The sequence below is a fragment of the Pseudomonas sp. 2hn genome, assembly GCF_019646095.1.
Lineage (GTDB): Bacteria > Pseudomonadota > Gammaproteobacteria > Pseudomonadales > Pseudomonadaceae > Aquipseudomonas > Aquipseudomonas peradeniyensis.
This window is the reverse complement of the sequence record NZ_CP081016.1, coordinates 4429134-4485048: the sequence shown is the minus strand read 5'-3', so window position 1 is coordinate 4485048 and position 55915 is coordinate 4429134. Positions and strand designations below refer to the sequence as shown.

Sequence of the window (55915 nt, the reverse complement as noted above, 5' to 3'; positions counted from 1 at the left end):
TGGGCGAGCTGGAAAGCTTCGCCGCCGCCGCCCGCCGCCTGGCCATCTCGCCGGCGGCGGTGACCCGCGCGGTCACTGCCCTTGAGGAACAGCTCGGGGTCAAGCTGCTGCTGCGCACCACCCGCAGCGTGCGCCTGACCGAGGCCGGCGGGCGCTACCTGGAGGACACCCGGCACATCCTCGCCAGCATCGTCGAGGCCAACGAAGCCGCCGCCGGCATCAACGCCGCGCCCAAGGGCGACCTGGCGGTGACCGCGCCGATCCTGTTCGGCAAGAAGTTCGTCATACCGTGCATCGTCCGTTACCTGCAGCAGTACCCCGAGGTGGATGTGTCGGCGTACTTTCTCGACCGCGTGGTGAACCTGGTGGAGGAGGGCATGGACGTGGCCGTGCGCATCGGCCAGTTGCCCGACTCGGGCCTCAAGGCATTGCGGGTGGGCAAAATGCGCCGGTTGTTGTGCGCCTCGCCCGAGTACCTCGAACGCCACGGCACGCCGCGCCATCCCTCGGAATTGCAGAAGCACGAAGTCATCGCCGCCGGAACCCTGTCACCGCGCACGGACTGGCGCTTCGGCGCCATCGACGACCCGACGCTGATCCGCATGAAGCCGCGCCTGACCGTGACCAGCAACGACGCCGCGATCGCCGCGGCCAGTGCCGGGCTGGGGATTGCACGGTTGCTGTCGTACCAGGTGGCGGATGAAGTGGCGGCCGGGCGTTTGCAGGTGATCCTGGCCGAGTACGAGGAAGCGCCGTGGCCGATCCATATCCTGCATCGGGAGAGCAAATATGGCTCGACCAAGGTGCGGACCTTTATCGATATGTTGGCCGAGCATTTGCGTAGCCAGGTGCACTTGGCCTGATCCAGATAGCTGGGGCTGCTGCGCAGCCCTTTCGCGGCACAAGGCCGCTCCTACAGGCGAACGCACATCTCTCTGTAGGAGCGGCCTTGTGCCGCGAAAGGGGCGCAAAGCGCCCCCGGCATTCAAGCGCCTGAAAGCGCCGCACACTCCGCCAGCACCCTCAACCCGCCCATCACCTCCGACGTAATCACCCGCCCCAGGCATACCCGCAACCCAGTGCCACATTCCCCATCGGCAAAGAACATCCCGCTGGCGCCGACATTGCAGCCACGCTCCGCCGCAAGCCGCTGCAGCGCCACCATGTCCGTCCCTTCCGGCAATTCGATCCAATGGATAAATCCACCCTGCGGCGCCACATAACGCGTCCCCAGCGGAAACGCCGAGCGTACCAGCGTCTCCATCACCCCGGCCTGCGCCGCCAGCCGCCCGCGTAGCTTCGCGCAGTGCTCCTCCATGTACCCCCGACCGATAAACTCATCCAGCACCCGCTGGGCCAGGCTCGACACCGCCAGGTTGCGCGAAAACAACTGGGCCAGGATCGCATCCCGATACCGCCCCGCCACGCACCAGCCCACCCGGTACCCCGGCGCCACGGTCTTGGAGAACGACGAGCAATAGATCGTCTGCCCGGTCTCGTCGTAGTGCTTGATCGCCTTGGGCCGCTGCGCCTCGTCCACCAGGTCGAAGAAGATATCGTCCTCGATGATCGGCACATCCGCTGCCTGCGCCAGCTGTGAGAGCCGTGCCCGCGCCGCGTCGGGCATGATGAAGCCCCGTGGGTTCTGCAGCGTCGGGTTGAGGAACACCACATCGACCTTGCCACGCTTGAGCGCCCATTCCAGGTGCTCGAGGTCCATGCCGCTGTCGGCGTGGGTGCGGATGGGCAGGGCGCGCATCCCCAGACGTTCTATGGTCTGCAGGATGCCGTAGTAGGTAGGTGTCTCGATGGCCACCGTGGCCCCTGGCCGGGCGACGGCTTCGAGGGCCAGCTCCAGGGCCACGGTGTCGCCCGAGGTCACCAGGATATCGTCTGGCCCGCAGGTCACGCCGCGTTGCAGCATCAGCCCGGCGATGCGCCGGCGCAGCGAGGCCAGGCCCGGCGGGGCGATCAGGCCGGCCAAGGGTTGGTCGGTCTTGGCGGCCAGTGTCGCCAGGCACTTGTTCAGCAGCACCTGGGGCGTGAGCTCGTCGTGCAGCACCGCCGAGCTCAACGACAGCGCGGTATTGCTGGCCGCCTGGGCGAGCATGGCGACCACCGCATGGTTGACGTTGACGGTGACACTGGCCAGGTCGAACCCCTGTACCTGGGCCGCGCCCTTGGCGACGAAATAGCCGATCCGCGGCGTGGCCTGCACATAGGCATTGGCCTCCAGCTCCGCCAGGGCCCGCTGCACGGTGGCGATGCTGCTGTCGAACAGCCGCGCCAGCTCGCGCACCGAGGGCAGTTGCGTGCCGCTGGGCCATTCGCCGCTGTCGATCTGGCGCAGCAGCCAGGCGTTGACGGTGTGCCAGCGTTTGTCGGGCTTGGGGTTCCGGTCCATGGGGGCCTTGTGTCGTGTCAGGCGGGGGCTCCGGAAAGGTAGAGCAAAACCACGCCGGTTGCAGCCACGACGACGATGTTCAGCAGTACCAGGGCAAAGCCGAAGCGGATCAGCCCGTGCTCCTCATCACGGTTGGCCCCGGCCAGCCCGATGATCAGCGACAGGATCGACAGCGAGCCCAGCGCGCCATGCCCGGCGGCGCTGTTGACCATCGCCGCCAGCCACGGGCCGTGGACCGTGGACAGCGCGGCGATGGAGGGCATCACCAGCGTGTTGCCGCCGACATTGGAGCCGGTGACATAGCCGGCCAACCCCGCCAGCAGCGACACCGTCGACGCCAGCGACACCCCGGACAGCGCCTGCAACGCCCGTTGCGCCTCGACCAGGAAGCCGGCCTTGACCATCACCTGCGACAGCAGCAGGAACAGGAAGATCGTCGCCACCGGGAACCGTGCCCGGGTGACCAGCGCCTGCCATGGGAAGCCCGCGCCCTGGCGCCCGACCATCATCAGCACCACCAGCAGCAAGGCCAGCCCCGGCGAAGCCAGTGGCTTCCACGACACGTTGGTGCCATGCACCACCCACAGCCCGTCCCACCCCGACAGCAGGAACAGCCCCCGCGAGATGATGATCACCGCCAGCAGGGCCAGGTACGGCCATGCCGCCTGCGGCCAGCGCACCAGCGCCCCGCGCCGTGCCCAGGACATCCCCAGGCCCACGCCGGCCACCGCCAACCCAGCCAGCACGCCCGACGCCTCCGGCCCGATCCAGCGGTTGACCGCATACAGCACCGCGCTGAACAGCAACGAGACCAGCGCCAACCCCAGCCAAGCCTGCAGACTGCGAATCCCCGCCAGCACCAGCGCCACGGCGGCCAGGCCGAGGAACACCGGCGCGCTGACCAGCGCCGAATGGCTGCCCAGTTCCTGCGCCGGCACGTGGGCCAGCAGCGCGCCGATCACCGTGGCCAGCCCGAGCGTGCCCCAGGGCATCACCACCATGCCGGCCAGCGCCATCTTCATGCCGACCTGGCGCGAGAACAGCCCCATCAGCAGCGGCACCGTGGCGATCAGCGATACGCCGAACCCGGTCATCGCCTCCAGCAGCGGCGCTAGGCCCAGCACGATGAAGATCACCTGCATCGGCGGCGTCCAGCCCAGCTCCCGCACCCAGGCGCCGATCGCCTGCGGGGCGTTGGCGCGTTCGACCAGGATGACGAAGGCCAGCCCCGGGACGATCACGCAGGCGGTACTGAGGAACAGGATCAACGTGTCTTGCAGGATGGCGCCGGACACCGCCGCCGACAGCGGCTGCGCAGCGCCCAGGCCCCATAACAGCAAGACACCGGCCACACCGGCCAGCGCGGCCTGCACGGGTGGGCGGCGCAGCAGCAGGATCAAGGCGATCACCAGGCCAATGGGGGACATTTGCAGCAGCAGGGCAGCCATGATGCGGGTTCCTTCAGCCATCCAGGGAGTGAGGTGGAGGGTGAAGGGCGGGCGCCTGCTGAAACAGATACAGCGCCCGGGCGATTTTCAATACAGCCCGGGCGGGGTTACTGCGGTGTCAGCAACCGGTCCCGGCAGGCCTGGAGAATGTCGTCCGCCAGCGGCGAATCGTCCGGGCAGGCGCGGGAGAGCGTGATGGCGCCCACCAGGGTGGCGATCACGCCCAGGCGCCGGGCGCGTTCGGCCTGCTCGTTGGCGGCATCCGTCGGCTCGCTGGCGGCCTGGAGCGTTGCCAGCAAGCGCTCGAGCCCGTCGGCAAACACCGTCTTCACGGCGTCGGGCTGGCGCGCGGCATCGCTGGCCAGCGCCGCCAGGGTGCAACCTGAGGCCGGGTTGTCGCGGTGCTCCCTGGAGAGGTACTGGCGCAGGTAGTCCGCCACACCGCCACCTTCGGTGCCGGAGGCGTTCTGCGACAGCCCGCAGGCCGCCGCCTCGGCCATGAGGTCGGCCTTGGAGCCGAAATGCTTGTAGAAGCCGCCATGGGTGAAACCGGCGGCCGCCATCAACTCGGCGACGCCGACCCCGTCATAGCCCCGCTGGCGGAACAACGAGGACGCTGTCTCGACGATGTGGGCGCGGTTGGCCTGGGCTTGTGCCTTGGTGACTTTCATGGCGGATGACTCCTGCGCCGTGGGGATGAGGTTCATCATACATTGATGTCAGTCATCATCAAAATGTTGACATGGTTAGATGATGGTCGTAATCATAACGGCCAGGCCCACCCCGATCGGGTGTCGCCACTCACCTTGAGGATTTGCCATGAGTGCCTTGCCTACCGTTCTCGTCACCGGTGCCTCCAGCGGTATCGGCGCCACCTATGCCGAACGCTTCGCCCAGCGTGGTCACGACCTGGTGCTGGTCGCCCGCGACCAGGCGCGCCTGGAGGCCCTGGCTGCCCGCCTGCGTGAGCACTTCGCTGTCGCCGTCGAGGTGCTGGTCGCCGACCTCACCCAGGCCGATGCCCTTGCTCGGGTCGAAGCGCGGTTGCGTGAAGATGCGCGTATAGGCGTGCTGATCAACAACGCCGGGCAAGGTCAGTCAGGGGGCTTCCTGGGGCAGGATGGCGCAAGCCTCGAGCGCCTGATCGGCCTGAACGTCACCGCCGTCACCCGCCTGGCTGCCGCCATTGCGCCGCGCCTGGCCGAGCAGGGCGCTGGCGCGATCGTCAACATCGGCTCGGTGGTGGGGCTGGCGCCGGAACTGGGCATGACCGTGTATGGCGCCACCAAGGCGTTCGTGCAGTTCCTGTCCCAGGGGCTGGCGCTGGAGCTGGGGCCGAAGGGGGTCTATGTGCAGGCCGTGCTGCCGGCCGCGACCCGCACCGAGATCTGGTCGCGTTCCGGATTGGATATCAACACGTTGCCAGAAGTGATGGAGGTGGAAGACTTGGTCGATGCTGCGCTGGTGGGTTACGACCGCCGCGAAGCGATCACCATTCCGCCCTTGCAGCACGCCGACCGCTGGGCTGCGCTGGATGGCGCCCGGCAGATGCTGATGGGGGATTTGCGCCAATCCCAGGTCGCCGAGCGCTATCGCAGTGCGCAGTGAGTCACGGGAGATCTCAATGAAAGCTTTCATCATCGATCGTTATGGCAAGGATGTCGTCGGGCGTATCGCCGAAATGCCCGTGCCCACCCTGGGGGATGACGACGTGCTGGTGCGGGTCCACGCCGCCGGGGTGAACGCCCTGGACGTGAAGCTGCGTAACGGCGAGTTCAAACGGGTGCTGCCGTACCGCCTGCCGCTGATCCTGGGCAACGACCTGGCCGGTACCGTGCTGCGCGTGGGGGCCCGTGTCACCCGCTTCAAGCCCGGCGACGAGGTCTATGCACGGCCCGGGCAGGCACGTATCGGCAGTTTTGCCGAACAGATCGCCGTCACCCAGCAGGCGCTGGCGCGAAAGCCCGCCAACTTGAGCATGGAGCAGGCCGCCGCGCTGCCCTTGGTGGCCTTGACCGCTTGGCAGGTATTGGTGGAAACCGCCCAGCTCAAGCCGGGGCAGAAGGTGCTGATTCATGCGGGCTCCGGTGGCGTGGGCAGCATCGCGATCCAGTTGGCCAAGCACTTGGGGGCGTTCGTCGCCACGACCACCGGCACGGGCAATGTCGAATGGGTGAAGGCCTTGGGCGCGGATGTGGTCATCGATTACAAGCGCCAGGATTTCACCCGGGAATTGCGCGACTACGATGTGGTGCTCAGCGGGTTGGAGGCAGGCACCTTGGAGCGCTCGGTGCAGATTCTCAAACCGGGTGGCCAGCTGATTTCCATTTCCGGGCCGCCCACGCCTGAGTTCGCGGCCGAGCAAGGGATGGCTTGGCCATTACGTCAGGTGCTTCGCCTGCTCAGCCGCCGCATCCGCAAGCGTTGTGAGGCCTTGGGCGTGCGCTATCGGTTCGTGTTCATGCGCGCCGATGGTCGACAGTTGGAGGCCATCACCCGGCTGGTGGAGGAGGGGATCCTGACGCCGGTGCTCGACCAAGTGTTCGCCTTCGAGGCTACCGCACAGGCGTTGGCGGCGGTGGCAGGTGGGCGGAGCAAGGGCAAGGTGGTGGTGCGGGTGGCTTGAGCTGCGCGTCCAGCCCTCGGGAGGGGTGTTTATTCAAAGCCCCTCGCCAAGATACAGGCGGTGTACTTCACCGATTCGCTTACTGGCTGAGGTTGGCACCCCAGCGTCCTGGGCAAACTGCGGCCATTGTGCGACGGCTTCGCAGACTTCCTTGATGATCCGCCGTGCGTCCATGCCACGCACTTGGCTGGCAACGCTTAACAGATCGTCGAGGGTGAAGTCGTCGCGTTTGCCGTTCACGGTCATCTGGTGGGTATCGACCCAGAAGCTGCCAGGCAGGTAGGAATAGGACACGTCATACGCCGGCGTCAGGTACCAGGTGCCGTCGGTGTCCATCATGAAGGCCGTGTTCTTGGTGTGGTCGTCCTGGTTGCGTGCCACCAGGTTGAAGACCATCCGGCGGTAGAACTGTTCGGCGCCGTCGCGGGAAATCCGCAGTGCGCGCATCACCGCGAAGGCCTCGGCATAGGAGTATTGGCCAGGCTTGCGGAAGTCGGCGTGGTCGAGTGCGCACAAGGTCGCCACGTGGATCTTTTCACCTTCGGTCGTGCGGTCGAAGCGCCGGGTCATGAAATGAGCGCGTCCCCCTTCCTCCAGCAATCGGCACTCGGTCATGGTGATGCCGGCCGCCTTGGCCATCAGGTGGTAGGCGTACTCGATGCGCCCGTAGCCTTGCGAGTCCGCCAGTACGGTCGAGTCCTTGGCCACATCGAACTTGAGCAACCAGTACTCGAAGCCCGGCGGCGCGGTGACCTGGCCCGAACGGATCTCGCCTTCGGCATTCATGGCGATCACCGCCTTGGCCCGGGCACCGCCCGCGCTGGTACCGATCTGGATGAGGTGCTGCAGGGCGCTGTCGTCCAGCGACGGGTCCTTGGCATCCAGGCGCTCGGCGATCGATTCGCGTTCGGACAACACCTCGCTGGCCAGGCGCACCAGGGCATCGATATGGATGCTCTCCCCCTTGTCCCGCTCGGTGGCCATCGCCGGACGATATTCCAGGGCGCCCATGCCGCGCTTGCCCTGGTACAGCAGGCGTTCGACCGGGGTAAACGTTGCCTTGTCACGCCCCTGCTGGGCCAGCCAGGCATCGATCAGCGCGTTGCCGAAATCATCGGGTAGGGAGTCGGCGAGGATCGAGGGCAGGCCCTTGAAGGTTTCGCGGTCCAGCCCCTGGAACACATAGGTGTAGTCCTGGCGCAAGGGCATATGGAGCGGCGAGATCTCAAGGCCGGTCCTGACGAACTCGGGGGTGTATTCGAACTCTCCGATCTGGGTCTGCGTGTTCCAGTTGAGCGCGCCTACATACACATCCCAGAGATAGATCCGTGCAATCACCAGCTGTCATCCTTGTCGGGTTTCGGGCCACCAATGAGCGTGGGCTTGCCGATAGGCGTCCTGATTCCGTGTTCAGGCGCCGGCGGTGTAGCCCGTGTGACGGTCGCCCGCATTCGCTGTTTGCCCTGCATTTTTGCCAGTTGCACGGGGCTGGTCCTGACGTCCTCGATGAGGGAGGCGAGACGATTAAGCTCTCCCAGCACCCTCAGCACGGCAATCACGTTCACCAGGGTGCCTTTGCCTGCCGTGAGCTTGCGGTAGGTCTCCCGGGAAATCCCGGCTTCATGGGCGACGATGTCCTGGCCAATATTACGCTTCAGGCGGATAGCCTCAATGCGTTGGCCGATCTCGTTGGCGATAGCGTCGTCAGTCATTGATATGGCTTTCATAACGCCTGGGATCCTATGCTTAAAACGCCGTTATTGACCTGCATGCCTAGGATTCTAGGCTTTGTATAGTGCACTTGAAAGGAAAATCAGCTACTCGATAAAGACTAGTTTTCTAGGCGTTGAGCGTGCATTTTAGTTTTTTTGCCAAGAATTCTAGGCGTTGTCTGATCCTGGTTTCCGCAGCGGATTTCAGCGATTGCTTTACCACATTTCGTTTCGCGCAGAACGGGCTACCGCATCGAACGTCCTGAAGTGACCAAACCTGCCAGCACCTTCTCCAGTTTCACCACCGCCGCCCTCATCTCAGCGGGCGTCAGTGCCGCAAACCCCATCAGCAAGCCGGCATCGTTCCTCGGCATTGCGTACAAGCTGCCCAGCCCCAACAGATCGATCCCCACCCCGCGTGCTGCCCTGACCACGGCGTCTTCAGACAGGCCCTGCACGAAATGGCAGGGCATCTGCAGCCCGCCGGCGGGCACCTGCGGCACGAGGAACGCCCCCAGGTGCCTGCGCAGCAGATCCGCCAGCACATCCCGGCGCTCGGCGTAGAGCGCGCGCATGGCCCGCACATGGGCGTTGAAGTGCCCGCCTTCCATGAACCGGGCCAGGGTCAGCTGGGCGATGGAGGCGTTATGCCCGTCCTGCAATGTACGGGCGGCGGTCATCGGTGCGACGAGCTGGGGTGGCAGCAGCAGGTAGCCGATGCGCAGCCCGGCGAACAGCGATTTGGTGAAGGTGCCGATGTACAGCGTGCGCTCGTGCGAGTCCAGGCCCTGCACGCAGGCGGTGGGGCGGCCGGCGTAGTGGAACTCGCTGTCGTAGTCGTCCTCGATGATCCAGGCGCGTTGCTGCCGGGCCCATTCGATCGCCAGCAGGCGCCGGTCCAGTGCCAGGGTCGCGCCGGTCGGGTATTGGTGCGAAGGGGTGAGGAACACCGCCCGGGCATCCGGCGCCAGCGGGGCCATGGCGTCCACCTGCAGGCCGTGCGCGTCCACCGGGACCGGCACGCATGCCAGGCCGGCGGCGGTGACGGCCTTGCGGGTGCCCTGGTACAGCGGGTCCTCGACCAGCACCTGGTCGCCGGCGTCCATGAGCACCTGGGCGCACAGGCCAAGGGCCTGCTGCGAGCTGGTGAGGATCAGGATGCGTTCGGCGGATGCCTGGGCCCCGCGCTCGAGGTTGAGGTAGTCGGCGATTGCCCTGCGCAAGGGGGCCATGCCCTGCGGCTCGCTGTGCTCCAGCGCCCGTGTACCGTATTCCTTGTACACCTGCCGCTCCAGCTTCTCCCAGATGGCCAGGGGGAAGTGCCGGGTTTCGGCCACGCCCGGGGCGAAGGGGCGGGGCGACTGGAAGTTGTGGACGCCACCGCTAAGCAACACCGCTTCACCTCGGCGGCTCAACTGCACGGGGGCTTCGGTGTGTGCCGGACGCTGGCGCTTGCGCGACGGCAGGCAGCGGGCCCGTTGCGACACGAAGCTGCCGCTGCCCACGCGCCGCTCGATAAAGCCCTCGGCGTGCAACTGGCTGTAGGCCGACTCCACGGTATCCCGCGAGACGCCCAGGGACTGGGCCAGCGGGCGAGAGGCGGGCAGCGCCTTGCCCACCGGCAGTGCGCCGTCGAGGATCAACTGACGGATCGCCCGCTGGATGCGCACATGCAAGGCCAGCGCGGCGTGTGCGGGGTCGTTGATCCAGGCTTTCACCGATTCCAGCTGCGCGTGTTTGAACATTGGCCTGATTCCCTGGCTGATGGACCTGATTAATGGCTGCCAATGCCGGGGCCGCTTCACGCCCCTTTCGCGGCACAAGGCCGCTCCTACAAGGGACCGCGCCCCCTGTAGGAGCGGCCTTGCGCCGCGAAAGGGCTGCAAAGCAGCCCCGGCAATCCCGAGCCTTACGCCCTTCCAGAACCCTAAAATGGTCTGGATATTCACGACTAATTGGCAGGTAAAAACCAACCATTTATCCGCTATAAAACCCCAGCCCGCAAGCAACCACCAAGGAAGGCAAGCGCTACGGGCAGGCCGGCCCCCTCACTCATCCACACTGCTTTGCCCAAAAAGGGGTTCCACCAATGACCACCACCCAACCACCCGTCTTCATCCGCGAAGTGAAGCAAACCGACCTTCAGCCCTGGCACGACTACTGGTCGCAATACCAGGCCTTCTACCAGGTAGACCTGGGCCCAGCCATCACCGAGCGCACCTGGGCCCGCTTCTTCGACCCGACCGAACCCATGCACTGCGCCGTGGCCACCGACGGCGAACAGCTCTTCGGCTTCGTCCACTATGTGTTCCACCGCTCGACCTGGGGGCGCAACGACTTCTGCTACCTGGAAGACCTGTACGTGTGCCCGAGCGCCCGGGGGCGGATGATCGGCAAGCAACTGATCGAGTACGTTCAGGACCAGGCCCGGCAGCAGCAGTGCGACCGGCTGTACTGGCATACCCAGGAGACCAACCGGACTGCGCAGCGGTTGTATGACTGGATTGCCGAGAAGCCGGGGGTGATTGAGTATCGGATGCCGTTGGATGTTGCTCACTAAGGCCATTGTGCTAAGTCCATTGTGAGCGGATAAGGGCGTGGGAGCGGGCTTGCCCCGCGATCGGGACGGCAAGGTTGTCGTAGTTGCCTGTACTGACGGGCAGACACCGGCGAAACCGGTGCCATCCCCTGCACGGCTCTTTCAGCAATACGTACAGCTCGTTTCAGCCCTTTCCTCGGGCTGAGGCGGGCGTTGACTGCCCACACGCTCCATCCACAATCTTGCGCATCCACCGAGGCATCCTGCAGCGCATCAATCTCTCTGCCTCTCCGGTATCGAGCCTGGATAGAATCGTCTGAACCATCGCGCCCGTCAGTTCGCGTCTGCCGATATAGAAAAGCTCACACAGCGCCAAGCCGGCCTGACTACCCGCACATTGCAACTTATCCGCTGATACATGCCGCAAGTGGACGACCGCATCACCCACCCGTAGATCACGACTGGAGCCACTGGTGTAGTACATCGGCCGCACCTGAACCTGCGTGCTGAGCCTGAACCATCGAACTGCTTCGGCCCCATGCACTTGGATGATCTCGCCACGTGCCTTGGCCATTGCCATCATCACGGTGACAGGCCCCGGTCGCACCTTGCCCACATAGGGGCTGCTCTTTGGGCGCATGTACACACCTCGCGCCACCCGCTCCAAGGCGCTCGCCCGGACAAGGCGGGCCAGGGCCTTGTCCACGGCGGAGCGTGATCCGAACTTCGTGAAGTGTTGAACAGAGAACGGCTTGCCTCGGGCCAGATAACGAATGTAGCTGGCAATCGCCTGCGCTACCGACACGCTTGCCTTCTCATCGACCTGGTTGAAGCCTCAAGCTGGTCAATCCCCCACCCCATGCAACCGCAACGCCCGCTGCGCACATTCCTTCCAGCTCAACTTGCGCCGCTCGGGCACCACCACGGGCAACTCCGCCGCCATCACCACCGGCATATCCCGCATCCGTACCCAAGGCTCACTCTGCCAATACAACAGACTCGCCGTATGCCCACCCGGCCAGCACATCCTGCACAGGCGCGGCAGGTCTTCCAGCGCCGAGTCCTGCCCATCGCGCAGCACCGCCACCACCTCATGGGTCAGCCAGTGGCGCAGGTGGCGGTTTTCCGGAATGTGATGATGGGCCAGCAGGGTATAGGCCCCGGACTCGCTGACCATGGTGGTCTCGCTGTACTGGCCGTAGCGCAGCAACTGCACGGTGCGATGCTGGTCCGGGTCGAGCTTGCGGATGCAGTGCTCGTCGAAGAAGCGCCCGGTCATCCGGCCGAGTTCGTGGGCGCAGAACCAGGCTTGGGATTCGAGCCAGAGGGTGTGGAGGGGGCGGTTGTGGCGGGTGAAGAGGGTGGAGCTGTAGTGAGTCATAGTAGGCTATCCAGATCAAGGAGAGCCGTTTCTAACGGGAACGGGATTCCGCTACGTGAGCGTTTCTTAGGCGCGATTGGAAGGGTAGACTAGTTTATGGTTATATCAAATATATAAATTTGTTTCGGCAAGCTGAGTGGCTTCAGCTTGCCGAGAGAGTTAAATCAACTCACCTTGAACACATATTTGGTCTTGATTTTGAATTGCACGTATTTCATCAATGACTAGGTTGGTGAAGGACTCAGTGTGTATTTGGTCACGATCAAGTCCATCTGGAGTAAGCCGATCTATCAGTTCTCTTGCTTTACTTAAATTGAGGGTAAATGAGGTGTCATCCCAGAGGTTTTCTATGAAACGTTCGGTTGTGCGCAACGCCGCTTTAGAGTTAAGGACTGTGCCGATGTGTCCGACCATGAACGTTCTTATGGCCATAAGTAGCAAGTATCGTGCGGGTTTATACTTTGAGTCAATTATTTGGTTGCGAAATGCGTAGTCTAGTTTGTAGTGCGTGTACGCACTTGCGTAGTACGCCTCTAAGATATGGTTTTTCTCGAAAATATCTTTGCCGATAGAAGAGATCAGTGTTGCATAACCTCTCTGGGTTCTGTGAGGTTTCTCTAGGTAGATAGAAGAAAATGCTCGAATTAAAGTTGTTTTGTTTATTATTCTTACTTTTTCGATGTTGTCGACATGATTGTATTGTCTTGTTCTGCGCTCATAGAAAAGTTTTTTCTTGCCATCATATGAGCTGAATAAGACTTCGAGTTTCTTCTGGAAGTCAGATACCGCAAGGAGTTCTTCCTCAGTGACTTGAGTCTGTCTGTTAGTAGCTTTGGTGATCGCAGCGCTAATTTCATCATTTGTAGTAGATATTAGGCGCAAGGGAACAAAGGTTTTTTCGGTGATCTTTGTTTTGAATAGATGAAGTACATGGCTGGTCTGGCAGCCGTTAACTATTTGATAATCTTCGATGTTAAATTTGTCGCCGGTCCGTTGAAGATATTTTGCAATCACGGTGACGCCATTGTTGAGAATTGCGAAGCGCGCATTTGGCTCGTTGTTCTCTAGGGTTCGTCCGATTTCTTCGTTGACGGTGTTAAGGTCCTGCCAGTCGCGGACATTGTCGTTAAAAACGGATTTTATTATTCCGCCATTTTCATCTTCAATAAGTTTTAGGAACTCGAATGCGGGTAGAGCGCCGATGTAAGCTTCTGTGACACCTGGCATCTCTGGCATGGTTGCATATTTTTCAAATAGTATTTCGCGCTTGATGGTGTTTTTGGTGCTGTTGTACATCGCGTGCAAGTTATCGGAGTCAATGCATTCAATTTCGACTTTCCTGAACATGCCTAGCATTTCAATGGAAGACTTTATTTTTTGTCTTCTCAGTTCGAAGGCTTTCTCTTTAAGATATTTTCCGGTCGTTGCGTAGTATAGGAAGCACTGAGGCTTTCCTCGTTTGAAACTAGAGCTTAGGTTGAATATTTTTTCAACTATAAGCGAAGGCCTCGTAATGGCTGTACTATTCTCCTGGTACTCGGAGTCCTCAAAAAAATCTTTGGCGCAATCACCGAAGTGACCAAGTTTTTTTAAGTCAAAGCTCTGGGAGGTTTCAGATTGTATAAGTATGAACGAAGCGTCTACATAGCCGTTGATTTGACGGAGCTCTTCAACTTCTTCGTATGAACTGACTATTGAGCCGTTGACGATTATTGCTATCGCATCTATACCTATTTCGCCGTTGCCACCAACAACAATATCTTGTGTGTCTATCCCTTCGTCGTAGTGCTGTGCAACCAGAATGTAGCTGCAGAAGTGTTCAAATGCTTTGCTTTGATCTAGTTTGGTCAAAGAATTTAACTCGGTGAATTCTTTGAGTAAAGCCTTGGTGATCCTATCCACTATTCATCCCTTTTTGTTCGAGTAACCACTCAATCTTACTAATTTTTCATTGTAGTGGCTATTTAATACTAAAAAGGGCTGCCAATTGGCAGCCCTTTAATTTGAGAGGGATCAATCCCAGCTCAACGCCCCACCAGTCTGATACTCAATCACCCGAGTCTCAAAGAAGTTCTTCTCCTTCTTCAAGTCCATGATCTCACTCATCCAAGGGAACGGGTTAGTCGTCCCCGGATACTCTTCCTTCAGACCAATCTGAGTCAGTCGACGGTTGGCAATGAACTTGAGGTAGTCCTCCATCATCGCCGCGTTCATGCCCAGCACGCCGCGTGGCATGGTGTCACGGGCGTATTCGATCTCCAGCTGGGTACCCTGCAGAATCATCTGGGTAGCCTCTTCCTTCATCGCGGCATCCCACAGGTGCGGGTTCTCGATCTTGATCTGGTTGATCACGTCGATGCCGAAGTTCAGGTGCATGGACTCGTCGCGCAGGATGTACTGGAACTGCTCGGCGACGCCGGTCATCTTGTTGCGGCGGCCCATGGACAGGATCTGGGTGAAGCCGCAGTAGAAGAAGATGCCTTCCAGTACGCAGTAGTAGGCGATCAGGTTGCGCAGCAGCTCTTTGTCGGTCTCGACGGTGCCGGTGTTGAACTCCGGGTCCGAGATGGCGCGGGTGTACTTCAGGCCCCAGGCGGCTTTTTTCGCGACCGATGGGATCTCGTGGTACATGTTGAAGATCTCGCCTTCATCCATGCCCAGCGACTCGATGCAGTACTGGTAGGCGTGGGTGTGGATCGCCTCTTCGAAGGCCTGGCGCAGGATGTACTGGCGGCACTCGGGGTTGGTGATCAGGCGGTACACGGCCAGGGCCAGGTTGTTGGCCACCAGGGAGTCGGCGGTGGAGAAGAAGCCGAGGTTGCGCATGACGATGCGGCGCTCGTCTTCGGTCAGGCCGTCCATGCTCTTCCACAGGGCGATGTCGGCGGTCATGTTGACCTCTTGCGGCATCCAGTGGTTGGCGCAGCCGTCGAGGTACTTCTGCCAGGCCCAGTCGTACTTGAACGGGACCAGCTGGTTGAGGTCGGCGCGGCAGTTGATCATGCGCTTTTCATCGACCGCGACGCGGGCCGAGGAGCCTTCCAGCTCGGCCAGGCCTTCGGCGATGTCCAGGGCGTCCAGCGCAGCCTTGGCGCGCTTGACGGCGTCGGAGTCGGCGGCGGTGGCGGCGCGAGCTTCCAGGGCGGCGGCACCGCCGGCGCTGTCGAGCTTGTCGAGGGTGGTGGCGGCTGCGGCCTGCGCGGGGGTGTTGCCTTTGGCGGCGACTTCACCGTCTTCTTTGTCGAATTCGTCCCAGCTCAGCATGGTCCTGGCTCCTGCTAGAGGGTTGCGCGGGGCAACCGGTTGGATTTTGAAGTGATGCCTGTACGGCGCGACGCCAACGGGCGCTGCGGCAAGCAGTGAGAGCGGGCTCTCGTCACGTTTGAAGGTGTTCGGGTCGGCGCCTGGCCTGCACTCGGGCGAGGGGGCAGGGCACCTGGAAGCTGTACGGCAACGATAAAACCTGCGGTGTGGCCCCGGGGGGCTTGCTTCACGCAGTCGATCATTGGCTCATCCCTTTTTGGGGCCGCGAAGTATACCGGAAATCACTTTGGATCGGGGCGGCGCAGGGGGCGCAGGGCGGTAAATTTTCGACCTGCATTACGTGCTTCCGTTCACTGGATACCGGTGGTTCGTCACGGGGTAAGAGTCTAGCCCTAAATGGGATTAGATCCTATATGTAGTAGGATTTTTTTTGTTTGGCGCTACATATGGTGTTTTGATCTTGGTCAGGGCCTAGGGGGTGTATTGCCTGTAGGGGCCCTGTCGCGGGGCAAGCCCGCTCCCACGTGCCGTTCCCACGCACCGCTCCCGCAGGGGGATGTCGGGGCGCAAAAAAATGCCGCCTCAGCCACCCGTGAGGGCGATTGAGGCGGCATGTTCAGCTCAGCGCTGCGAAGGCCTTATTGGCAGGCTTCGCAATCCGGCTCGTCGATGGCGCAGGCCTTCGGTACCGGGGCAGGGCCCGCGGCCTGGACCGGGGCGCTGTCGCCGCCGCTCGACACGGCGTTGAGCTTGCCGGTGTTGATGGTCGACTTCTCGGTGCTGGTCGCGGCCAGGGCACGGAGGTAGTAGGTGGTCTTCAGACCACGGTACCAGGCCATGCGGTAGGTCACGTCCAGCTTCTTGCCCGAAGCGCCGGCGATGTACAGGTTCAGCGACTGGGCCTGGTCGATCCACTTCTGGCGACGGGAGGCGGCGTCGACGATCCACTTGGTCTCGACTTCGAACGCGGTGGCGTACAGGTCCTTCAGCTCTTGCGGGATACGCTCGATCTGCTGCACGGAACCATCGTAGTACTTCAGGTCGTTGATCATGACCGAGTCCCACAGGCCACGGGCCTTGAGGTCGCGGACCAGGTACGGGTTGATCACGGTGAATTCGCCCGACAGGTTCGATTTCACGTACAGGTTCTGGTAGGTCGGCTCGATGGACTGCGACACGCCGGTGATGTTGGCGATGGTCGCGGTCGGCGCGATGGCCATGATGTTCGAGTTACGAATACCTTTCTTGACGCGCTCGCGCACCGGTGCCCAGTCCAGGCTCTCGGTCAGGTCGACGTCGATGTACTTCTGGCCACGGGCCTCGATCAGGATCTGCTGGCTGTCCAGCGGCAGGATGCCCTTGGACCACAGCGAACCCTGGAAGGTCTCGTAGGCGCCGCGCTCGTCGGCCAGGTCGCAGGAAGCCTGGATCGCGTAGTAGCTGACCGCTTCCATCGACTTGTCGGCGAACTCGACGGCAGCGTCCGAGCCGTACGGGATGTGCTGCAGGTACAGCGCGTCCTGGAAGCCCATGATGCCCAGGCCGACCGGACGGTGCTTGAAGTTCGAGTTACGCGCTTGCGGCACCGAGTAGTAGTTGATGTCGATCACGTTGTCGAGCATGCGCACGGCGGTGTTCACGGTGCGTTGCAGCTTGGCGGTGTCCAGCTTGCCATCGACGATGTGGTTCGGCAGGTTGATCGAGCCCAGGTTGCAGACCGCGATCTCGTCCTTGTTGGTGTTCAGGGTGATCTCGGTGCACAGGTTCGAGCTGTGGACCACGCCCACGTGCTGCTGGGGCGAGCGCAGGTTGCACGGGTCCTTGAAGGTCAGCCATGGGTGGCCGGTCTCGAACAGCATCGACAGCATCTTGCGCCACAGGTCTTTGGCCTGGATGGTCTTGAACACCTTGATCTTGTTGTACTCGGTCAGGGCTTCGTAGTACTCGTAGCGCTCTTCGAAGGCCTTGCCGGTCAGGTCGTGCAGATCAGGCACTTCCGACGGCGAGAACAGGGTCCACTTGCCGTCATCGAAGACGCGCTTCATGAACAGGTCAGGGATCCAGTTGGCGGTGTTCATGTCGTGGGTACGACGACGGTCATCACCGGTGTTCTTGCGCAGCTCGATGAATTCTTCGATGTCGAGGTGCCAGGTTTCCAGGTAGGCACACACGGCGCCCTTGCGCTTGCCACCCTGGTTCACGGCGACGGCGGTGTCGTTGACCACTTTCAGGAACGGCACGACGCCTTGCGACTTGCCGTTGGTGCCCTTGATGTACGAGCCCAGGGCACGCACCGGGGTCCAGTCGTTGCCCAGGCCACCGGCGAATTTCGACAGCATGGCGTTGTCGTGGATCGCGTGGTAGATGCCCGACAGGTCGTCCGGCACGGTGGTCAGGTAGCAGCTGGACAGCTGCGGACGCAAGGTGCCGGCGTTGAACAGGGTCGGGGTCGAGGCCATGTAGTCGAAGGACGACAACAGGTTGTAGAACTCGATCGCACGGGCTTCCTTGTCTTTCTCTTCCAGCGCCAGGCCCATGGCCACACGCATGAAGAACACCTGCGGCAGCTCGAAGCGCACGCCATCCTTGTGGATGAAGTAGCGGTCGTACAGGGTCTGCAGGCCCAGGTAGGTGAACTGCTGGTCGCGCTCGTGGTTGATCGCCTTGCCCATGCGCTCCAGGTCGTAGCCTTTCAGCGCCGGGTCGAGCAGTTCGAACTCGACGCCTTTCTCGACGTAGGCCGGCAGGGCCTTGGCGTACAGGTCGGCCATCTCGTGGTGGGTGGCGCTGTCGGCCACGCCCAGGAAGCCCAGGCCTTCGGCGCGCAGGGTGTCCATCAGCAGGCGGGCGGTGACGAACGAGTAGTTCGGCTCGCGCTCGACCAGGGTACGGGCGGTCATCACCAGGGCGGTGTTGACGTCCTTCAGGGCCACGCCGTCGTACAGGTTCTTCAGGGTGTCGCGCTGGATCAGGTCGCCATCGACTTCGGCCAGGCCTTCGCAGGCTTCGCTGATGATGGTGTTCAGGCGGGCCATGTCCAGGGGCGCGAGGCTGCCGTCGGCGAGGGTGATGCGGATGCTTGGGTGCGGCTCGACCACGGCGTCGGCGTTGTAGCGGGTAGCGCGCTCTTTTGCACGCTGGTCGCGGTAGATCACGTAGTCGCGGGCGACTTTCTGCTCGCCGGCGCGCATCAGGGCCAGTTCGACCTGGTCCTGGATTTCTTCGATGTGGATGGTGCCACCCGATGGCATGCGACGCTTGAACGTGGCGGTGACCTGCTCGGTCAGGCGCGCGACGGTGTCGTGGATGCGCGACGAGGCGGCGGCGGTGCCGCCTTCAACTGCGAGGAACGCCTTGGTGATGGCCACGGTGATCTTGTCGTCGGTGTAGGGGACGACAGTGCCGTTGCGCTTGATCACGCGCAGTTGGCCAGGCGCGGTGGCTGCCAGATCCTGATTGGAATCGGCGGCCTGCGGCGCTTTGCCCTGCGGGTTCTCGCGAGTTGTGTCGGTTTGCATGGGTGGGTGTCTCCACAGTTTCTAGTTTGTTCAGGCGCCTTGTTGGGGCGCCCACCGTTCCGTCCACTTGCTCGATGGCCCGGGCGGGGAGGCGTCATGCACGCGCATACGCCCGCTCGGGCTTACCGACTTCGGGACAGACTCAGGAATAAGGGGCAATAACCTGCCGCTCCCTGGCCGAAGTCAAAGGTTCTGGGCGTACCCAAAATCTGTTGCTGATGAGTGGCAAGGCATTGCCTGCAACACTCATACCCGAACAAGGCCGTCTGCGGCTTGCCTCGGTCGCCCTCCGCAGGAGCGGTTTGGCTGTTGAAATCACGTTAAGTTCAGTCGGTAAATTCGCTTGAATTTGCCTGGCGACTTGTGTTTGTGATTTTGCGCGAAACCCAACATCTAGTGGTTCGCTGCGATAGGGATACAAGATAATGCGGTCTCGGGGGCTTTGCAAGGTGAGCGCCTGTGGATAACTTGTGGGTACTTTGTGAGTGATCCGTGGGTATTCGCTGTAGCCCTTGTCCCAAGAGGTTTGCACTATTTTTTGTCTGTGCTACGCCGTCGCGCAGATTTTTTCGGGCGCGCACCCTATCACAAAAAACGGTTCAGTCGTGGGGCGTTCTGGGTGGTTGGCAGGGGTGGGGGCGGCACGTAGTATCCGGGGCTGATGTTGCGCTTTGGTGAAGGTGGAATTTCGCTGGAATCAAAGGGTTGTACCGGCCTCATCGCGGGGCAAGCCCGCTCCCACGCTGAATATAGAAGCATGCGTGGGATACAGAGTCATGCGTGGGAGCGGGCTTGCCCCGCGATGAGGCCGCTACAGCCAACCGCAAGGCCCGACAAAAACCAGAAGAAGGGTAAGGCCATGGACCAGCCAATCAACCGCATCCTCATCGTCGAGGACGACCAGCGCCTCGCCGAGCTCACTGCCGAGTACCTCCAGGCCAATGGCTTCGAGGTGGCGGTGGAGGGTGATGGCGGCCGTGCCGCGCGGCGCATCATCGACAGCCAGCCGGACCTGGTGATCCTCGACCTGATGCTGCCCGGCGAGGACGGCCTGAGCATCTGCCGCCGGGTGCGTGGCCAGTATGGCGGCCCGATCCTCATGCTCACCGCCCGCAGCGATGAGCTGGACCAGATCCAGGGCCTGGACCTGGGCGCTGACGACTATGTGTGCAAGCCGGTGCGCCCCCGCGTGCTGCTGGCGCGCATCAATGCCCTGCTGCGCCGCAGCGAGGCTCCGGAGCGGCGCCAGGAACTGACCTTCGGCCCGCTGCATATAGACAGCCGCCAGCGCGAGGCGCGTCTGGACGGCCAGCTGATCGAGCTGACCGGCGCCGAGTTCGACCTGCTCTGGCTGCTGGCCAGCAACGCCGGGCGGGTGCTGTCCCGCGAGGAGATCTTCACCTCGCTGCGCGGCGTCGGCTACGACGGCCAGGACCGCTCCATCGATGTGCGCATTTCCAAGATCCGCCCCAAGATCGGCGACGACCCGATCACCCCGCGGCTGATCAAGACCCTGCGCAGCAAAGGCTACCTGTTCGTCGGCGAGGCGCCATGAATTCGATCTTCCTGCGCATCTATGGCGGCATGCTCGCAGTGCTGGTACTGGTGGCCGTGCTCGGCGTGCTCAGCCTGCACCTGGTCAACGAGATCCGCGCCGGCCAGCACCGCGAGCGCCTGGCCCAGGGTACCTTCAGCCTGATGGCCGACAACCTGGCGCAGCAGAATGCGGTGGAGCGCACCCGTTCGCTGGTGATCTGGGAGCGCCTGCTCGGCGTGCCGCTGGACCTGCAGCCGCTGTCGGCGTTCAACCTCGACGGTGGGCAGCGGGCGCGGCTGTACCGCGACCTGGTGGTGGTGGAAAAGACCGGCCCGCATGCCGCCCGGGTGTTGCGTCGGGTCGGCCACGAAGACCTGCTGCTGGTGGCCGAGGTCAAGCAGATCAGCGAGCAGTTGGCCCGCGCCACGCTTTATCTATTGGCCGACGAGCTGGTGCGCTACCCGGTGACCGAGCAGCAGGCGCGCCTGGCGCAGCTGCGCCAGAGCAAGGGCTTCGGCTTCGACATTGCCTTGCAGCGCATCGAGCGCGCCGCCCTGGACGACGACCAGCGCCGCCGGGTGGAGGAGGGCGACACGGTGATGGCCCTGGGCCGGGACGGCGATTCGATCCGCGTGTTCGCGGGGCTGTCCGGCTCGCCCTGGGTGCTGGAGATCGGCCCGCTGTACCAGCTCAACCCGTATCCGCCGCAGTTGCTGATCCTGATCGCCTTCCTCGGCCTGTGCCTGATCGGCCTGGTGGTCTACCTGCTGGTGCGTCAGCTGGAGCGGCGCGTGTCGGGCCTGGAGGTGGCGGCCACGCGCATCGCCCAGGGCAGCCTCGACACCCGCGTGCCGGCCGGCGACGCCGACTCGGTGGGGCGTCTGGCCGAGGCCTTCAACGGCATGGCCGAACACCTGCAGCGTTCATTGACCATGCAACGCGAGCTGGTGCGGGCGGTGTCCCACGAGTTGCGCACGCCGGTGGCGCGGCTGCGCTTCGGCCTGGAGATGATCGAGAGCGCCAGCACCGACGAGGCCCGGGCCAAGCACCTGGCCGGCATGGACGGCGATATCCAGGACCTGGACAAGCTAGTCGACGAGATGCTGACCTACGCCCGCCTCGAGCAGGGCGCGCCGGCCTTGCATTTCCAGGTGGTGGACCTGGACGAGCTGCTGGCGCGGGTGATCGAGGAGCTGGCGCCGCTGAGGGCCGATGTGCGGGTGGTGCGCGGAGTGTGCCACGGGCTCGACGGTGGCGACGCCCGGGTCGAGGCCGAGCCGCGCTACCTGCACCGGGCCCTGCAGAACCTGGTGCGCAATGCCATGCGCCATGCCGAATCGGAAGTGCGCCTGAGCTATCAGATCGGCCAGCAGCGCTGTCGCATCGATGTGGAGGATGACGGCCCCGGGATTCCCGAAGGCGTGTGGCACCGCATCTTCACCCCGTTCACCCGTCTCGACGACAGCCGCACCCGGGCTTCGGGCGGGCATGGGCTGGGGCTGTCGATCGTGCGGCGGATCATCTACTGGCACGGCGGCCGCGCCCTGGTCGGGCACAGCGAGCACCTGGGTGGGGCGTGTTTCAGCCTGAGCTGGCCGCGTGAGCAGCCGCGCGACTAGACGCTGATCAAGCTGAGCAGATGGCCGTCCTGCAGGCAGAACTGGCCATCGAGTTCGACGCCGTGCTGCCACTCGGGCGACAGGTCGGTGAGCAGGCGCAGGCGTGCATGGCCGTCGGCGGACCAGGCGAGCAGTTCGGCGTGTTCGAAATAGAAGCGCTGTTTGGTGAGCGGATAGAGGGTCTTGAACAGGCTTTCCTTGAGCGAGAAGGTCAGGGTCACGGCCAGGGCTTGCTGGCTGCGGTCCAGGCGCTCCAGCTCGGCGGGGGTGAGGATTTCCCCGGCCAGGCGTTCGGCGCGCTCTTCGCTGAGCAGGGTTTCCTGGTCCAGGCCCAGGCCACGGCATTGGCCGTCGGCTGCGACAACCGCGGCGGCCCAGCCTTGGCCGTGGGTGATCGAGCCGTGGATGCCGGCGGGCCAGATCGGCGAGCGGTCTTCATGAGTGGCCGGTACATAGTCGCGGCCATCCAGGCGTTGCAGTGCCTCGCGGGCGCAGACCCGGCCGGCCAGGTACTCGGCCTGGCGCTTGGCCACCGAGCGTTGCAGGCTGGCGGTCTGCTCGATGCCGGCGCGCTGGAAGTCGTCGGCGGCCAGGCGGGCCGGGTCGAAGGCGCAGCTGACCAGCACCGCGCCGGGGACAGGGCGGGGCAGCGGCCAGTGGTGCTGGAGCGGGGCGCAGCAGGTGGGGAGTCTGTTCATGGTCGGTATTGTGCCAGTCGCGATAGCTGGCGCAAATCACCGGAACGTCATCGCGGGGCAAGCCCGCTCCCACGAATGGCGTTGTTTTCCGGCGTGGGAGCGGGCTTGCCCCGCGATGAGGCCTTCAGTCAAACGCGATTTTCAAGAACGCCTGCATATCCTTCCACGAGCTCTCGTCAGCCGCCTTGTCATACCCGATATCCGGCCCGCCATGCCCGCCATGCCCCAACCGATCCGCATCCGGGTTGGTAAACCCATGCTTGGCCCCCGGAATCCCGACGAACTGGTAGTCGGCCTTGGCCGCATCCATCTCCGCCTTGAACGCCGTCACCTGCTCCGGGGTAACCATGCTGTCGGCCTCGCCGTGCTCCACCAGGATCTTCGCCCGGACCACCCCGGGCTTGGCCGGGGTCTGGGTCACCAGCGCACCATGGAAGCTCACCACGCCATCGAGCTTCTCGCCCCGGCGCGCCGCATCCAGCACCACCTTGCCGCCAAAGCAGTAGCCGATGGCCGCCAGCTGGTGCTTGTTGGTGTTGGGCTGGATCTTCAACAGCTCAAGCCCGGCGTCGAAGCGCCGGGCAGCGGCTTTCGGATCCTTCATCGCCGCCGCCATGAACGCCTGGGCGTCGGCCGGGTGCTCGGTGTTCTTGCCGTCGCCATACATGTCGATGGCCAGGGCGTTGTAGCCCAGCGCCGCGAGGTCGCGGGCGCGGCGCTTGGCGTAGTCGTTCAGCCCCCACCATTCATGCACCACCACCACGCCCGGGCGCTTGCCCTCGATAGCGTCGTCGTAGGCGTAGTAGCCGACCAGGCGGTTGCCGTCGGCATCCTGGTAGGGAATCTCGCGGGTCTGCACCGCCGCCTGGACAAGGCTGGCGCTGCACAACAAGGCCAGGGCAAGCAGGGTACGCATGGTCGAGCTCCTTCTTCGGTTCGTTCAGCCAAGGTTCAGGCCGGGTTCAGCAGGGGTTCAGGGCGCCCTCCCTACTCTAGCCCCCAGACAGCAACAACGCATCCAACCCGGAGTAACTGAACCATGAAAACCCTCAACACCCTGATCGCCGCCATGGCAGTTTGCGCAGCCGGCCTCACCAGCGTTGCCCAGGCCGATGACAACTTCGCCAGCCTGACCTACGGCCAGACCAGTGACAAAGTGCGCAAGTCCGGCCTGCTGCAACGCAACACCGACGGCCTGAACGCCGACGGCATCATCGGCAAGGACAGCACCTGGGGCGCGCGCCTGGGCAAGATCAACGACCAGGGCCGCTACTACATCACCTACGACAACGTCTCGGGCGATCACAGCGGCGTCAAGCTGCGCCAGGAGAACCTGCTGGGCAGCTACGACCTGTTCCTGCCGGTGGGCGATACCACCAAGCTGTTCGGCGGCGGCAGCCTGGGCATGACCAAGCTGACCCAGGATTCGCCGGGCGCCCGCCGCGATACCGACTACGGTTACGCCGTCGGCCTGCAGGCCGGTGTGATCCAGGAAGTCACCGACAACACCTCGGTGGAGCTGGGCTACCGTTACCTGCGCAGCAACGCCGCCACCGAGATCGGCGCCCACGGCGGGCCGAAGGACGGAACCCTGCGCCTGACCAGCAGCGCGCAGACCTACCTGGCGGCTACCTACAAGTTCTGAGGTCGCTGTTATCCTGTACCGGCCTCTGCATGACCCGTGGGAGCGGGCTTGCCCCGCGATGAGGCCGGTACAGGCATTCCCTATTGAAAGGAGATCCACATGAAATTGCTGGTGGTCGAGGACGAGGCGCTGCTGCGTCATCACCTGTTCACCCGCCTCGGCGAAGGCGGCCATGTGGTACAGGCGGTGGCCAACGCGGAAGAAGCCTTGTACCAGGCCGAGCAGTACAACCACGACCTGGCGGTGATCGACCTGGGCCTGCCGGGCATGAGCGGGCTGGACCTGATCCGCCAGTTGCGCAGCCTCGGCCAGACCTTCCCGATCCTCATCCTCACCGCCCGCGGTAACTGGCAGGACAAGGTCGAGGGCCTGGCCGCCGGCGCCGACGACTATGTGGTCAAGCCGTTCCAGTTCGAAGAGCTGGAGGCCCGCCTGAACGCCTTGCTGCGCCGCTCCAGCGGCTTCACCCAGTCGACCATCGCCGCCGGGCCGCTGGTGCTCGACCTCAACCGCAAGCAGGCGACCCTGGACGAGCAGCCGCTGGCGCTGACCGCCTACGAATACCGCATCCTCGAGTACCTCATGCGCCATCACCAGCAGGTGGTGGCCAAGGACCGGCTGATGGAGCAACTGTACCCGGACGACGAGGAGCGCGACCCGAACGTCATCGAGGTGCTGGTCGGCCGCCTGCGCCGCAAGCTCGAGGGCGACAACGGCTTCAAGCCGATCGACACCGTGCGCGGCCTGGGCTACCTGTTCACCGAGCGCTGCCGATGATCCGTTCGCTGCGGGTGCGCCTGATGCTGGCGGCGGCGTTGCTGGCGCTGCTGTTCATGCTGGCGCTGCTGCCGGCCTTGCAGAAGGCCTTCAGCCTGGCGTTGCAGGAGTCGATCGAGCAGCGCCTGGCCTCGGACGTGACCACCCTGATCTCGGCCGCGCGCATCGAGCGCGGCCAGCTGCAGATGCCGGCGCTGCTGCCGGACGAACGCTACAACCTGCCCTACACCGGCCTGCTCGGCTACATCTTCGACCGCCAGGGCACGTTGGTGTGGCAGTCGCGGGCCACCCGCAACCGCAATATCAACTACCACCCCCGCTATGACGGGCGCGGCAACGAGTTCGCCCGCATTCACCAGGACGACGGCGACGAGTTCTTCGTCTACGACGTCGAGGTCAAGCTGCTCGGCGGCAAGAGCGCGGCGTTCAGTATCGTCGCGCTGCAGCCGGTGCGTGAGTACCAGGACACCCTCAACGGCCTGCGCGAGAAGCTCTACCTGGGCTTCGGCGCGGCGCTGCTGGCGCTGATGGTGCTGCTCTGGGCCGGCCTGACCTGGGGCCTGCGTTCATTGCGCCGGCTCAGCTCCGAACTCGACGACGTGGAGAGCGGGGCGCGGGACGGTCTCAGCCGCGAGCACCCGCGCGAACTGCTGCGCCTGACCGGCTCGCTCAACCGCCTGCTGCGCAGCGAGCGTGAGCAGCGTCAGCGCTACCGCGACTCGCTCGACGACCTGGCGCACAGCCTCAAGACCCCGCTGGCGGTGCTGCAGGGCGTTGGCGAGAGCATGGAGCAGGGCGACCGCGAACAGGCGCGGGTGCTGCAGAGCCAGATCGAGCGCATGAGCCAGCAGATCGACTACCAGCTGCAGCGCGCCAGCCTGCGCAAGAGCGGCCTGGTCCGCCACCAGGTCGAGCTCAGGCCGTTGCTCGACAGCCTGTGCAGCACCTTGGCCAAGGTCTATCGCGACAAGCGCGTCGAGGTCAGCCTCGACATCCCGGCCCTGGCGCGGGTGCCGATGGAGCAGGGCGCCTTGCTGGAGCTCTTGGGCAACCTGCTGGAAAACGCCTACCGGCTATGCCTGGGGCAGGTGCGGGTGAGCCTGCAGCAATCGCCGGGGCTGTTGGCGCTGTGCGTCGAGGACGACGGGCCGGGCGTGCCGCCGGATCAACGCGAGCGGATACTCGAGCGCGGCGAGCGGCTGGACCGCCAGCACCCGGGGCAGGGGATCGGGCTGGCGGTGGTCAAGGACATCATCGACAGCTATGACGCCGAGCTGAGCCTGGGCGATTCGCCGTTGGGCGGGGCTGCGTTCCGCATCGCTTTCCGACTCGATTGATTCTGCCTTTCCAGTGCAGGGGGGGGCGGGGGAGCGGGTTAGCCCCGCGATCCGGCGAAGCCGGTGCCATCCGGCGCAGTCCTCATCGCGGGGCTAGCCCGCTCCCACTGAATACCTCTGAGGCGGATTCCCGCCAACCCACCCTGTACGATTTCCGCCATCGGGCGGAAATCCGCCATTTCCTACGGGGTTCTTCGCCCCGTCCCGGGGCATTCACACCCTGTAATCATTGGCTGTGCACCTCAAGTGGGCACTTTGGCATCGCCCTTGCTATTCAGCTGGCAGAGGCCTGCCCAGGCACTCGCCCACAACGACAAATCCCTCCGGGTACAGGAGGGTTCGCGATTCAGGTGCCCCGACATCCTGGGAAGGATGCGCCGGCCCACTTGAGGAAAAACTAGCCATGACGACTCGTCAGCCGCTGTACAAATCGCTGTATGTCCAGGTGATCGTCGCCATCACCATCGGTATCCTGCTCGGCCACTACTACCCGGAAACCGGCGTAGCCCTCAAACCCCTGGGTGACGGCTTCGTCAAGCTGATCAAGATGGTCATCGCCCCGATCATCTTCTGCACCGTGGTCAGCGGCATCGCTGGCATGCAGAGCATGAAATCGGTCGGCAAGACCGGCGGTTACGCGCTGCTGTACTTCGAGATCGTCTCCACCATCGCCCTGATCATCGGCCTGGTCGTGGTCAACGTGGTCCAGCCGGGCGCCGGCATGCACGTCGACGTCAGCACCCTGAACGCCAGCAGCGTGGCCGCCTACGCCGCCGCCGGCGCGCAGCAGACCACCGTGGGCTTCCTGCTCAACGTCATCCCCAACACCGTGGTCGGCGCCTTCGCCAATGGCGACATCCTGCAAGTGCTGATGTTCTCGGTACTGTTCGGCTTCGCCCTGCACCGCCTGGGCAGCTACGGCAAGCCGGTGCTGGACCTGATCGACCGCTTCGCCCATGTCATGTTCAACATCATCAACATGATCATGAAGCTGGCCCCGATCGGCGCCTTCGGTGCCATGGCCTTCACCATCGGCCAATACGGCGTGGGCTCGCTGGTACAGCTGGGCTACCTGATGGCCTGCTTCTACATCACCTGCGTGCTGTTCATCCTGGTGGTGCTGGGTGGTATCTGCCGCGCCCATGGCTTCAGCGTGATCAAGCTGATCCGCTACATCCGTGAAGAACTGCTGATCGTGCTGGGCACCTCGTCCTCCGAATCGGCCCTGCCGCGCATGCTGGCCAAGATGGAGCGTCTGGGCGCGAAGAAATCCGTGGTTGGCCTGGTGATCCCGACCGGCTACTCGTTCAACCTGGACGGTACCTCGATCTACCTGACCATGGCCGCGGTGTTCATCGCCCAGGCCACCGACACCACCATGGACATCACCCACCAGATCACCCTGCTGCTGGTGCTGCTGGTGGCCTCCAAAGGTGCCGCGGGCGTCACAGGTTCCGGCTTCATCGTGCTGGCCGCGACCCTGTCGGCCGTCGGTCACCTGCCGGTGGCGGGCCTGGCGCTGATCCTGGGTATCGACCGCTTCATGTCCGAAGCCCGCGCCCTGACCAACCTGATCGGCAACGCCGTGGCCACCGTGGTCGTGGCCAAGTGGGTCAAGGAGCTGGACACCGACACCCTGCAGGCGGAACTGGCGTCCGGCGGTTCGCCGCTGGTCGACACCCGTCCGACTGACGACCTGGGCGTGGCCGAAGGCCCGGCGCGTTGATCGACGTGTGAAATGCAAAAAGGCGACCTTCGGGTCGCCTTTTTTGTGTCACTAGCATAAGCCTACCCCCCCTGTAGGAGCGGCCTTGTGCCGCGAAAGGGCCGCAAAGCGGCCCCAGGATTTCAGCGCTGATGCAAATATCGCCGGGGCCGCTGCGCGGCCCTTTCGCGGCACAAGGCCGCTCCTACAGGGACGTGCCCGGTAACTACTCGACGCGGGTTTCGCCGCTGTACACCAGAATCTCCCGGCACCGCCGGCACAGATACCGCCGGCCCTGGTGCACCAGCTTGTGCCGCTGGGCGGTGAACGGAAAGTCGCTCTCCGGGCACGGGCAGCGGTAGATGTAGCGCGTCGCCACCCGCCGCTGCACCTCGTAGTTGTGGCAACGGTTTGGCGGCAGTTCGTACACCCCGCGCATGATCAGCTGCCACTCCTCGCCATGGGCCTGGATGCGGTCACCGAACAGCTGGTGGGCCACCAGGTGGGCGACCTCGTGGGCCACGGTCTGGCGCAGGAAGTCTTCCTGGTTCTCGCGGTACAGCTGCAGGTTGAAGCGCAGCAGGTTCTCGTGCAGGTGGGCGACACCGGCCTTCTGGCCGCGCAGCTTGAAGCTGACCTGCGGGCGCGGAAAGGGGCGTTTGAAGAAGGTTTCGGCTTGCTGGTAACAGGTTTCGACGCGTTGTCTGAGCAGCTCGGGCATGGCGGGGTAGTTCTCCTGACCGGGCATTATGCCGCAGGCACAGGCCGGCTGCCGAGCCGCCGGTCAGGCACACGAAACGAAGCCGCCTTGCGGCGGCCTCGGGTGATGCCCCAGTGTTGGTTGGATCTATAGGTATGCGTCAGTTGGTATAGACGGGCCCCACGCCCAGTCCCCAGATGATCACGGTCGCGGCCATGATCGCCACCAGTACCACCAGGCCCACCGCCAGCACCGAGCTTGAGAACAGGAAGCCTTCATCCGACGGTATGTTCATGAACGTCGGCAAGCCGACATACAACAGGTACACGGTGTAGCAGATGGCCGCCGTGCCGATCAGCATGCCCAGCCACAGGTGCGGGTACAGCGCCGCGAGTCCGCCGATGAATAGCGGGGTGGCGGTGTAGGTGGCGAAGGCGATGCACTGCGCCATGCTCGGGTTGGCGTCGTAGGTGCGCGCCATCCAGTGGATGAAGGCGCCCATCACCGCGACCCCGGCGAGCATCGCCAGGTACGACATGATGCTCATCCACAGCGCGCTTTCCATGGTCAGCATCACCGCCGGCCGTTCGCCGATCACCCAGCCGACCTGGGTGGTGCCGATGAACGCCGAGACGGCGGGGATCGCCGCCAGGATCAGCGTGTGCGTCAGGTACATGTGGCTGATGCTTTCTTCCTCGCCACGGATCTCCCGCCACTCCTGGTCAGGGTGGGTGAACAGCCCTACAACGTGATGAATCATACGGGTCACTCCTATCGTCGTTGCCAAACGCCCCCCGGATGGAGCGCCGATGGCCCGAGGCCAGGACACCAAGTACTGCGCCAATGTGGCCTTATGTCGCAGTATAGGAAGCCGTTCCCCGCGTAAAACCGGGTTTTTAGAGCAAATTGCGCTGTCAGGCGCGGTGCTGATTCCCTTGAAGTCTTTATCGGATTCACCTACTGCGCCGTGCGGTTTGTGCGTAAAATAGCCGGCTTTTGTCACACCTCGCGGATCCAAGCGCTATGGGCACCCTCTCGGTCAACCAGAACAAACTGCAAAAACGCCTGCGTCGTCTCGCCGGCGAAGCCATCACCGACTACAACATGATCGAGGATGGCGACAAGGTCATGGTCTGCCTGTCCGGCGGCAAGGACAGCTACACCATGCTCGACGTTCTGTTGCACCTGCAGAAGGTGGCGCCGATCAAGTTCGACATCGTCGCGGTGAACATGGACCAGAAACAGCCGGGCTTCCCCGAGCACGTGTTGCCGGCTTATCTGAAAGAGCTGGGCGTCGAGTACCACATCGTCGAGAAGGACACCTACTCGGTGGTCAAGGAGCTGGTACCGGAGGGCAAGACCACCTGCTCGCTGTGCTCGCGCCTGCGTCGCGGCACCCTGTACACCTTCGCCGACGAGATCGGCGCGACCAAGATGGCCCTGGGTCACCACCGCGACGACATCGTCGAGACCTTCTTCCTCAACATGTTCTTCAACGGCGCGCTCAAGGGCATGCCGCCGAAGTTGCGCGCCGACGATGGCCGCAACGTGGTGATCCGCCCGCTGGCCTACTGCAGCGAGAAGGACATCCAGGCCTACTCGGACATGAAGGAATTCCCGATCATCCCGTGCAACCTGTGCGGCTCGCAGGAGAACCTGCAGCGCCAGGTGGTCAAGGACATGCTGGTGGAGTGGGAGCGCAAGCACCCGGGTCGCACCGAGAGCATCTTCCGCGCCTTGCAGAACGTCGCGCCGTCGCAGCTGGCCGACCGCAACCTGTTCGATTTCACCAGCCTGAAGATCGACGAGAGCGCCACCCCGCGTTTCCTCGACGTGCTGAACATCTGAGCCCATGCGCGACTATCAGTGGTTGCACGAGTACTGCCTGAACCGCTTCGGTTCGGCCCAGGCGCTGGAAGCCTTCCTGCCGCAGCCGCGCACGCCCGCGCAGCTGCGCGACATCCCTGACGACCGCTACCTGTCGACCCTGGCCTTGCGCGTGTTCCGCGCCGGGCTCAAGCACAGCCTGGTGGACGCCAAGTGGCCGGCGTTCGAGCAGGTGTTTTTCGGTTTCGACCCGCAGAAGGTGGTGCTGATGGGCGCCGAGCACCTGGAGCGGCTGATGCACGACGAGCGCATCATCCGCCACCTGGGCAAGCTCAAGAGCGTGCCGCGCAATGCGCAGATGGTGCTGGACGTGGCCAAGGAGAAGGGCAGTTTCGGCGCGTTCATCGCCGACTGGCCAGAGACCGATATCGTCGGGTTGTGGAAGTACCTGGCCAAGCATGGCAACCAGTTGGGTGGGTTGTCGGCGCCGCGGTTCCTGCGGATGGTCGGCAAGGATACCTTCATTCCCACCGATGACATGGCGGCGGCGCTGATCGCGCAGAAGATCATCGACAAGCCGCCGACCAGCCAGCGTGACCTGGCACTGGTGCAGCAGGCGTTCAACCAGTGGCATGCAGAGAGCGGCCGGCCGCTGTGCCAGTTGTCGGTGATGCTGGCGCATACCGTCAATCATTGAGATCGCGGGGCAAGCCCGCTCCCACGCCCTGTCCCCAATTGCGGGAAGGGGCGTGGGAGCGGCGGTGCGCCGATGCGACTTGCCCCGCGATGGCGTTCAGCTTCCTTCACCCGCCAGGCGCCGCTCCTGCTGGAACTTCCAGCGCACGAACAGCAACCCGCTGACGAACAACCCCAGGCTCACCAGCACCTCGACCCAGCCGAACAGCGCCCGCGCCGGATCGAACGCCGCCAGCACGCCCTTGATGAAGTAGATGTTCACCACGAAGCAGGTCCAGGCATGCGCCCGGGCGCTGCCCATCAGCATGCCCGGCAGCAAGAGCAGCAGGGGGATCAGCTCGATGGCCATGATCACCTCGACCCGCGCCCCGTGCAGGTCGGCGAACCACAGGTTGTTCACCACCAGCAGGGCGATCAGGCCGAAGAAGCAGGCCAGGCTCAGGGCGCGGGTAAAGCGCACCCGCGGGGCCAGCCAGTCCAGTGGCGGCAAGACCTTGGGCTTTCTAGCCACGTTCGCCACCCAGGGCCTTGGCCGTCTTCGCCAGGCGCTGCCCGAGCGCGCGGCACAGGGTGATCTCGTGCGGGTCCAGCTCACGCTTGCCGTCGGCGCCGGCATGGTGGCTGGCACCGTACGGCGTGCCGCCGCCACGGGTTTCCAGCAGCGCCGATTCGCTGTAGGGCAGGCCGGTGACCAGCATGCCGTGGTGCATCAGCGGCAGCAGCATCGACAGCAGGGTGGTCTCCTGGCCGCCGTGCAGGCTGGCGGTGGAGGTGAACACCGCCGCCGGCTTGCCCACCAGCTCGCCGCCCAGCCACAGACTGCTGGTGCCGTCGAGGAAGTACTTGAGCGGCGCGGCCATGTTGCCGAAGCGGGTCGGGCTGCCCATGGCCAGGCCCGCGCAATGGCGCAGGTCATCGAGGGTGGCGTACAGCGCGCCGCTGGCCGGGATGTCCGGGGCCACGGCTTCGCATTCGGTGGAGATCGCCGGCACGGTGCGCAGGCGCGCCTCCAGGCCGGCCATCTCGACGCCGCGGGCGATATGCCGGGCCATCTCGCTGGTCGAGCCGTGGCGGCTGTAGTACAGCACCAGAATGTAGGGTTCGCTCACGGCAGGATCTCCAGGACCTTCTCCGGCGGGCGGCCGACAACGGCCTTGTCACCGGCCACCAGAATCGGGCGCTCGATCAGCTTGGGATGCTCGGCCATGGCCTTGATCAGCTGGGCGTCGCTCAGGGCCGGGTTGGCCAGGTCGAGGGCCTTGTATTCGTCTTCGCCGGTGCGCAGCAGCTGGCGCGCGCCGATGCCCAGCTTGGCCAGCAGCTGTTCGAGGGTGGCGGCGTCCGGCGGGGTCTCGAGGTAGCGCACGATGGTCGGCGCCAGGCCGCGTGCCTCGAGCAGTTCCAGGGCGCCGCGGGATTTCGAGCAGCGCGGGTTATGATAGAGGGTCAGATCGGTCATGACGGGTCGCATCCAGCTGGGTGTGGCGGCTATTCTAACCGCAGCGACCGACTTCAATGCTTGAAAACTTCGAGAAGGATTGACCCATGGCAAGGCGTTTGGCAGCTGCACTGGCCATCACCGCGAGCCTGTTGCTCGGCGGCTGCGGTGCGGACTACGGCGTGGACCAGCACGGCAACACGGTAAAGGCCGAACAGATCGACGGGCACTGGCTGGTGCTCAACTACTGGGCCGAATGGTGTGGCCCGTGCCGTACGGAAATCCCTGAACTCAATGCCGCCGCCAAGCAGTGGGAGGCACAGGGCATTCGCGTGGTGGGGGTGAACTTCGATGGTCTGCAGGGGCCGGACCTGAAAGCCGCCGCCGATACCCTGGGCATCGGTTTCACCGTGCTGGCCCAGGACCCGGCCGAGCGCTACGAGCTGCCGCGCAGCGAGGCGCTACCGGTGACCTACATCATCGATGACAAGGGCAAGGTGCGTGAGCAACTGATGGGCGAGCAGACGCTTGAAGGGTTGCAGGCGAAGATCAGGGCGCTCAAGGGCGGCGCCTGAGTTCCAGCATCGCGGGGCAAGCCCGCTCCCACGTGGGAGCGGGCTTGCCCCGCGATGGTTTCAGCCTTCCTCAGGCCAGAACCGTAGCGGCTTGCCTTCAACCGGCCAGAAGCGGATCTGCTCGATCGGCGACACATCCCAGCGCTGCACCGTTTCCAGCGCCTGCAGGAAGCGTTTTTCCTGGTCCATCAGCGCTGGCGCGCACAGCTTGCGGGTCTTGCCGACCTTGCCGAAGCTGATGCGCTCGCCATCCAGTGTGTAAGGCGCGAACCAGTGGTTGCAGCCGCCGTTGCCATAGGCGCGACCATCGCTGGCCAGGGTCAGTGTCAGGTGGCTGTAGTCGATCAGCGGGCGCTCACCGATCCACTCCAGCACGTAGCTCTGCTCCTGCTGCAGCTTCGAGGGTTGTGCGGCGCAGCCCATCAGGCCGCAGGCGATCAGCGCGCCGGTCAGCAGCTGTTTCACTCAACCACGCTCCCGGCACTGCGGGCACAGGTGCTTGTCGCCCTTGCTCGCCCAGCCCAGTTCCTGGATACGCGCGCTGGCGGCCGGGGCCTGGCCCTTCTTGCCCAGCTTGGCGTCGTTGGCGAACTCGAAGTCCAGCACCGCGTCGCAGCTGTCGCACTTGACCTGCCAGTTGAGGATTTCCAGCTCGTTGAACGCCGGGCCCTGGGCCACGGCGACCCACTGGCCGTGCGGGTTGATCAGGTGGCGCACGGTCTCGACGGTCAGGCGCATGGACAGGTCTTTGCTGCCCTTGAGGGTGACCAGCAGGACGTCGCCCTTCTGGATCGAGCCGCCGTTGCCGGTGACCTGATAACGGCCCGGCACCAGCGCGCGGCACTCGATCAGGGTGTGTTGCGGGTTGAAAAGGGTGTAGCGGAAATCGTGTTCGACCATGGGTCCTCCAAAATTGCCGCGTATCCTAGCATCAACCGTTTACAAGATTGTGTGGATTGCCTGCCGCCCAGCGGTTGATGTTGTCCAGGGTGGTCGCGGCGATGGCGTCCAGGGCCTCGCGGGTGAGGAAGGCCTGGTGGGCGGTGACGATCACGTTGGGGAAGGTCAGCAGGCGTGCCAGCACGTCATCCTGCAGCGGCAGGTCGGAACGGTCCTCGAAGAACAGCTGCGCCTCCTCTTCATACACATCGAGCCCCAGGTAGCCGAGCTGGCCGCTCTTGAGCGCGTCGATCAGCGCCGGGGTGTCGACCAGCGCGCCGCGGCCGGTGTTGATCAGCATGGCGCCGGGCTGCAACTGCGCCAGGCTCTGGGCGTTGATCAGGTGGCGGGTGTGCTCGGTCAGCGGGCAGTGCAGGCTGATGATGCGTGCCTGGCGCAACAGCTCGGGCAGTTCCAGGTAGCGGGCGCCGAGGGCGACCAGCTCGGGGTTGGGGTAGGGGTCGTAGGCCAGCAGCTGGCAGCCGAAGCCGGCCATGATGCGGGCGAAGGCGGCGCCGATCTGGCCGGTGCCGACCACGCCGACGGTCTTGCCATGCAGGTCGAAGCCGGTCAGCCCGTGCAGGGTGAAGTCGCCTTCGCGGGTACGGTTGTAGGCCCGGTGCAAACGGCGGTTGAGGGCCAGGATCAGGGCCACGGCGTGCTCGGCGACGGCGTGGGGCGAGTAGGCCGGGACGCGGACCACGGTCAGGCCCAGGCGCTGCGCCGCGGCCAGGTCGACATGGTTGTAGCCGGCCGAGCGCAGGGCGATCAGGCGCGTGCCGCCGGCGGCCAGGCGCTCCAGCACCGGGGCGTCGAGCTCGTCGTTGATGAAGGCGCAGACCACCTCGAAGCCCTGGGCCAGGGGCGCGGTATCGAGGGTCAGGCGGGCGGGCTGGTAGTGCAGCTCCACGCTGCCCGCACTGGCGGCGCGGGTGAAGCTTTCCTGGTCGTAGTGTTGGCTGCTGAACAACAGGGCGCGCATGGTCTGAGTCCTATCTGAAATGCCACCAGTCTAGCCATAGGGCTGGTTTTGGCGTTGACCTGTGTCTCCTACGCGCTCTGGCGCGCCTGCTCGGCCAGTCGGTTGATGGCCTGGTCCAGTTCGTCCAGGGCCTGCAACGCCTGGGGGCTGTCCTGCTTGAGCAAGGTTTCGCTGCGCTGGCAGGCCGCCCGCAACTGCGGCACGCCGCAATAGCGCGAGGCGCCGTTGAGCCGGTGCACGCGCTCGATCATCGCCGTGCGGTCGGCGGCATTGCGCGCGGCCAGGATGGCTTCGCGGTCGGATTCCAGCGAGGCCAGCAGCATGGCCAGCATGTCCGCCGCCAGGTCTGGCTTGCCGGCCGCCAGGCGCAGGCCTTCCTCCGGGTCGAGCACCTTCAGCTCGCTGCTGTCGGGCAGGCGTTCGCTGGCGCGCTCCGGTGGCGGTGAGCCCAGGCTCAGGCCGGTCCACTTCATCACCACTTGGGACAGCTGGCGCTCGCTGATCGGCTTGGTCAGGTAGTCGTCCATGCCGCTGTGCAGCAGGGCGCGTTTTTCGTTGGCCATGGCGTGGGCGGTGAGGGCCACGATCGGCAGGGGTGGGCCGCTCTGGCTGCTTTCCCACTGGCGGATCTGCTCGGTGCAGGCGCGACCGTCCATGCCGGGCATCTGTACATCCATCAGTATCAGGTCGAAGGGTTCGTCCTGCACGGCCTGTACCGCGCCGTAGCCGTTGTCCACCGCCAGCACCTCGGCGCCCATGCCTTCGAGCAGGGTCTGCACCAGCAGCAGGTTGGCCGGGTTGTCGTCGACGCAGAGGATCTTCGGCATGCGCTGGCCACCCTGGTTGCGCTGCTCGCACACTGGGCGGCGCGGCTGCACCAGTTCCAGCAGCAGGCGGCGCAGCTTGCGGGTGCAGGTCGGCTTGGCCAGCAGTTGGCCATGGGCATTGGGCAGGTAAGGGTGGTAGAGCGGCTGCTCGGTGGTCGGGCAGAGCACCACGCACTGGCAGCCGAGGCGTTCGAGCTGCTGGTGGTACTGGCCCAGCTGTTCCGGGGCCAGGCTGCCCAGGTTGACCCCGAGCACGGCGAACTCGAACGGCTGCCCGGCCTGGCTGGCGGCCTGCACGCCTTGCAGCAGCTGGTCGCAGGAGGCGAACACGCTGACCGCCAGGCCGCAGTCCTCCAGTTGGTGCTCCAGCGCCTGGCGTGCCAGGTCGTGGCCGTCGACGATGGCCACGCGGCGGCCGAGCAGGGCCTGGGCGGGTTGTTCCTCGGCGTCGTCGTGGGCCTTGGGCAGGTTGAGACTGATCCAGAACTGCGAGCCTTCGCCGGGCGTGCTGTCGACGCCGATCTCGCCGCCCATCTGCTCGATCAGGCGCTTGGAGATCACCAGCCCCAGGCCGGTGCCGCCGGGCTGGCGCGACAGTGAGTTGTCGGCCTGGCTGAAAGCCTGGAACAGGGTGCGCACATCCTGGGGCGAGAGGCCGATGCCGGTGTCCTGAACGCTGATGCGCAGTTGCACGCTGTCTTCCTGTTCGTCCTCGAGCATGGCGCGCACGACGATGGTGCCTTCGCGGGTGAACTTGATGGCGTTGCTCACCAGGTTGGTGAGGATCTGCTTGAGCCGCAGCGGGTCGCCCACCAGCGACAGCGGCGTGTCGCGGTAGACCAGGCTGAGCAGTTCCAGCTGCTTGGCGTGGGCGGCCGGGGCGAGGATGGTCAGGGTGTCCTGGATCAGGTCGCGCAGGTTCAGCGGGATGCTGTCGAGCACCAGCTTGCCGGCCTCGATCTTAGAGAAGTCGAGGATCTCGTTGATGATCCCCAGCAGGTTGTCGGCGGACTTCTCGATGGTGCCGAGGTAGTCGAGCTGGCGCGGGGTCAGCTCGCTCTTCTGCAACAGGTGGGTGAAGCCGAGGATGCCGTTGAGCGGGGTGCGGATCTCGTGGCTCATGTTGGCGAGGAACTCGGACTTGATGCGGCTGGCCTCCAGGGCCTCCTTGCGCGCCATGTCCAGCTCGATGTTCTGGATCTCGATGGTCTCCAGGTTCTGGCGCACGTCCTCGGTGGCCTGGTCGATGCTGTGCTGCAGCTCTTCGTGGGCGCTGTGCAGGGTCTCGGCCATGCGGTTGATGCCGGCGGCCAGCTCATCGAGCTCATGGCTGCCCATGGCCGGCAGGCGCTCGTCCAGGTGGCCGTCCTTGAGCTGGTTGACCGCGTGCTTGATGCGGTTGATCGGGTTGTTGATGGTGCGGCTCATGCTTAGGGCCAGCAACGCGGTCAGGCTCAGGCAGGCGAGGATCAGCAGCAGGCTGGTGAACAGGTTGCGGTAGCCGCGCAGCAGGGTGCCGTCATGGGACAGCTCGATTTCCACCCAGCCGAGCAGGCGCTCGGCCTCGGCGGGCACGGCGTCGGTGGCCAGGTCGCGGTGATGGCCGAACACCGGCATCAGGTAGCGGGTGGCGTCGTTGCCCGTGCGCTGCAGCAGCTGCGTGCCGGTGCCGCCGCTGGGCGGCTGGTTGAGCATGCTCGGGCCGGCGTGGGCCAGGCGCGTGCGGTCGGCGGCGAGGAACGCCACGGCGCGCACGTCGGCCTGCTCCAGGGCCTGGGCGGCGATGCGCTCCAGTTGCGCCGGGGCCTGGCGGGCGAGGGCCGGTGCCGCCAAAGGCGCCAGCTGCTCGGCGATCATCTTGCCGCGCTGCAGCAGTTGCGTGCGCAGGTCGCTCTGTTGCAGCCAGGTGAAGTAACTGCCCAGTACCAGGGCCATCAGGCTGGCGGGCAGCAAGGCCAGCAGCAGGACGCGGCTGCGGATTCCCAAACGGTCGAGCACACCTGTCTCCTGTCATGTGCTGTTAAAGGCGCGGTTCGCGCATCAGCGGGAACGTTACTCTGCGCTGAGGGGTAATGCACAGGATTTGTAGTGGTTTTTGCTTTTCTCGGCTGGCGTTGCCGGCGCGGCCACTTCGAGGTCGCGCCAGTCGGACGACGGTTGCCTTGTTCGGACCGCTTGTCCAATAATCGCGTAACTGAGAATTGATGGCAGTTGCCAATGCATCCTGAAGCGATTCACGCGACCAACATCCTCGCCATCGAGGACGATCCCGTGCTGGGCGCCTACCTGCATGACGAGTTGCAGCGCGGCGGCTTCCAGGTGACCTGGTGCCGCAATGGCCTCGAAGGCCTGGAGGCGGCGGGCCGGCAGGTGTTCGACCTGGTGCTGATGGATATCCTGCTGCCCGGCCTCAATGGTCTGGACGCCCTGGCCAGTCTGCGTCGGCGCAGCGCCACGCCGGTGATCCTGATGTCGGCGTTGGGCGCCGAGGCCGACCGCATCAGCGGCTTCGAACGCGGCGCGGACGACTACCTGCCCAAGCCGTTCAGCTTTGCCGAGCTGCGCGTGCGCATCGAGGCGATCCTGCGCCGGGTGGCCTTCGAGCGACGCGCTCGGGCGCCGCGTGAGGTGGAAACCGGGCAGTTGCATTTCGACGAGCAGGCCACCGATGTCAGCCTCGCCGGAGCCTGTGCCGGTCTGACCCCCAGCGAATACCGTCTGCTCGACACCCTGCACCGCAGCCAGGACGAGGTGCTGAGCAAGCCCTTCCTTTACCAGCAGGTACTGCAGCGCGGCTACTCGCGGCATGACCGCAGCCTGGACATGCACGTCAGCCAGATCCGCCGCAAGCTCAAGGCCATCGGCTACCACGAGCGACAAGTGCGTACCGTGTGGGGCAAAGGCTATGTGTTCGGCGCGGGCGAGGCCGACTGAACCGTGCTTGACCGTCACTCGCTGTTCTGGAAACTGACCGTCCTGCTGGTGGGCTTCTGCCTGCTGATGATTGGCCTGAGCTACAGCTGGGGCCGGCACATGGAAACCCAGGATGCTTTCCTCTCCGAGCCGGCACGGCAAGTGTTGCGCGGCTATGCGGCCGAAGCCGAGCAGGCCTGGCGCAGCGGCGACCGTGAGGGCGTGGACGCCTGGCTGGCCACCATGCGCGAGCGCGAGCGGGGCTGGGTGGGCGTGCTCGATGGCGATCTGCAGCCGCTGGGCAGCGCCGACCTGACTGCTGGCCAGGCCCAGCGCCTGACCCGCCTGCGTGGCGTCGACTGGCCCATGAGCCGGCGCACCATCGGCCAGCCCTGGTTGCGCCTGCCGTTCCCCGGCGCCCCGGAGCAGGGCATGCTGGTGATCGAACTGCCGGAGCGCTTCAACCCCGGCCAGTACCGGTTGTTCTGGCGCGTCGTCACCAACGGCATCATCCCCGGGCTGTTCACCTTGCTGCTATGCGTCGGCCTGTACCGCATGTTGATCGTGCCGCTCAACCAGTTGCGCGAGCAGGCCAATGCCTGGCGCGCCGACCAGCTGGCGGCGCGCCTGGATTCGCGTACCACCCGGCGCAAGGACGAACTGGGCGAGCTGGCCCGCGCCTTCGACCAGATGGCCGAGCGCCTGCAGGGTACCGTGGCCCTGCAGCAGCAGTTGCTGCGCGACCTGTCCCACGAGATGCGAACGCCGCTCAGCCGCCTGCGCGTTGCCTGCGATGGCGAGACCGACCTGCAGCGCCTGCGCGAACGCCTGCACCGCGAGGTGGATGGCATGCAGCAGCTGGTCGAGGACACCTTGCAACTGGCCTGGCAGGACGCCGAGCGCGCGCCGGTGAACCTCGAGCCGATCCAGGTGGCGGCGCTGTGGGACCTGCTCAGCGAGAACGCCTGCTACGAAAGTGGCTGGGCACCGCGACGGCTGCGTTGCGAGCTGTCGGCCGACTGCTGGGTGCAGGGCAGCCTCAACGACCTGGCCCAGGCATTGGAGAACATGCTGCGCAACGCCATTCGTCATTCACCCGAGGCGGGCCTGGTGCGCCTGAGCGGTTGGCGAGAGGGCGGGTATTGGCGTATCGACCTGGAGGACGAGGGCGGTGGCGTGGCCGAGGATGACCTTGAGCGGATCTTCGCGCCGTTTTCCCGGCTGGAGGGTTCGCGGCCTGGGGACGGTGGTTTCGGTTTGGGCTTGAGCATTGCCCGCAATGCCATTCGCCGCCAGGGTGGGAGCGTGTGGGCGGTCAATGGCGAGCATGGCCTGCGCTTGTGCATGCGCCTGGCTGCGGGGGAGTCGAGCCCATCGGGGGAAAAAAACACTCTCACAAAGGCTCCGCACACCCCGTAGGAAATTTGCGTTGCCGCGCTGTGAACTGTCCCCCTGTGGGAGCGGGTTTACCCGCGAACACCGGCGGAGCCGGTGCCATACACCGCGCTGGATTCTTCGCGGGTAAACCCGCTCCCACAGGGTCAAGCTAAATCAATGAGTTACGGTTTGTTCCATGAGGGCGGGCTTGCCCCGCGATCACCCGCAAAGCGGGTGCCAGGCCTCCGCGCTTATAGCCACCCGTTATAACATCCAGCAATTGCGTGATATGGCCACGCTGGGTTTGCCGGTATGATAGTCGCCCCTGCCGTCCGGATTGCGAAAACGCCCATGACCCTGCAGTACCCAACCATCGCCGATTGCATCGGCCATACGCCACTGGTTCGCCTGCAGCGCATCGCCGGGGACACCAGCAACACCTTGCTGCTCAAGCTCGAAGGCAACAATCCGGCAGGTTCGGTCAAGGACCGGCCGGCGCTGTCGATGATCACCCGCGCCGAGCTGCGTGGCCAGATCAAGCCCGGCGACACCCTCATCGAAGCCACCTCCGGCAACACCGGCATCGCCCTGGCCATGGCCGCGGCGATCAAGGGCTACAAGATGATCCTGATCATGCCGGACAACTCCACCGCCGAGCGCAAGGCGGCGATGACCGCCTACGGCGCCGAGCTGATCCTGGTGACCAAGGAAGAGGGCATGGAGGGCGCGCGCGACCTCGCCGAGAAGATGCAGGCCGAAGGCCGCGGCCTGGTCCTTGACCAGTTCGCCAACGGCGACAACCCGATCGCCCATTACAACAGCACCGGCCCGGAAATCTGGCAGCAGACCCAGGGCACCATCACCCATTTCGTCAGCTCCATGGGCACCACCGGCACCATCATGGGCTGCTCGCAGTACCTCAAGGAGCAGAACCCGGCGGTGCAGATCGTCGGCCTGCAGCCGATGGAAGGCTCGGCCATCCCCGGCATCCGCCGCTGGCCCCACGAATACCTGCCGAAGATCTTCGACGCCACTCGGGTCGATCGCGTGGTCGACATGTCCCAGCAGGAGGCCGAGGAAACCACCCGTCGCCTGGCCCGCGAAGAGGGCATTTTCTGTGGCGTATCCTCCGGCGGTGCGGTGGCGGCGATGCTGCGCCTGTCCCGTGAAGTCGAGAACGCGGTGATGGTCGCCATCATCTGCGACCGCGGCGACCGTTATCTCTCCACCGGCCTGTTCGATCCGACCTGATGTCCAGAAAGAAAAGCAACACCGGCCTGCGTTTTCAGCCGGCCGGCGGCAACCGTGCCGCACAGGTGCCCGTGGGCAAGAAGCAGCGTCTGTCGATCGAGCGCGTGGCCGGTGACGGTCGCGGCATCGCCTTCATCGAAGGACGTACCTGGTTCGTCAGCGGCGCGTTGGCCGGCGAGGACGTCGAGGCGCGGGTGCTCGCTGCCCGTGGCAAGGTGGTCGAGGCGCGCCTGGAGCGCGTGTTCCAGGCCAGCCCCGAGCGCCGCGAAGCACCTTGCCGGCACTACGCCCGCTGCGGTGGCTGCAACCTCCAGCACCTGCCCCATGACGGCCAGCTGGCACTCAAGCAGCGCCTGCTCGCCGAGCAGCTGCAGCGGGTGGCTGGCGTGCAGCCCGAGGAGTGGGCTGTTCCCCTGAGCGGACCGGAATTCGGCTACCGCCGTCGGGCGCGGGTCGCGGTACGCTGGGACACCAAGGCGCGCCAACTGGACGTGGGGTTCCGCGCCGAGGCCAGCCAGGACATCGTCGGCATCGACGAGTGCGCGGTGCTGGTACAACCCTTGCAGTCGATCATGCGCCACCTGCCGACCGTGTTGCGCAGCCTGGGCAAGCCGCAGGCGCTGGGGCACGTGGAGCTGTTCAGCGGCAACGCCGAGGCGGTGCTGGTGCGGCATGTGGCGCCATTACCCAGTGAAGACCTGGCGCGGCTCGAGGCGTTCTGCCGCGAGGCCGGCGCCCAGCTGTGGCTGCAGGGCGAGGGCGAGCCGGCGCCGGTGGATGCCGCAGCGCAACTGGGCTTCGCCCTGGAACCCTGGGGCCTGGAACTGGCCTGGCGGCCGGGTGATTTCGTCCAGGTCAACGCCCAGGTCAACACATTGATGATCCAGCAGGCCTTGGCCTGGCTGGCGCCCGAGGCGCACGAGCGGGTCCTGGACCTGTTCTGTGGCCTGGGCAACTTCGCCTTGCCCCTGGCTCGCCAGGCGCGCGAGGTGGTGGCGGTGGAGGGCGTGCAGGCCATGGTCGAGCGCGCCGCGGCCAACGCCGACGGCAATAATGTGCATAACGCTCGGTTTTTTCAGGCCGATTTATCGCAGCCTTTGGCAGGCGCCGGATGGGTCGCCGAGGGCTTTTCTGCGGTACTCTTGGATCCACCGCGCGACGGGGCTTTCGAGGTGGTGCAAGGCATCGCCCGACTGGGCGCGAAGCGGTTGGTCTACGTATCGTGCAACCCGGCCACGCTGGCGCGAGATACGCAAGTGCTGGTCGGGCAGGGGTACCGGTTAAAAAGGGCCGGGATTCTCGACATGTTTCCTCAGACGGCGCATGTCGAGGCCATGGCGTTATTCGAAGCGGGCTAGCCGGGCTGGCCCTCTTGGTGCGCCCTTCAGGGAGTGAGGGACGCACAGGTGATAGCCAGTGCACCCGCGTGGTGCGCTGTATGGAAAGGTAGAACATAGATGGTACAGGTGAGAGTGCACCAGCCGGTCAACAACGACGGCAGTATCAATCTCGAAGCATGGCTCGATCATGTGGTGAGCGTCGATTCGCAGCTCGATCGCCCGGGGCTGAAAGAGGCCTGCGAGTTCGCCCATGAAGTCGAGAAGAAAGGCAATCCGGCCAAGCATTCCTGGGCCGACGGCACGTCCAGTTTCCAGGCGGGGCTGGAGATCGCCGAGATCCTCGCCGACCTCAAGCTCGACCAGGATTCGCTGGTGGCGGCGGTCATCTACCGTTCGGTGCGCGAAGGCAAGGTGACCCTGGCCGAGGTCGGCCAGCGTTTCGGCCCGGTGGTGTCCAAGCTGATCGACGGCGTGCTGCGCATGGCGGCCATCAGTGCCAGCCTCAGCCCGCGCCAGTCGCTGGTGCTCGGTTCCCAGGCGCAGGTCGAGAACCTGCGCAAGATGCTGGTGGCCATGGTCGACGACGTGCGCGTGGCGCTGATCAAGCTCGCCGAACGTACCTGCGCCATCCGAGCGGTCAAGGCCGCCGATGACGAGAAGCGCCTGCGCGTGGCCCGCGAGGTGTTCGACATCTATGCGCCGCTGGCGCACCGGCTGGGCATCGGCCATATCAAGTGGGAACTCGAGGACCTGTCGTTCCGCTACCTCGAGCCCGACCAGTACAAGCAGATCGCCAAGCTGCTGCACGAGCGCCGGCTGGACCGCGAGCGCTTCATCAGCGACGTGATGAACCAGCTGCAGAACGAGCTGCTGGCCACCGGTGTCAACGCCGACATCAGCGGCCGGGCGAAACACATCTATTCGATCTGGCGCAAGATGCAGCGCAAGGGCCTGGAATTCAGCCAGATCTACGATGTGCGCGCGGTGCGCGTGCTGGTGCCGGAAGTGCGCGACTGCTACACCGCGCTGGGCATCGTGCACACCCTGTGGCGGCACATTCCGAAGGAGTTCGACGACTACATCGCCAACCCCAAGGAAAACGGCTACCGCTCCCTGCATACCGCGGTGATCGGCCCCGAGGGCAAGGTGCTGGAGGTGCAGATCCGCACCCACGCCATGCACGAGGAAGCCGAGCTGGGCGTGTGCGCGCACTGGCGCTACAAGGGCACCGACGTCAAGCCCAGCTCCAACCACTACGAAGAGAAGATCTCCTGGCTGCGCCAGGTGCTGGAGTGGCACGAGGAACTGGGCGACATCGGCGGCCTGGCTGAGCAGCTGCGCGTCGATATCGAGCCGGACCGAGTCTATGTGTTCACCCCCGACGGCCACGCCATCGACCTGCCCAAGGGCGCCACGCCGCTGGACTTCGCCTATCGGGTGCACACCGAGATCGGCCACAACTGCCGTGGCGCCAAGATCAACGGCCGTATCGTGCCGCTGAACTACAGCCTGCAGACCGGCGAGCAGGTGGAGATCATCACCAGCAAGCACGGCAACCCGAGCCGCGACTGGCTGAACTCCAACCTGGGCTATGTGACCACCTCGCGGGCCCGGGCCAAGATCGTCCACTGGTTCAAGTTGCAGGCCCGCGACCAGAACGTGGCCGCCGGCAAGACCCTGATCGAGCGCGAACTGAGCCGCCTGGGCCTGCCCCAGGTGGACTTCGAACGCCTGGCGGAAAAGGCCAACGTCAAGACCGCCGAGGACATGTTCGCCGCCCTTGGCGCCGGCGACCTGCGCCTGGCGCACATGGTCAACGCCGCCCAGCAGCTGCTCGAACCCGAGCGCCTGGAGCCGGTCGAGCTGATCCCGCGCCAGGCCCGGGGCATCCGCGCGGGCAAGCGCAGCGACATCCAGATCCAGGGCGTCGGCAACCTGCTCACGCAGATGGCCGGGTGCTGCCAGCCGCTGCCGGGCGATGCCATCGTCGGCTACATCACCCAGGGCCGTGGCGTGAGCATTCACCGCCAGGATTGCGCCTCGGTGCTGCAGCTGGCGGGCAAGGAGCCGGAGCGCATGATCCAGGTCAGCTGGGGACCGATCCCGGTGCAGACCTACCCGGTCGACATCGTCATCCGTGCCTACGACCGCCCGGGGCTGCTGCGCGACGTGTCGCAGGTGCTGCTCAACGAGAAGATCAACGTGCTGGCGGTCAACACCCGCTCGAACAAGGAAGACAACACCGCGCTGATGTCGCTGACCATCGAGATCCCGGGCCTCGACGCCCTCGGGCGCTTGCTGGGGCGGATCTCGCAGTTGCCCAACATCATCGAGACGCGGCGTAATCGTACCCCTTGATACCGCCATCACGGGGCAAGCCCATTCCCACCGTGGGAGCGGCGGTGCGCCGATGCGACTTGCCCCGCGATGAGGCCGGTAAGGACAACCCATGACCTACACCCTTGAAGACCTGCTGCACCTCATGGCCCGCCTGCGCGACCCGCAATATGGCTGCCCCTGGGACCTCAAGCAGGACTACGCCAGCATTGTCCCGCACACAATCGAGGAAGCCTACGAAGTCGCCGACACCATCGAGCGCGGCGACTTCGAGCACCTGCAGGGCGAACTGGGTGATTTGCTGTTCCAGGTGGTCTACTACAGCCAGCTGGCCCGCGAAGAAGGGCGCTTCGAGTTCGACGGCGTGGTCGATTCGATCACACGCAAGCTGATCCGTCGCCACCCCCATGTATTCCCCACCGGCGAGCTGTACGCGCCGCTGGACACACCCAAGCTCGACGAGGCCCAGGTCAAGTCGCGTTGGGAGGAGATCAAGGCCGAGGAGCGTGCCGAAAAGAGCGAGCCCGAGCAGTTGTCGCTGCTCGACGACGTGCCCGCGGCCTTGCCCGCCCTGTCCCGCGCCGCCAAACTGCAGAAGCGCGCTGCCACGGTCGGCTTCGACTGGCCCGAGGCGTTGCCGGTGCTGGACAAGGTCCGCGAGGAGCTCGACGAAGTGCTGCAGGCCATGGCCGACGGCGACAGCGACGCGCTGGAGGACGAACTGGGCGACCTGCTGTTCGCCACCGTCAACCTGGCCCGGCACCTCAAGCACGACCCGGAAAACGCGTTGCGCCGCGCCAACCGCAAGTTCGAGCGGCGCTTCCGATTCATCGAACAGGCATTGCGCGAGCAGGGCCTGAACATCCAAGATCGTACCCTCGACGAGCTGGACGCCCTCTGGGGCGAGGCCAAGCGTCAGGAAAAGAACCTGCCCAGCTGCGGCTGAGCCGATGCATAAGTGAGTGAACACCCATGAGCCTTTCCCTTCGCGACCAATTGCTCAAAGCCGGCCTGGTCAACCAGAAACAGGTCTCGCAGACCAACAAAGCCCAGAAGAAACAGAAACGCCTGGAACACAAGGGTCAGGTGGAGGTGGACGACAGCCAGCAACGCCTGGCCAAGGAAGCCATGGCCGAGAAGGCCAGGAAGGACCAGGAGTTAAATCGCCAGGTCCAAGAGAAGGCCGAGCAGAAGGCCCGTGCCGCGCAGATCAAGCAACTGATCGAGGCGACCCGCCTGCCCAAGCTGACCACCGAGGACTACTACAACTTCGTCGATGACAAGAAGGTCAAGCGCATCGCCGTCAACGCCCTGATGCGCAGCAAGCTGAGCAATGGCGCGCTGGCCATCGTCGCCCACGGCGGCGGCTACGAGGTGATCCCGCGCGAGGCGGCGGTGAAGATCCAAGAGCGCGACCCCAACCGTATCCTGCTGCTCAATACCCATGTCGAGGAGGCGGACGAGGACGATCCGTACGCGGCCTACAAGATCCCTGACGATCTCATGTGGTAAGCACGAAAAACCCCGCCTTGGCGGGGTTTTTTGTTGCAGGGCCGGGTCACTGCGCCGGGCGTTGGCGCTCGAGGTACTCCAGCTCCATGCGGTATTGCTGAGCCTGTTGCTCGTCATGGAACATGCCGACCAGCTGGCCTTGTTGATGCACGTCCCAGATCCGCAGGCCAGCGGCCTGGCCTTCGTGGGACATTTTCGATTCGTCGCGTTCGGTTACCTGGACTGTCATCGTCAAACTCCACTGCTTGGTTGGCTGCGGCACTCTGTCGCAGGACTCCTTTATAGAATTTGTTAGCAGGCTAAGTAAATAAAACAGCGATGAAACAAGTTTCATGTAGGAGCGGCCTTGTGCCGCGAAAGGGCTGCGCAGCAGCCCCGGCAATTTTGCATGATGCCAAGATCCTGGGGCCGCTGCGCAGCCCTTTCGCGGCACGAGGCCGCTCCTACAGGAGAGAGCGGTGTGCAGCAAAAAAGAAGCCCCGCACAAGGCGGGGCTTCGGGCATTGCAGGCAGCGGTATCAGTTACCCTTGACCGCCTTGCCATCGACCGTGCCATCCTGCAGCACGATCACGTACTCCTTGCCATCGGTCTCGACCTGGCGCAGTTGCACCAGCAGGTAGTCCCAGTCCTTGGCGAACCACAGCTCGGTGATGCGCTTGCTCTGGCTCGGGTCGCGAACGCGCTCGACCTTGATCGCGTCGACCTGGCCGGTCTTGGTGGTCACTTTTTCGGTGCCCAGCACGCGGAAGTCGTAGGTGTCGATCTCGTCACCGTCGACCACCTGGTAGGTCATGCTCTTCTTGCCGGCGGCCACGTCATGCTGCAGGGCCAGCTGGTAGGACGATTTGTCCAGCACGCCGCGGTTGAGCGGCAGGTTGATGGCGTCGCCACGGTCGCTGCCGGTGATCTTCTTGCCGGCCCAGTCGAAGTTAAGGTCGACCTTCTTCGCCTTGCCCAGGCCGCCGCGCTCGAAGTGATACTGCTGCGGCAGCAGGGTGTCGTTCTCGAACTTGAGGGTGCTTTGCTCGGTCAGGCTGGCGATCATCATCGAAGCCTTGAAGTTCAAGCTCCAGGTACCGTTGGCGTTCTTTTCCAGGCTGCGCGCGGCGGTGCCGCTCATCGGCAGCTGTTTCCAGTCGGCGGTGTAGCTGGCCGCGAAAGGCTTCAGATCAGCTGCCTGGAGGGGCAGGGCGAGCACGGCGAGAGCCAAGAGCAGGGCGCGACGCATAAATTCTCCTAGGATCGAATCAAGTGACCGCTGGCCGCCAGCGGCTGGCCATCCAGTAATGCACCCTGTTCGCCCAGACGCAAGCGTCCTTCGGCGAACCAGCGCACCGCCAGCGGGTAGATCTGGTGTTCCTGCAGGTGCACGCGCTGGGCGAGCGTCTGCGCGGTGTCGTCCGTTGCCACGGGCACCACAGCCTGTACGACCAGAGGCCCGCCATCGAGTTCCTCGGTGACGAAGTGCACGCTGCAGCCGTGCTCGGCGTCGCCCGCTTCCAGCGCGCGCTGGTGCGTGTGCAGGCCTTTGTACTTCGGCAACAGTGACGGATGGATGTTCAGCAGGCGGCCCTGGTAGTGGCGCACGAAATCGCCACTGAGGATACGCATGAAACCGGCCAGCACCACCAGGTCGGGCTGGAAGCCGTCGATCAGCGCCATCAGCGCCGCGTCGAAGGCTTCGCGACCGTCAAACCCGGTGTGGGACAACACGGCGGTTTCGATGCCGGCGGCCTTGGCGCGCTCGAGGCCGTAGGCATCGGCACGGTTCGAGATGACCGCGCGGATGCGTGCCGGGCTGTCGCTGGCGCTGTTGCTGTCGATCAGTGCCTGCAGGTTGCTGCCGGAGCCCGACAGCAACACGACTACATTGCAGGGCATCAGTGTGCCTTGAGGTTCTGCAGCTCGACCTGGGCGGCGCCTTCGGCGGCCACGTCGATACGGCCGATCACCCACGGTTGCTCGCCTTCGGCGCGCAGCACGTTCAGGGCGTTGTCGACCTGGTCCTGGGCCACGCAGATGACCATGCCCACGCCGCAGTTCAGCACGCGGTGCATTTCATGCTCGTCGACGTTGCCTTTTTCCTGCAGGAAGTCGAATACCGCCGGACGCTGCCAGCTGGCCACGTCGACCACGGCCTGGGCGCCTTTTGGCAGTACGCGCGGGATGTTGTCCAGCAGGCCGCCGCCGGTGATGTGGGCCATGGCTTTGACCGCGCCGGTCTGCTTGATCAGCTGCAGCAGCGGTTTGACGTAGATGCGGGTCGGCGCCATCAGCAGGTCGGCCAGCGGCTTGCCGTCGAGCTGGGTGTTGTCGATGTCGGTGCCGGAAACCTCGAGGATCTTGCGGATCAGCGAGTAGCCGTTGGAGTGCGGACCGGAGGACGGCAGGGCGATCAGGGCGTCGCCGGTGACCACTTTCGAGCCGTCGATGATCTCGGCCTTTTCCACCACGCCGACGCAGAAACCGGCCAGGTCGTAGTCTTCACCCTCGTACATGCCTGGCATCTCGGCGGTTTCACCACCGACCAGCGAGCAGCCGGCCAGTTCGCAACCGGCGCCGATGCCGGTGACCACGGTGGCGGCCACGTCGACATTGAGCTTGCCGGTGGCGTAGTAGTCGAGGAAGAACAGCGGCTCGGCGCCGCACACCACCAGGTCGTTGACGCACATGGCGACCAGGTCCTGGCCGATGCTGTCGTGCTTGTTCAGGTTCAGCGCCAGGCGCAGCTTGGTGCCGACGCCGTCGGTGCCGGAGACCAGCACCGGCTGCTTGTAGCCGGCCGGGATCTCGCAGAGGGCGCCGAAGCCGCCCAGGCCACCCATGACTTCAGGACGTGCGGTGCGCTTGGCGACGCCCTTGATGCGTTCGACCAGTGCTTCGCCGGCGTCGATGTCTACACCGGCGTCTTTGTAGCTCAGGGAGGGTTGCTTGCTCATTGATCCAGGCCTTTAGGAGGGAGGGATTCAGAAAAACGACCGGGACGGCCAAGGCCGGTTTCAGAAACGGCGGCTGCCTGTACGTCACTGGTCTGCGAAGGCGCGCGATTTTATCAGGGTTGCCCCAAGGCGGCCATCCTCAGGCCGACGGGCAGGCGGGAAATCTGGGCAAAAAACCGTGTTTCACCCCGTGCGACTGGTTGCCGCGCCGGTGCCTGTATAAGGTATAGGCATGGCGACCCACGCAACGGGCTGGCAACGCGGAGCATTTTCCATGGTTGCGCGGTCACAGCCGACAGGCAAGGGCGTGTCGCCCCAAGGTCATCTGGACAGGAATCCTCAATGCGTCTTCTCAATTTCCTCGCGGGTGCCTGCCTGGCTGTGGCCGGCAGCGTCGCCCAGGCCGAAACCGTCTCTGGCTTGTATCAGGTGCGCGAACCGGTCGAAGGGCAGGGCGGCGAAGCCCGCGCCCAGGCCACCGGCAAGGCCCTGGATACCTTGGTGTTGCGCCTGACCGGCGATCCCAAGGCGGCGCAGAACCCGGCATTGGCCGCCCTGCGCAAGGACCCGCAGCAGATCATCAACCAGGTCGGCACCGAGGCCGGGCCGCCGGAGTCGGTGCTGGTCGAGTTCGACCCCGGCAGCACCGAGCGCGCCCTGCGCCAGGCTGGCCTGGCGCTGTGGGGCAGCAATCGGCCGTCGATCCTTGGCTGGTGGCTGAACGACAGCGTCGAGGGCAGCAGCCTGGTCGGCGATGGCCAGACCGTCGCCGAACCCCTGCGCCGGGCCGCCCAGCACCGTGGCCTGCCCCTGCGCCTGCCGTTGGCCGACCTGCAGGAGCAACTGGTGGCCAATGCCAAGCTGCTCGAAGGCAACGACCCGGCGCCGCTGCGCGAGGCCTCCGAGCGCTATGGCGCCGATGCGCTGCTGGCGGTGCACGCCCACGAGGCCGACGGCAAGTGGCAGGGCAAGTGGCAGCTGTGGCTGGGCGATCAGCGTGAGCAGGGCAGCGCCGAGGGCGCCGACCAGGCAGCCCTGGCCGATGCCGTGCTGCTGGCGGTGAGCAACCGCCTGGCGCCGCGCTACGTCACCCGCCCCGGCGCCAGCAGCGACCTGCAGGTGCAGGTCCAGGGCATGAACCTGGCGCGCTACGCCGAGCTGAGCCGGGTGCTCGAGCCTTATGGCGCGCGCCTGCAGATGGCCGATGGCGGTACCCTGACCTATCGCGTCAGCGGCAATCGCGAGCAGCTGCGCGCGCAGTTGAGCCTGGCCAAGCTCCAGGAGCTGCCCGCCGAGCCTGTGCCCGCCACGCCTGCGCCGAGCACGCAGGATCCGGCCGGCGCGACGCCACCGGCCACCGCCGCCAAGCCGTTCGACGGCCTGCGTTTTCGCTGGTAAGGAATACTTGAATGATTGATATGCGTCGTTGGATCTGGCTGGGCGCGGCTTTTGTGATCGCCGTGCTGCTGTACTTCCTGCACAACATCCTCTCGCCGTTCCTGGTGGGCATCCTGTTGGCCTACCTGGCAGACCCGCTGGTGGATCGCCTGGAGCGGCTCGGCCTGTCGCGCACCTGGGGCGTGGTGGTGGTGTTCAGCCTGTTCACCTTGATCTTCCTGGCCCTGCTGCTGGTGCTGGTGCCGATGCTGGCCAAGCAACTGTTGCGCCTGTACGAGCTGGCGCCGCAGATGCTCGATTGGTTGCAGCATGTGGCGCTGCCCTGGGTGCAGAGCCGCCTGGGCCTGGCCGATGGTTTCTGGAAGTTCGACAAGATCAAGGCCGCCATCGGCGAGCACATGGGCCAGACCACCGACATCGTCGGTGTGCTGCTGTCCCAGGCCACCGCTTCGAGCCTGGCGCTGATCGGCTGGCTGGCCAACCTGGTGCTGATCCCGGTGGTGGGCTTCTATCTGCTGCGCGACTGGGACCTGATGATGGCCAAGCTGCGCAGCCTGCTGCCGCGCCAGCGCGAGCCGCAGGTGGTGGGGCTGGCCGGCGAGTGCCACGAGGTGCTGGGGGCCTTCGTGCGCGGGCAGCTGCTGGTGATGCTGGCACTGGGCGTCATCTATTCCACCGGCTTGATGCTGGTGGGGCTGGAACTGGGCCTGCTGATCGGCATGCTCGCGGGGCTGGCGGCGATCGTGCCGTACATGGGCTTCATCATCGGCATCGGCGCGGCGCTGGTCGCCGGGTTGTTCCAGTTCGGCGGTGAGCTTTACCCGATGCTGGGCATCGTCGCGGTGTTCATGGTTGGGCAGGCGCTCGAAGGCATGGTGCTGACACCGCTGCTGGTGGGCGACCGCATCGGCCTGCACCCGGTGGCGGTGATCTTCGCGATCCTGGCCGGCGGCGAGCTGTTCGGCTTTACCGGGGTGTTGCTGGCGTTGCCGGTGGCGGCGGTGATCATGGTGCTGCTGCGGCATGTTCATGACCTGTACAAGGAATCGGACATGTATGCCGGGGAGATCGACCCGGAGCTTTGACCGATCGCGGGGCAAGCCCGCTCCCACGCCGACCTGTGAGGGGTATCTGCGTAAGAGCGGGCTTGCCCCGCGATGCTTGTAAAGTAGTGCAACTGATTGATTTTACTTGCGCTATTCCCCTCGCCGATTGTGCCGTCCGCGCTGCGGGTATAGACTTTGCACACTGTTCATCAAAGGCCCCCTGTGGTCCCCGCGACCGCCCGCGAGCATGAAACCGATCCAGTTGCCCCTGGGTGTGCGTCTGCGCGACGACGCCACCTTCATCAACTACTACCCCGGCGCCAATGCTGCGGCACTGGGCTATGTCGAGCGGCTGTGCGAAGCCGACGCTGGCTGGACCGAAAGCCTCATCTACCTGTGGGGCAAGCAGGGCGTGGGCCGCACCCACCTGTTGCAGGCCGCCACCCAGCGTTTCCAGCAGTTGGGTCAACCCGCCGTCTACCTGCCCCTGGCGCAACTGCTCGATCGCGGCGTCGAACTGCTCGACCACCTCGAACAGTACGAACTGGTGTGCATCGACGACCTGCACGTGATTGCCGGCAAGGCGGACTGGGAAGAGGCGATGTTCCACCTGTTCAACCGCCTGCGCGACAGCGGCCGGCGCTTGCTGCTGGCGGCGTCCAGCTCGCCACGGGAACTGCCGATCAAGCTCGCCGACCTGAAATCGCGGCTGACCCTGGCACTGATCTTCCAGATGCGCGGCATGTCCGACGAGGACAAGCTGCGCGCCTTGCAACTGCGAGCCTCGCGCCGCGGCCTGCACCTGACCGACGAGGTCGGCCACTTCATCCTCACCCGCGGCACGCGCAGCATGAGCGCGCTGTTCGACCTGCTCGAGCGCCTCGACCAGGCTTCCCTGCAGGCCCAGCGCAAGCTGACCATCCCGTTCCTCAAGGAAACCCTCGGCTGGTAACCCTGAGAGCACGGTGCCAGAGCGTCAAAACAGAAAAGTCACATCTTTTTCGATAAAATTTGCAAATGGGTCCGATAGAAGGCATAGTTTCCCCCTTCTAAAGGACTACAGACACGGTCGTGCCCATGCTGAAGCGCTTCGCACCCCTCGTGCCACTTGCACTTGTCACTCTTCTTTACGGCTGCGCCTCCACCGGCCCGGTCGAACCTTCGCAGGACCACCGCGTGGCCACCGAGCAATCGGTCAAGGCCAAGGCTTCCGCCTCTTCCGTATTCACCGAGGAAGAGCTGGCCAGCGAAGACGACCTCGACGCCTTCTCCAGCAACGGCAAGCCGTACCAGCTGCCCGTGCTGGCCGACAGCATTCTCGAGCGCGGCATGGCCCTGATCGGTACCCGCTACCGCTTCGGCGGTACCTCCGAGAAGTCCGGCTTCGACTGCAGCGGTTTCATCGGCTACCTGTTCCGCGAAGAAGCGGGCATGAACCTGCCACGCTCGACCCGCGAGATGATCAACGTCGACGCGCCAAAGGTCGCCCGCAACAAGCTCAAGCCCGGCGACCTGCTGTTCTTCAGCACCAACGGCCGTGGCCGCGTGAGCCATGCCGGTATCTACCTGGGTGACAACCAGTTCATCCACTCCAGCAGCCGCCGCAGCGGTGGCGTGCGCATCGACAGCCTGGGCGATCGCTACTGGAGCAAGACCTTCATCGAGGCCAAACGCGCGCTCGCCATGGCGCCGACCACGATCTCGCGCAATTGATTTGATATCAAAATGCTGTAACCTCGCACGGCGGCGTAGCTGAAAAGCTCGCCGCCGTGCGCATTTACAGAAAGCGTCTAATCTAAATTCTCAACTATTTTTACCTTCGGCCGTGGCCGTCGGGATTTCGACAGGACGTTCGCATCATGGCGATGTTGGCGCGCTTCGCATTCCTTTCCCTGGTGGCCCTGCTTGCGGCCTGCTCCAGCCGTGCGCCCGCACCGGCACCGGTACCCAAGTCGCCGATGGTGTTCAATCAAGCGCCTTCCTCGCCTGCGGCTGACGATGTGCTGTTCCGCGCCATCGGCCTGGTGGGCACACCGTATCGCTGGGGTGGCAACACACCGGATGCCGGATTCGATTGCAGCGGCCTGATCGGCTATGTCTACCGTGATGCGGCGGGTATCAGTCTGCCACGCTCGACCCGGGAGATGATCGTCATGCGCGCGCCAAATGTGGATATCAATTCGCTGCAGTCGGGCGACCTGGTGTTCTTCGCCACCAGCGGTGGGTCGCAGGTCAGCCATGCCGGCATCTACGTCGGTGAAGGGCGCTTCGTGCATGCGCCGTCGACGGGCGGCACCGTGCGCCTGGACTACCTGTCCAACAGCTACTGGGCCAAGGCCTACCTCCAGGCCAAACGGGTGTTGCCGCCGGGGCATCTGGCGCAGAATCCCTGATACCTACCGGCGCGGGCAGGGTATGAGCTTGGTCCAGTATTGCCCGGTTGGCATCAGGCCTGTTTGAGCAGAAGCGCCACCCCGGGATAGTACTGCCCCAGTTCGTTGTGCAGCTTGCGGTAGGCATACGGGAAGTACCAGGCAATCGCACAGGCGGTGTGTTTCTGCAGGTCGTCCACCAGGTCCTGCAGTTCCTCGGGACTGGCGTGCTGGCCGGCCTTCCACGGGGTGACGAAGAGCGCCCCGGCCTTGAGCTGGCTGCCATAGGCGATCGGCTTGGCCAGGGTGGCGGTTTCCTGCAGGGCCGCTGTCAGGTCGAGGCGGGCGATACGCGGCCAGCGCTGGCCGGCGTGCAGGTACAGCGATTCCTCGGCGCTGCTGATCGACAGGTCGCAGCGCCCATCGCGCTCGCCCTCGTCGCGCTGCTTCTTGCTCATGTGCCGTTCCAGCGCCACCAGCTCACCCTGCCAGGCGGCAGCGGCGAGCAGGCCGACGTTGGTGGCCGTGCCGTGCCAGTAGGGGGCCTCGTTGTCGCCCTGCAGCTGGTTGAAGCGGTCGATGCAGTCGACCCAGCGTTCGAGGGCCGGGCGCAGGAACTCCAGGCGCGTGTTGTTGATGATCAGGCCTTGCATGCTGCGCTCTCCTTGTCATTGTGATCGAGGTCAGCCGAAAATAGTGGCTATGTGATATCACTGCTTTCAGTGTGGCACAAGCTGGCGGATCGGCCATTGATCCAGGCCAGATCGGCCCTCGTTCGATTGACGCTCCCGATTCAACCCTCTAACCTTCGCGGCGTGTTTCAGGTGCCCTGCGAGCCGCGGTTCGGCAGGGTGAAACTGGGAAGCCGGTGGGCGCCAGCAGGCGCGAGTCCGGCGCTGCCCCCGCAACGGTAGATGAGTAGACGGTTACGCAAGGCCACTGGATGTCCATGTCCGGGAAGGCGCGTGGCCAGGGCCTGCGCCCGCTCATGAGCCCGGAGACCGGCCTGTCACTGCCAAACGGCATCACGGAGGGTGATGCGCGGTGCGATGTGGCTGTTGCCATGCCCCTGCGCGCTCCTCGTCTGCCTGCCTTTTATCTGTCGCCGCCGCCGCGACAGCCTGCGGAGACCCCTGATGAGCGAATCCATCGAACGCGACGAACGTCACCTGGCGCGCATGCAGCGCAAGAAGGCGATCATCGACGAGCGCATCGCCAATTCCCCCAACGAATGC

53 protein-coding genes and 1 riboswitch (2 of these 54 only partly in view) are annotated in these 55915 nt (G+C 64.6%); of the genes, 26 read left to right on the top strand and 27 right to left on the bottom strand.

Features of this window, described 5'->3' with window-relative positions; genetic code table 11:
* A protein-coding gene (locus tag K2O50_RS20295) for a LysR family transcriptional regulator (RefSeq protein ID WP_050704254.1) crosses the window boundary here: on the top strand, positions 1–863 show its 3' portion. The gene continues 37 nt to the left of window position 1, outside the view; the window shows 863 of its 900 coding nt (coding positions 38–900); its start codon lies beyond the left edge, outside the window; its stop codon occupies positions 861–863.
* 122 nt (positions 864–985) lie between these two features.
* On the opposite strand, the gene K2O50_RS20290 is transcribed toward K2O50_RS20295, so the two are convergent.
* From K2O50_RS20290 to K2O50_RS20280, 3 genes are all read right to left on the bottom strand, one after another.
* Positions 986–2404 (bottom strand): PLP-dependent aminotransferase family protein, encoded by a 1419-nt coding sequence (locus tag K2O50_RS20290; protein WP_050704255.1) that lies wholly within the window; start codon positions 2402–2404, stop codon positions 986–988.
* Between the two features lie 17 nt (positions 2405–2421).
* The gene (locus tag K2O50_RS20285; protein WP_050704256.1) at positions 2422–3852 is read right to left on the bottom strand and encodes a transporter; all 1431 of its coding nucleotides are present in this window, start codon (positions 3850–3852) and stop codon (positions 2422–2424) included.
* Between the two features lie 107 nt (positions 3853–3959).
* The gene (locus tag K2O50_RS20280; RefSeq protein ID WP_050704257.1) at positions 3960–4523 is read right to left on the bottom strand and encodes a TetR/AcrR family transcriptional regulator; all 564 of its coding nucleotides are present in this window, start codon (positions 4521–4523) and stop codon (positions 3960–3962) included.
* A gap of 148 nt (positions 4524–4671) precedes the next feature.
* Between K2O50_RS20280 and K2O50_RS20275 the strand changes: the two genes are divergently transcribed.
* Positions 4672–5460, top strand: a complete 789-nt coding sequence (locus K2O50_RS20275; protein ID WP_050704258.1) for an SDR family oxidoreductase — start codon at positions 4672–4674, stop codon at positions 5458–5460.
* Between the two features lie 16 nt (positions 5461–5476).
* Positions 5477–6478: an NADP-dependent oxidoreductase gene (locus tag K2O50_RS20270; RefSeq protein WP_050704259.1), complete on the top strand. Its 1002-nt coding sequence runs from the start codon at positions 5477–5479 to the stop codon at positions 6476–6478.
* 33 nt (positions 6479–6511) lie between these two features.
* Here K2O50_RS20270 and K2O50_RS20265 read toward each other — a convergent pair whose 3' ends face one another.
* The 3 genes from K2O50_RS20265 to K2O50_RS20255 form a co-directional block, all read right to left on the bottom strand.
* Entirely contained in the window at positions 6512–7816 is a 1305-nt protein-coding gene (locus tag K2O50_RS20265) for a type II toxin-antitoxin system HipA family toxin (protein WP_156329583.1), read from the bottom strand.
* Positions 7813–8190, bottom strand: coding sequence for a helix-turn-helix domain-containing protein (locus tag K2O50_RS20260; RefSeq protein ID WP_177330826.1), 378 nt, complete (start codon positions 8188–8190; stop codon positions 7813–7815). The genes K2O50_RS20265 and K2O50_RS20260 overlap by 4 nt, the downstream gene beginning before the upstream one ends.
* A 245-nt stretch (positions 8191–8435) precedes the next feature.
* Positions 8436–9935 carry a PLP-dependent aminotransferase family protein gene (locus K2O50_RS20255; protein WP_050704261.1) on the bottom strand — a complete coding sequence of 500 codons (1500 nt, stop codon included), beginning with the start codon at positions 9933–9935 and terminating at the stop codon, positions 8436–8438.
* A gap of 344 nt (positions 9936–10279) precedes the next feature.
* Here K2O50_RS20255 and K2O50_RS20250 point away from each other — a divergent pair, with 344 nt between their 5' ends.
* Entirely contained in the window at positions 10280–10750 is a 471-nt protein-coding gene (locus K2O50_RS20250; protein WP_050704262.1) for a GNAT family N-acetyltransferase, read from the top strand.
* 163 nt (positions 10751–10913) lie between these two features.
* Here the strand turns inward: K2O50_RS20250 and K2O50_RS20245 are convergent, their stop codons facing one another.
* From K2O50_RS20245 to K2O50_RS20225, 5 genes are all read right to left on the bottom strand, one after another.
* Positions 10914–11534, bottom strand: a complete 621-nt coding sequence (locus tag K2O50_RS20245) for a DUF6088 family protein (RefSeq protein ID WP_050704263.1) — start codon at positions 11532–11534, stop codon at positions 10914–10916.
* Positions 11535–11573: 39 nt separating this feature from the next.
* Positions 11574–12110, bottom strand: coding sequence for a Bro-N domain-containing protein (locus K2O50_RS20240; protein WP_050704264.1), 537 nt, complete (start codon positions 12108–12110; stop codon positions 11574–11576).
* Between the two features lie 159 nt (positions 12111–12269).
* Entirely contained in the window at positions 12270–14012 is a 1743-nt protein-coding gene (locus tag K2O50_RS20235; RefSeq protein WP_050704265.1) for an AIPR family protein, read from the bottom strand.
* Between the two features lie 111 nt (positions 14013–14123).
* On the bottom strand, positions 14124–15374 hold the full coding sequence (locus K2O50_RS20230) for a ribonucleotide-diphosphate reductase subunit beta (RefSeq protein ID WP_050704266.1): 1251 nt from the start codon (positions 15372–15374) through the stop codon (positions 14124–14126).
* Between the two features lie 638 nt (positions 15375–16012).
* The gene (locus K2O50_RS20225) at positions 16013–18892 is read right to left on the bottom strand and encodes a ribonucleoside-diphosphate reductase subunit alpha (RefSeq protein WP_050704267.1); all 2880 of its coding nucleotides are present in this window, start codon (positions 18890–18892) and stop codon (positions 16013–16015) included.
* Between the two features lie 859 nt (positions 18893–19751).
* Here K2O50_RS20225 and K2O50_RS20220 point away from each other — a divergent pair.
* A complete protein-coding gene (locus tag K2O50_RS20220; protein WP_050704268.1) occupies positions 19752–20447 on the top strand; it encodes a response regulator transcription factor in 696 nt (231 codons plus the stop codon).
* Positions 20444–22048, top strand: coding sequence for an ATP-binding protein (locus tag K2O50_RS20215; protein WP_050704269.1), 1605 nt, complete (start codon positions 20444–20446; stop codon positions 22046–22048). The genes K2O50_RS20220 and K2O50_RS20215 overlap by 4 nt, the downstream gene beginning before the upstream one ends.
* Here K2O50_RS20215 and K2O50_RS20210 read toward each other — a convergent pair.
* Both K2O50_RS20210 and K2O50_RS20205 read right to left on the bottom strand, forming a co-directional pair.
* Positions 22045–22746 (bottom strand): 4'-phosphopantetheinyl transferase, encoded by a 702-nt coding sequence (locus K2O50_RS20210; RefSeq protein ID WP_050704270.1) that lies wholly within the window; start codon positions 22744–22746, stop codon positions 22045–22047. The genes K2O50_RS20215 and K2O50_RS20210 overlap by 4 nt on opposite strands.
* A 124-nt stretch (positions 22747–22870) precedes the next feature.
* Positions 22871–23662 carry a dienelactone hydrolase family protein gene (locus K2O50_RS20205; protein WP_050704271.1) on the bottom strand — a complete coding sequence of 264 codons (792 nt, stop codon included), beginning with the start codon at positions 23660–23662 and terminating at the stop codon, positions 22871–22873.
* Between the two features lie 123 nt (positions 23663–23785).
* Between K2O50_RS20205 and K2O50_RS20200 the strand changes: the two genes are divergently transcribed.
* From K2O50_RS20200 to K2O50_RS20185, 4 genes are all read left to right on the top strand, one after another.
* Positions 23786–24391 (top strand): outer membrane protein, encoded by a 606-nt coding sequence (locus K2O50_RS20200; protein WP_050704272.1) that lies wholly within the window; start codon positions 23786–23788, stop codon positions 24389–24391.
* A 99-nt stretch (positions 24392–24490) separates the two neighbouring features.
* Positions 24491–25168 carry a response regulator gene (locus K2O50_RS20195; protein ID WP_028690933.1) on the top strand — a complete coding sequence of 226 codons (678 nt, stop codon included), beginning with the start codon at positions 24491–24493 and terminating at the stop codon, positions 25166–25168.
* Positions 25165–26505 carry an ATP-binding protein gene (locus K2O50_RS20190; RefSeq protein ID WP_050704273.1) on the top strand — a complete coding sequence of 447 codons (1341 nt, stop codon included), beginning with the start codon at positions 25165–25167 and terminating at the stop codon, positions 26503–26505. The genes K2O50_RS20195 and K2O50_RS20190 overlap by 4 nt, the downstream gene beginning before the upstream one ends.
* A gap of 403 nt (positions 26506–26908) precedes the next feature.
* Complete coding sequence (locus K2O50_RS20185; RefSeq protein WP_028690931.1) at positions 26909–28231, top strand: dicarboxylate/amino acid:cation symporter; 1323 nt, start codon at positions 26909–26911, stop codon at positions 28229–28231.
* A gap of 205 nt (positions 28232–28436) precedes the next feature.
* Here K2O50_RS20185 and K2O50_RS20180 read toward each other — a convergent pair whose 3' ends face one another.
* The gene (locus K2O50_RS20180) at positions 28437–28931 is read right to left on the bottom strand and encodes a SprT family zinc-dependent metalloprotease (protein WP_050704523.1); all 495 of its coding nucleotides are present in this window, start codon (positions 28929–28931) and stop codon (positions 28437–28439) included.
* A 139-nt stretch (positions 28932–29070) separates the two neighbouring features.
* Positions 29071–29670, bottom strand: a complete 600-nt coding sequence (locus tag K2O50_RS20175; protein WP_028690929.1) for a Yip1 family protein — start codon at positions 29668–29670, stop codon at positions 29071–29073.
* Positions 29671–29933: 263 nt separating this feature from the next.
* On the opposite strand from K2O50_RS20175, the gene ttcA reads away from it, so the two are divergent.
* Together ttcA and K2O50_RS20165 are read left to right on the top strand one after the other, a co-directional pair.
* Positions 29934–30758, top strand: a complete 825-nt coding sequence (ttcA, locus tag K2O50_RS20170) for a tRNA 2-thiocytidine(32) synthetase TtcA (protein ID WP_011532643.1) — start codon at positions 29934–29936, stop codon at positions 30756–30758.
* Between the two features lie 4 nt (positions 30759–30762).
* The gene (locus K2O50_RS20165) at positions 30763–31434 is read left to right on the top strand and encodes a DNA-3-methyladenine glycosylase I (RefSeq protein WP_050704524.1); all 672 of its coding nucleotides are present in this window, start codon (positions 30763–30765) and stop codon (positions 31432–31434) included.
* Positions 31435–31530: 96 nt separating this feature from the next.
* Here K2O50_RS20165 and K2O50_RS20160 read toward each other — a convergent pair whose 3' ends face one another.
* Genes K2O50_RS20160 through arsC form a run of 3 tightly spaced genes read right to left on the bottom strand, consistent with a single transcriptional unit; the run spans position 31531 to position 32892 of the window.
* Positions 31531–31944, bottom strand: coding sequence for a DUF2069 domain-containing protein (locus K2O50_RS20160; protein ID WP_050704562.1), 414 nt, complete (start codon positions 31942–31944; stop codon positions 31531–31533).
* Positions 31937–32542 (bottom strand): NAD(P)H:quinone oxidoreductase, encoded by a 606-nt coding sequence (gene wrbA / locus K2O50_RS20155; RefSeq protein WP_050704525.1) that lies wholly within the window; start codon positions 32540–32542, stop codon positions 31937–31939. Before wrbA ends, K2O50_RS20160 begins: the two co-directional genes overlap by 8 nt.
* Positions 32539–32892: an arsenate reductase (glutaredoxin) gene (arsC, locus tag K2O50_RS20150; RefSeq protein WP_050704526.1), complete on the bottom strand. Its 354-nt coding sequence runs from the start codon at positions 32890–32892 to the stop codon at positions 32539–32541. The genes wrbA and arsC overlap by 4 nt, the downstream gene beginning before the upstream one ends.
* Before the next feature lie 86 nt (positions 32893–32978).
* On the opposite strand from arsC, the gene K2O50_RS20145 reads away from it, so the two are divergent.
* The gene (locus K2O50_RS20145; RefSeq protein ID WP_028690924.1) at positions 32979–33446 is read left to right on the top strand and encodes a TlpA disulfide reductase family protein; all 468 of its coding nucleotides are present in this window, start codon (positions 32979–32981) and stop codon (positions 33444–33446) included.
* A 60-nt stretch (positions 33447–33506) separates the two neighbouring features.
* Here the strand turns inward: K2O50_RS20145 and K2O50_RS20140 are convergent, their stop codons facing one another.
* From K2O50_RS20140 to K2O50_RS20125, 4 genes are all read right to left on the bottom strand, one after another.
* Positions 33507–33911 carry an META domain-containing protein gene (locus tag K2O50_RS20140; protein ID WP_050704527.1) on the bottom strand — a complete coding sequence of 135 codons (405 nt, stop codon included), beginning with the start codon at positions 33909–33911 and terminating at the stop codon, positions 33507–33509.
* Positions 33912–34346 carry a hypothetical protein gene (locus K2O50_RS20135; RefSeq protein WP_028690922.1) on the bottom strand — a complete coding sequence of 145 codons (435 nt, stop codon included), beginning with the start codon at positions 34344–34346 and terminating at the stop codon, positions 33912–33914.
* A 31-nt stretch (positions 34347–34377) separates the two neighbouring features.
* A complete protein-coding gene (locus K2O50_RS20130) occupies positions 34378–35367 on the bottom strand; it encodes a 2-hydroxyacid dehydrogenase (RefSeq protein ID WP_050704528.1) in 990 nt (329 codons plus the stop codon).
* A 68-nt stretch (positions 35368–35435) separates the two neighbouring features.
* Positions 35436–38192: a response regulator gene (locus K2O50_RS20125; protein ID WP_050704529.1), complete on the bottom strand. Its 2757-nt coding sequence runs from the start codon at positions 38190–38192 to the stop codon at positions 35436–35438.
* Positions 38193–38411: 219 nt separating this feature from the next.
* Between K2O50_RS20125 and K2O50_RS20120 the strand changes: the two genes are divergently transcribed.
* From K2O50_RS20120 to K2O50_RS20090, 7 genes are all read left to right on the top strand, one after another.
* Complete coding sequence (locus K2O50_RS20120) at positions 38412–39128, top strand: response regulator transcription factor (protein WP_050704530.1); 717 nt, start codon at positions 38412–38414, stop codon at positions 39126–39128.
* Between the two features lie 3 nt (positions 39129–39131).
* A complete protein-coding gene (locus K2O50_RS20115; RefSeq protein WP_050704531.1) occupies positions 39132–40526 on the top strand; it encodes a sensor histidine kinase in 1395 nt (464 codons plus the stop codon).
* A gap of 309 nt (positions 40527–40835) precedes the next feature.
* A complete protein-coding gene (gene cysM / locus K2O50_RS20110) occupies positions 40836–41735 on the top strand; it encodes a cysteine synthase CysM (protein ID WP_050704532.1) in 900 nt (299 codons plus the stop codon).
* Positions 41735–43093 carry a 23S rRNA (uracil(1939)-C(5))-methyltransferase RlmD gene (gene rlmD, locus K2O50_RS20105; RefSeq protein WP_050704533.1) on the top strand — a complete coding sequence of 453 codons (1359 nt, stop codon included), beginning with the start codon at positions 41735–41737 and terminating at the stop codon, positions 43091–43093. Before cysM ends, rlmD begins: the two co-directional genes overlap by 1 nt.
* Positions 43094–43192: 99 nt before the next feature.
* Positions 43193–45433, top strand: a complete 2241-nt coding sequence (relA, locus tag K2O50_RS20100; RefSeq protein ID WP_050704534.1) for a GTP diphosphokinase — start codon at positions 43193–43195, stop codon at positions 45431–45433.
* Positions 45434–45524: 91 nt separating this feature from the next.
* Positions 45525–46358: a nucleoside triphosphate pyrophosphohydrolase gene (gene mazG / locus K2O50_RS20095; protein ID WP_050704535.1), complete on the top strand. Its 834-nt coding sequence runs from the start codon at positions 45525–45527 to the stop codon at positions 46356–46358.
* 26 nt (positions 46359–46384) lie between these two features.
* Positions 46385–46924, top strand: coding sequence for a DUF2058 domain-containing protein (locus K2O50_RS20090; protein WP_050704536.1), 540 nt, complete (start codon positions 46385–46387; stop codon positions 46922–46924).
* 46 nt (positions 46925–46970) lie between these two features.
* On the opposite strand, the gene K2O50_RS20085 is transcribed toward K2O50_RS20090, so the two are convergent.
* The 4 genes from K2O50_RS20085 to purM form a co-directional block, all read right to left on the bottom strand.
* A complete protein-coding gene (locus K2O50_RS20085) occupies positions 46971–47153 on the bottom strand; it encodes a hypothetical protein (RefSeq protein ID WP_050704537.1) in 183 nt (60 codons plus the stop codon).
* Between the two features lie 289 nt (positions 47154–47442).
* Positions 47443–48153 (bottom strand): DUF3108 domain-containing protein, encoded by a 711-nt coding sequence (locus tag K2O50_RS20080; protein ID WP_050704538.1) that lies wholly within the window; start codon positions 48151–48153, stop codon positions 47443–47445.
* 8 nt (positions 48154–48161) lie between these two features.
* Positions 48162–48806 (bottom strand): phosphoribosylglycinamide formyltransferase, encoded by a 645-nt coding sequence (gene purN, locus K2O50_RS20075; RefSeq protein ID WP_050704539.1) that lies wholly within the window; start codon positions 48804–48806, stop codon positions 48162–48164.
* Positions 48806–49864 (bottom strand): phosphoribosylformylglycinamidine cyclo-ligase, encoded by a 1059-nt coding sequence (purM, locus tag K2O50_RS20070; protein WP_050704540.1) that lies wholly within the window; start codon positions 49862–49864, stop codon positions 48806–48808. The genes purN and purM overlap by 1 nt, the downstream gene beginning before the upstream one ends.
* Positions 49865–50206: 342 nt before the next feature.
* Here purM and K2O50_RS20065 point away from each other — a divergent pair, with 342 nt between their 5' ends.
* From K2O50_RS20065 to K2O50_RS20045, 5 genes are all read left to right on the top strand, one after another.
* A complete protein-coding gene (locus tag K2O50_RS20065; RefSeq protein ID WP_050704541.1) occupies positions 50207–51262 on the top strand; it encodes a DUF2066 domain-containing protein in 1056 nt (351 codons plus the stop codon).
* 11 nt (positions 51263–51273) lie between these two features.
* The gene (locus K2O50_RS20060) at positions 51274–52347 is read left to right on the top strand and encodes an AI-2E family transporter (protein ID WP_050704542.1); all 1074 of its coding nucleotides are present in this window, start codon (positions 51274–51276) and stop codon (positions 52345–52347) included.
* Positions 52348–52555: 208 nt separating this feature from the next.
* Positions 52556–53260, top strand: coding sequence for a DnaA regulatory inactivator Hda (gene hda, locus K2O50_RS20055; RefSeq protein ID WP_050704543.1), 705 nt, complete (start codon positions 52556–52558; stop codon positions 53258–53260).
* Between the two features lie 125 nt (positions 53261–53385).
* Positions 53386–54021, top strand: coding sequence for a C40 family peptidase (locus K2O50_RS20050; RefSeq protein WP_050704544.1), 636 nt, complete (start codon positions 53386–53388; stop codon positions 54019–54021).
* Positions 54022–54167: 146 nt separating this feature from the next.
* A complete protein-coding gene (locus K2O50_RS20045; RefSeq protein WP_050704545.1) occupies positions 54168–54701 on the top strand; it encodes a C40 family peptidase in 534 nt (177 codons plus the stop codon).
* Between the two features lie 53 nt (positions 54702–54754).
* Here K2O50_RS20045 and K2O50_RS20040 read toward each other — a convergent pair whose 3' ends face one another.
* Entirely contained in the window at positions 54755–55333 is a 579-nt protein-coding gene (locus K2O50_RS20040; protein ID WP_050704546.1) for a hypothetical protein, read from the bottom strand.
* A 152-nt stretch (positions 55334–55485) separates the two neighbouring features.
* A riboswitch (cobalamin riboswitch) is annotated at positions 55486–55705 on the top strand.
* Between the two features lie 111 nt (positions 55706–55816).
* Between K2O50_RS20040 and cobO the strand changes: the two genes are divergently transcribed.
* On the top strand, positions 55817–55915 hold the beginning of the coding sequence (gene cobO / locus K2O50_RS20035; protein ID WP_028690903.1) for a cob(I)yrinic acid a,c-diamide adenosyltransferase. 513 nt of this gene lie beyond the right edge of the window; only the first 99 of its 612 coding nucleotides appear in the window; its start codon is at positions 55817–55819; the stop codon falls past the right edge of the window.

Bases quoted from the DNA above. Each gene is read 5' to 3' on its own strand.
- K2O50_RS20290 (WP_050704255.1), bottom strand. From the start codon at position 2,404: ATGGACCGGAACCCCAAGCCCGACAAACGCTGGCACACCGTCAACGCC.
- K2O50_RS20285 (WP_050704256.1), bottom strand. From the start codon at position 3,852: ATGGCTGCCCTGCTGCTGCAAATGTCCCCCATTGGCCTGGTGATCGCC.
- K2O50_RS20280 (WP_050704257.1), bottom strand. From the start codon at position 4,523: ATGAAAGTCACCAAGGCACAAGCCCAGGCCAACCGCGCCCACATCGTC.
- K2O50_RS20275 (WP_050704258.1), top strand. From the start codon at position 4,672: ATGAGTGCCTTGCCTACCGTTCTCGTCACCGGTGCCTCCAGCGGTATC.
- K2O50_RS20270 (WP_050704259.1), top strand. From the start codon at position 5,477: ATGAAAGCTTTCATCATCGATCGTTATGGCAAGGATGTCGTCGGGCGT.
- K2O50_RS20260 (WP_177330826.1), bottom strand. From the start codon at position 8,190: ATGACTGACGACGCTATCGCCAACGAGATCGGCCAACGCATTGAGGCT.
- K2O50_RS20255 (WP_050704261.1), bottom strand. From the start codon at position 9,935: ATGTTCAAACACGCGCAGCTGGAATCGGTGAAAGCCTGGATCAACGAC.
- K2O50_RS20250 (WP_050704262.1), top strand. From the start codon at position 10,280: ATGACCACCACCCAACCACCCGTCTTCATCCGCGAAGTGAAGCAAACC.
- K2O50_RS20240 (WP_050704264.1), bottom strand. From the start codon at position 12,110: ATGACTCACTACAGCTCCACCCTCTTCACCCGCCACAACCGCCCCCTC.
- K2O50_RS20230 (WP_050704266.1), bottom strand. From the start codon at position 15,374: ATGCTGAGCTGGGACGAATTCGACAAAGAAGACGGTGAAGTCGCCGCC.
- K2O50_RS20225 (WP_050704267.1), bottom strand. From the start codon at position 18,892: ATGCAAACCGACACAACTCGCGAGAACCCGCAGGGCAAAGCGCCGCAG.
- K2O50_RS20220 (WP_050704268.1), top strand. From the start codon at position 19,752: ATGGACCAGCCAATCAACCGCATCCTCATCGTCGAGGACGACCAGCGC.
- K2O50_RS20215 (WP_050704269.1), top strand. From the start codon at position 20,444: ATGAATTCGATCTTCCTGCGCATCTATGGCGGCATGCTCGCAGTGCTG.
- K2O50_RS20210 (WP_050704270.1), bottom strand. From the start codon at position 22,746: ATGAACAGACTCCCCACCTGCTGCGCCCCGCTCCAGCACCACTGGCCG.
- K2O50_RS20205 (WP_050704271.1), bottom strand. From the start codon at position 23,662: ATGCGTACCCTGCTTGCCCTGGCCTTGTTGTGCAGCGCCAGCCTTGTC.
- K2O50_RS20200 (WP_050704272.1), top strand. From the start codon at position 23,786: ATGAAAACCCTCAACACCCTGATCGCCGCCATGGCAGTTTGCGCAGCC.
- K2O50_RS20195 (WP_028690933.1), top strand. From the start codon at position 24,491: ATGAAATTGCTGGTGGTCGAGGACGAGGCGCTGCTGCGTCATCACCTG.
- K2O50_RS20190 (WP_050704273.1), top strand. From the start codon at position 25,165: ATGATCCGTTCGCTGCGGGTGCGCCTGATGCTGGCGGCGGCGTTGCTG.
- K2O50_RS20185 (WP_028690931.1), top strand. From the start codon at position 26,909: ATGACGACTCGTCAGCCGCTGTACAAATCGCTGTATGTCCAGGTGATC.
- K2O50_RS20180 (WP_050704523.1), bottom strand. From the start codon at position 28,931: ATGCCCGAGCTGCTCAGACAACGCGTCGAAACCTGTTACCAGCAAGCC.
- K2O50_RS20175 (WP_028690929.1), bottom strand. From the start codon at position 29,670: ATGATTCATCACGTTGTAGGGCTGTTCACCCACCCTGACCAGGAGTGG.
- ttcA (WP_011532643.1), top strand. From the start codon at position 29,934: ATGGGCACCCTCTCGGTCAACCAGAACAAACTGCAAAAACGCCTGCGT.
- K2O50_RS20165 (WP_050704524.1), top strand. From the start codon at position 30,763: ATGCGCGACTATCAGTGGTTGCACGAGTACTGCCTGAACCGCTTCGGT.
- arsC (WP_050704526.1), bottom strand. From the start codon at position 32,892: ATGACCGATCTGACCCTCTATCATAACCCGCGCTGCTCGAAATCCCGC.
- K2O50_RS20145 (WP_028690924.1), top strand. From the start codon at position 32,979: ATGGCAAGGCGTTTGGCAGCTGCACTGGCCATCACCGCGAGCCTGTTG.
- K2O50_RS20135 (WP_028690922.1), bottom strand. From the start codon at position 34,346: ATGGTCGAACACGATTTCCGCTACACCCTTTTCAACCCGCAACACACC.
- K2O50_RS20130 (WP_050704528.1), bottom strand. From the start codon at position 35,367: ATGCGCGCCCTGTTGTTCAGCAGCCAACACTACGACCAGGAAAGCTTC.
- K2O50_RS20120 (WP_050704530.1), top strand. From the start codon at position 38,412: ATGCATCCTGAAGCGATTCACGCGACCAACATCCTCGCCATCGAGGAC.
- cysM (WP_050704532.1), top strand. From the start codon at position 40,836: ATGACCCTGCAGTACCCAACCATCGCCGATTGCATCGGCCATACGCCA.
- rlmD (WP_050704533.1), top strand. From the start codon at position 41,735: ATGTCCAGAAAGAAAAGCAACACCGGCCTGCGTTTTCAGCCGGCCGGC.
- relA (WP_050704534.1), top strand. From the start codon at position 43,193: ATGGTACAGGTGAGAGTGCACCAGCCGGTCAACAACGACGGCAGTATC.
- mazG (WP_050704535.1), top strand. From the start codon at position 45,525: ATGACCTACACCCTTGAAGACCTGCTGCACCTCATGGCCCGCCTGCGC.
- K2O50_RS20090 (WP_050704536.1), top strand. From the start codon at position 46,385: ATGAGCCTTTCCCTTCGCGACCAATTGCTCAAAGCCGGCCTGGTCAAC.
- K2O50_RS20085 (WP_050704537.1), bottom strand. From the start codon at position 47,153: ATGACAGTCCAGGTAACCGAACGCGACGAATCGAAAATGTCCCACGAA.
- K2O50_RS20080 (WP_050704538.1), bottom strand. From the start codon at position 48,153: ATGCGTCGCGCCCTGCTCTTGGCTCTCGCCGTGCTCGCCCTGCCCCTC.
- purN (WP_050704539.1), bottom strand. From the start codon at position 48,806: ATGCCCTGCAATGTAGTCGTGTTGCTGTCGGGCTCCGGCAGCAACCTG.
- purM (WP_050704540.1), bottom strand. From the start codon at position 49,864: ATGAGCAAGCAACCCTCCCTGAGCTACAAAGACGCCGGTGTAGACATC.
- K2O50_RS20065 (WP_050704541.1), top strand. From the start codon at position 50,207: ATGCGTCTTCTCAATTTCCTCGCGGGTGCCTGCCTGGCTGTGGCCGGC.
- K2O50_RS20060 (WP_050704542.1), top strand. From the start codon at position 51,274: ATGATTGATATGCGTCGTTGGATCTGGCTGGGCGCGGCTTTTGTGATC.
- hda (WP_050704543.1), top strand. From the start codon at position 52,556: ATGAAACCGATCCAGTTGCCCCTGGGTGTGCGTCTGCGCGACGACGCC.
- K2O50_RS20050 (WP_050704544.1), top strand. From the start codon at position 53,386: ATGCTGAAGCGCTTCGCACCCCTCGTGCCACTTGCACTTGTCACTCTT.
- K2O50_RS20045 (WP_050704545.1), top strand. From the start codon at position 54,168: ATGGCGATGTTGGCGCGCTTCGCATTCCTTTCCCTGGTGGCCCTGCTT.
- K2O50_RS20040 (WP_050704546.1), bottom strand. From the start codon at position 55,333: ATGCAAGGCCTGATCATCAACAACACGCGCCTGGAGTTCCTGCGCCCG.